At 64.8% G+C, this 56,232-nt stretch carries 55 protein-coding genes and 1 pseudogene; 30 read left to right on the top strand and 26 right to left on the bottom strand.

The annotated features are described in order from the left end of the window. Window positions 1-695 precede the first annotated feature (695 nt). The 11 genes and pseudogenes from RCJ92_RS03310 to RCJ92_RS03260 all read right to left on the bottom strand — a co-directional run bounded on the left by RCJ92_RS03310 (window position 696) and on the right by RCJ92_RS03260 (window position 11,114). Entirely contained in the window at window positions 696-1,469 is a 774-nt protein-coding gene (locus RCJ92_RS03310; protein WP_446753767.1) for a hypothetical protein, read from the bottom strand. 46 nt (window positions 1,470-1,515) lie between these two features. Next, window positions 1,516-2,475: a LysR family transcriptional regulator gene (locus RCJ92_RS03305; RefSeq protein WP_446753766.1), complete on the bottom strand. Its 960-nt coding sequence runs from the start codon at window positions 2,473-2,475 to the stop codon at window positions 1,516-1,518. A gap of 79 nt (window positions 2,476-2,554) precedes the next feature. Then, window positions 2,555-3,519 (bottom strand): annotated as a pseudogene (locus RCJ92_RS03300) (IS481 family transposase). 119 nt (window positions 3,520-3,638) lie between these two features. Continuing rightward, window positions 3,639-5,270 (bottom strand): dipeptide ABC transporter ATP-binding protein, encoded by a 1,632-nt coding sequence (locus tag RCJ92_RS03295; protein ID WP_446753765.1) that lies wholly within the window; start codon window positions 5,268-5,270, stop codon window positions 3,639-3,641. Then, window positions 5,267-6,064: an ABC transporter permease gene (locus RCJ92_RS03290; RefSeq protein WP_138175743.1), complete on the bottom strand. Its 798-nt coding sequence runs from the start codon at window positions 6,062-6,064 to the stop codon at window positions 5,267-5,269. The genes RCJ92_RS03295 and RCJ92_RS03290 overlap by 4 nt, the downstream gene beginning before the upstream one ends. Then, window positions 6,061-6,996 (bottom strand): ABC transporter permease, encoded by a 936-nt coding sequence (locus RCJ92_RS03285; RefSeq protein ID WP_396277342.1) that lies wholly within the window; start codon window positions 6,994-6,996, stop codon window positions 6,061-6,063. Before RCJ92_RS03285 ends, RCJ92_RS03290 begins: the two co-directional genes overlap by 4 nt. A 16-nt stretch (window positions 6,997-7,012) precedes the next feature. Then, a complete protein-coding gene (locus tag RCJ92_RS03280; RefSeq protein WP_446753764.1) occupies window positions 7,013-8,677 on the bottom strand; it encodes an ABC transporter substrate-binding protein in 1,665 nt (554 codons plus the stop codon). Between the two features lie 116 nt (window positions 8,678-8,793). After that, on the bottom strand, window positions 8,794-9,402 hold the full coding sequence (locus RCJ92_RS03275; RefSeq protein WP_360027066.1) for an NAD(P)-dependent oxidoreductase: 609 nt from the start codon (window positions 9,400-9,402) through the stop codon (window positions 8,794-8,796). A 113-nt stretch (window positions 9,403-9,515) separates the two neighbouring features. Continuing rightward, entirely contained in the window at window positions 9,516-9,848 is a 333-nt protein-coding gene (locus RCJ92_RS03270; protein ID WP_343832400.1) for a DUF202 domain-containing protein, read from the bottom strand. A gap of 21 nt (window positions 9,849-9,869) precedes the next feature. Further along, window positions 9,870-10,250, bottom strand: a complete 381-nt coding sequence (locus RCJ92_RS03265; protein WP_054821840.1) for a YidH family protein — start codon at window positions 10,248-10,250, stop codon at window positions 9,870-9,872. 117 nt (window positions 10,251-10,367) lie between these two features. Next, a complete protein-coding gene (locus RCJ92_RS03260; RefSeq protein WP_446753763.1) occupies window positions 10,368-11,114 on the bottom strand; it encodes an IclR family transcriptional regulator domain-containing protein in 747 nt (248 codons plus the stop codon). A 119-nt stretch (window positions 11,115-11,233) separates the two neighbouring features. Between RCJ92_RS03260 and RCJ92_RS03255 the strand changes: the two genes are divergently transcribed. The 5 genes from RCJ92_RS03255 (at window position 11,234) to RCJ92_RS03235 (ending at window position 15,942) form a co-directional block, all read left to right on the top strand. Then, the gene (locus tag RCJ92_RS03255; RefSeq protein ID WP_421014255.1) at window positions 11,234-12,160 is read left to right on the top strand and encodes an ABC transporter substrate-binding protein; all 927 of its coding nucleotides are present in this window, start codon (window positions 11,234-11,236) and stop codon (window positions 12,158-12,160) included. Further along, entirely contained in the window at window positions 12,157-13,017 is an 861-nt protein-coding gene (locus RCJ92_RS03250; protein ID WP_138175755.1) for an amino acid ABC transporter permease, read from the top strand. The genes RCJ92_RS03255 and RCJ92_RS03250 overlap by 4 nt, the downstream gene beginning before the upstream one ends. 2 nt (window positions 13,018-13,019) lie before the next feature. Beyond that, on the top strand, window positions 13,020-13,817 hold the full coding sequence (locus RCJ92_RS03245) for an amino acid ABC transporter ATP-binding protein (RefSeq protein ID WP_446753762.1): 798 nt from the start codon (window positions 13,020-13,022) through the stop codon (window positions 13,815-13,817). 44 nt (window positions 13,818-13,861) lie between these two features. Beyond that, window positions 13,862-14,704: an MBL fold metallo-hydrolase gene (locus RCJ92_RS03240; RefSeq protein ID WP_446753761.1), complete on the top strand. Its 843-nt coding sequence runs from the start codon at window positions 13,862-13,864 to the stop codon at window positions 14,702-14,704. Between the two features lie 101 nt (window positions 14,705-14,805). Then, window positions 14,806-15,942: an acyl-CoA dehydrogenase family protein gene (locus RCJ92_RS03235; RefSeq protein WP_446753760.1), complete on the top strand. Its 1,137-nt coding sequence runs from the start codon at window positions 14,806-14,808 to the stop codon at window positions 15,940-15,942. A 128-nt stretch (window positions 15,943-16,070) separates the two neighbouring features. Here the strand turns inward: RCJ92_RS03235 and RCJ92_RS03230 are convergent, their stop codons facing one another. Then, window positions 16,071-16,280, bottom strand: a complete 210-nt coding sequence (locus tag RCJ92_RS03230; protein WP_396277335.1) for a hypothetical protein — start codon at window positions 16,278-16,280, stop codon at window positions 16,071-16,073. 213 nt (window positions 16,281-16,493) lie between these two features. After that, on the bottom strand, window positions 16,494-17,066 hold the full coding sequence (locus RCJ92_RS03225; RefSeq protein WP_446753759.1) for a MarR family winged helix-turn-helix transcriptional regulator: 573 nt from the start codon (window positions 17,064-17,066) through the stop codon (window positions 16,494-16,496). 171 nt (window positions 17,067-17,237) lie between these two features. Between RCJ92_RS03225 and RCJ92_RS03220 the strand changes: the two genes are divergently transcribed. Continuing rightward, window positions 17,238-17,702 (top strand): hypothetical protein, encoded by a 465-nt coding sequence (locus tag RCJ92_RS03220; protein WP_446753758.1) that lies wholly within the window; start codon window positions 17,238-17,240, stop codon window positions 17,700-17,702. Between the two features lie 143 nt (window positions 17,703-17,845). Next, on the top strand, window positions 17,846-18,292 hold the full coding sequence (locus RCJ92_RS03215) for a hypothetical protein (protein WP_446753757.1): 447 nt from the start codon (window positions 17,846-17,848) through the stop codon (window positions 18,290-18,292). Window positions 18,293-18,334: 42 nt separating this feature from the next. Here RCJ92_RS03215 and RCJ92_RS03210 read toward each other — a convergent pair whose 3' ends face one another. After that, window positions 18,335-19,054 (bottom strand): NUDIX hydrolase, encoded by a 720-nt coding sequence (locus tag RCJ92_RS03210; protein WP_346921606.1) that lies wholly within the window; start codon window positions 19,052-19,054, stop codon window positions 18,335-18,337. Between the two features lie 169 nt (window positions 19,055-19,223). Between RCJ92_RS03210 and RCJ92_RS03205 the strand changes: the two genes are divergently transcribed. Further along, window positions 19,224-20,009 carry a 3-hydroxybutyrate dehydrogenase gene (locus RCJ92_RS03205; RefSeq protein ID WP_446753756.1) on the top strand — a complete coding sequence of 262 codons (786 nt, stop codon included), beginning with the start codon at window positions 19,224-19,226 and terminating at the stop codon, window positions 20,007-20,009. A gap of 18 nt (window positions 20,010-20,027) precedes the next feature. On the opposite strand, the gene RCJ92_RS03200 is transcribed toward RCJ92_RS03205, so the two are convergent. After that, a complete protein-coding gene (locus tag RCJ92_RS03200; RefSeq protein ID WP_446753755.1) occupies window positions 20,028-21,368 on the bottom strand; it encodes an MFS transporter in 1,341 nt (446 codons plus the stop codon). A gap of 272 nt (window positions 21,369-21,640) precedes the next feature. Between RCJ92_RS03200 and RCJ92_RS03195 the strand changes: the two genes are divergently transcribed. From RCJ92_RS03195 to RCJ92_RS03185, 3 genes are read left to right on the top strand one after another with little or no spacing between them, the layout of a single operon-like run. After that, window positions 21,641-22,513 (top strand): shikimate dehydrogenase, encoded by an 873-nt coding sequence (locus RCJ92_RS03195; RefSeq protein ID WP_346921603.1) that lies wholly within the window; start codon window positions 21,641-21,643, stop codon window positions 22,511-22,513. Then, entirely contained in the window at window positions 22,513-24,354 is a 1,842-nt protein-coding gene (locus RCJ92_RS03190; protein ID WP_446753754.1) for a bifunctional sugar phosphate isomerase/epimerase/4-hydroxyphenylpyruvate dioxygenase family protein, read from the top strand. Before RCJ92_RS03195 ends, RCJ92_RS03190 begins: the two co-directional genes overlap by 1 nt. 23 nt (window positions 24,355-24,377) lie before the next feature. Beyond that, window positions 24,378-25,163, top strand: coding sequence for an IclR family transcriptional regulator domain-containing protein (locus tag RCJ92_RS03185; RefSeq protein WP_342773560.1), 786 nt, complete (start codon window positions 24,378-24,380; stop codon window positions 25,161-25,163). A gap of 119 nt (window positions 25,164-25,282) precedes the next feature. Here RCJ92_RS03185 and RCJ92_RS03180 read toward each other — a convergent pair whose 3' ends face one another. From RCJ92_RS03180 to RCJ92_RS03165, 4 genes are all read right to left on the bottom strand, one after another. Further along, entirely contained in the window at window positions 25,283-26,530 is a 1,248-nt protein-coding gene (locus RCJ92_RS03180; RefSeq protein ID WP_446753753.1) for an aminotransferase-like domain-containing protein, read from the bottom strand. A gap of 145 nt (window positions 26,531-26,675) precedes the next feature. Next, complete coding sequence (locus RCJ92_RS03175) at window positions 26,676-27,092, bottom strand: helix-turn-helix domain-containing protein (protein WP_138175785.1); 417 nt, start codon at window positions 27,090-27,092, stop codon at window positions 26,676-26,678. A gap of 39 nt (window positions 27,093-27,131) precedes the next feature. After that, the gene (locus tag RCJ92_RS03170; protein WP_446753752.1) at window positions 27,132-28,091 is read right to left on the bottom strand and encodes a formylglycine-generating enzyme family protein; all 960 of its coding nucleotides are present in this window, start codon (window positions 28,089-28,091) and stop codon (window positions 27,132-27,134) included. Continuing rightward, the gene (locus RCJ92_RS03165) at window positions 28,088-28,735 is read right to left on the bottom strand and encodes a TetR/AcrR family transcriptional regulator (protein WP_446753751.1); all 648 of its coding nucleotides are present in this window, start codon (window positions 28,733-28,735) and stop codon (window positions 28,088-28,090) included. Before RCJ92_RS03165 ends, RCJ92_RS03170 begins: the two co-directional genes overlap by 4 nt. A 212-nt stretch (window positions 28,736-28,947) precedes the next feature. Between RCJ92_RS03165 and RCJ92_RS03160 the strand changes: the two genes are divergently transcribed. The 9 genes from RCJ92_RS03160 to RCJ92_RS03120 all read left to right on the top strand — a co-directional run bounded on the left by RCJ92_RS03160 (window position 28,948) and on the right by RCJ92_RS03120 (window position 38,602). After that, entirely contained in the window at window positions 28,948-30,633 is a 1,686-nt protein-coding gene (locus RCJ92_RS03160; protein WP_446753750.1) for an amidohydrolase, read from the top strand. 183 nt (window positions 30,634-30,816) lie between these two features. Next, window positions 30,817-31,818, top strand: a complete 1,002-nt coding sequence (locus tag RCJ92_RS03155) for an ABC transporter substrate-binding protein (RefSeq protein ID WP_446753749.1) — start codon at window positions 30,817-30,819, stop codon at window positions 31,816-31,818. 187 nt (window positions 31,819-32,005) lie between these two features. Further along, entirely contained in the window at window positions 32,006-32,656 is a 651-nt protein-coding gene (locus RCJ92_RS03150; protein WP_446753748.1) for an ABC transporter permease, read from the top strand. Further along, entirely contained in the window at window positions 32,653-33,429 is a 777-nt protein-coding gene (locus RCJ92_RS03145) for an ABC transporter permease (RefSeq protein ID WP_054820594.1), read from the top strand. Before RCJ92_RS03150 ends, RCJ92_RS03145 begins: the two co-directional genes overlap by 4 nt. Beyond that, window positions 33,426-34,247 (top strand): ABC transporter ATP-binding protein, encoded by an 822-nt coding sequence (locus RCJ92_RS03140; RefSeq protein WP_343832360.1) that lies wholly within the window; start codon window positions 33,426-33,428, stop codon window positions 34,245-34,247. The genes RCJ92_RS03145 and RCJ92_RS03140 overlap by 4 nt, the downstream gene beginning before the upstream one ends. Then, complete coding sequence (locus RCJ92_RS03135) at window positions 34,244-35,845, top strand: sulfatase family protein (protein WP_343832358.1); 1,602 nt, start codon at window positions 34,244-34,246, stop codon at window positions 35,843-35,845. The genes RCJ92_RS03140 and RCJ92_RS03135 overlap by 4 nt, the downstream gene beginning before the upstream one ends. A gap of 338 nt (window positions 35,846-36,183) precedes the next feature. Beyond that, window positions 36,184-37,359 carry an NAD(P)-dependent malic enzyme gene (locus RCJ92_RS03130; RefSeq protein WP_446753747.1) on the top strand — a complete coding sequence of 392 codons (1,176 nt, stop codon included), beginning with the start codon at window positions 36,184-36,186 and terminating at the stop codon, window positions 37,357-37,359. Between the two features lie 217 nt (window positions 37,360-37,576). Beyond that, complete coding sequence (locus RCJ92_RS03125) at window positions 37,577-38,026, top strand: DUF4262 domain-containing protein (RefSeq protein WP_446753746.1); 450 nt, start codon at window positions 37,577-37,579, stop codon at window positions 38,024-38,026. Window positions 38,027-38,185: 159 nt separating this feature from the next. After that, window positions 38,186-38,602, top strand: a complete 417-nt coding sequence (locus tag RCJ92_RS03120; RefSeq protein WP_175419424.1) for a DUF4262 domain-containing protein — start codon at window positions 38,186-38,188, stop codon at window positions 38,600-38,602. Window positions 38,603-38,640: 38 nt separating this feature from the next. On the opposite strand, the gene cycA is transcribed toward RCJ92_RS03120, so the two are convergent. Further along, window positions 38,641-40,101, bottom strand: a complete 1,461-nt coding sequence (gene cycA, locus RCJ92_RS03115; RefSeq protein ID WP_446753745.1) for a D-serine/D-alanine/glycine transporter — start codon at window positions 40,099-40,101, stop codon at window positions 38,641-38,643. Window positions 40,102-40,320: 219 nt separating this feature from the next. On the opposite strand from cycA, the gene RCJ92_RS03110 reads away from it, so the two are divergent. Continuing rightward, on the top strand, window positions 40,321-41,166 hold the full coding sequence (locus tag RCJ92_RS03110; RefSeq protein WP_138175807.1) for an HpcH/HpaI aldolase/citrate lyase family protein: 846 nt from the start codon (window positions 40,321-40,323) through the stop codon (window positions 41,164-41,166). Window positions 41,167-41,295: 129 nt separating this feature from the next. Here the strand turns inward: RCJ92_RS03110 and RCJ92_RS03105 are convergent, their stop codons facing one another. The 3 genes from RCJ92_RS03105 to RCJ92_RS03095 all read right to left on the bottom strand — a co-directional run bounded on the left by RCJ92_RS03105 (window position 41,296) and on the right by RCJ92_RS03095 (window position 44,262). After that, the gene (locus tag RCJ92_RS03105; protein WP_446753744.1) at window positions 41,296-42,801 is read right to left on the bottom strand and encodes an alanine/glycine:cation symporter family protein; all 1,506 of its coding nucleotides are present in this window, start codon (window positions 42,799-42,801) and stop codon (window positions 41,296-41,298) included. 103 nt (window positions 42,802-42,904) lie between these two features. Beyond that, window positions 42,905-43,402: a ribonuclease E activity regulator RraA gene (gene rraA, locus RCJ92_RS03100; protein ID WP_343832346.1), complete on the bottom strand. Its 498-nt coding sequence runs from the start codon at window positions 43,400-43,402 to the stop codon at window positions 42,905-42,907. A 2-nt stretch (window positions 43,403-43,404) separates the two neighbouring features. Continuing rightward, window positions 43,405-44,262: a fumarylacetoacetate hydrolase family protein gene (locus RCJ92_RS03095; protein WP_446753743.1), complete on the bottom strand. Its 858-nt coding sequence runs from the start codon at window positions 44,260-44,262 to the stop codon at window positions 43,405-43,407. Between the two features lie 212 nt (window positions 44,263-44,474). Here RCJ92_RS03095 and RCJ92_RS03090 point away from each other — a divergent pair, with 212 nt between their 5' ends. The 4 genes from RCJ92_RS03090 (at window position 44,475) to RCJ92_RS03075 (ending at window position 48,124) form a co-directional block, all read left to right on the top strand. Then, window positions 44,475-45,116, top strand: a complete 642-nt coding sequence (locus RCJ92_RS03090; RefSeq protein WP_446753742.1) for an ABC transporter permease — start codon at window positions 44,475-44,477, stop codon at window positions 45,114-45,116. Between the two features lie 121 nt (window positions 45,117-45,237). Beyond that, on the top strand, window positions 45,238-46,422 hold the full coding sequence (locus tag RCJ92_RS03085; protein ID WP_446753769.1) for an ABC transporter ATP-binding protein: 1,185 nt from the start codon (window positions 45,238-45,240) through the stop codon (window positions 46,420-46,422). After that, complete coding sequence (locus RCJ92_RS03080; protein WP_138175817.1) at window positions 46,419-47,147, top strand: ABC transporter permease; 729 nt, start codon at window positions 46,419-46,421, stop codon at window positions 47,145-47,147. The genes RCJ92_RS03085 and RCJ92_RS03080 overlap by 4 nt, the downstream gene beginning before the upstream one ends. Further along, on the top strand, window positions 47,144-48,124 hold the full coding sequence (locus tag RCJ92_RS03075) for a glycine betaine ABC transporter substrate-binding protein (protein WP_138926795.1): 981 nt from the start codon (window positions 47,144-47,146) through the stop codon (window positions 48,122-48,124). The genes RCJ92_RS03080 and RCJ92_RS03075 overlap by 4 nt, the downstream gene beginning before the upstream one ends. Before the next feature lie 197 nt (window positions 48,125-48,321). Here RCJ92_RS03075 and RCJ92_RS03070 read toward each other — a convergent pair whose 3' ends face one another. Continuing rightward, window positions 48,322-48,975 carry an isochorismatase family protein gene (locus tag RCJ92_RS03070; protein ID WP_138926794.1) on the bottom strand — a complete coding sequence of 218 codons (654 nt, stop codon included), beginning with the start codon at window positions 48,973-48,975 and terminating at the stop codon, window positions 48,322-48,324. Window positions 48,976-49,344: 369 nt separating this feature from the next. Between RCJ92_RS03070 and RCJ92_RS03065 the strand changes: the two genes are divergently transcribed. After that, window positions 49,345-49,899, top strand: a complete 555-nt coding sequence (locus RCJ92_RS03065) for a YceI family protein (RefSeq protein ID WP_246049585.1) — start codon at window positions 49,345-49,347, stop codon at window positions 49,897-49,899. Window positions 49,900-50,009: 110 nt separating this feature from the next. Here the strand turns inward: RCJ92_RS03065 and RCJ92_RS03060 are convergent, their stop codons facing one another. Further along, window positions 50,010-50,993, bottom strand: coding sequence for a diaminopimelate dehydrogenase (locus RCJ92_RS03060; protein WP_446753741.1), 984 nt, complete (start codon window positions 50,991-50,993; stop codon window positions 50,010-50,012). Between the two features lie 124 nt (window positions 50,994-51,117). Further along, complete coding sequence (locus RCJ92_RS03055) at window positions 51,118-51,510, bottom strand: DUF4190 domain-containing protein (RefSeq protein ID WP_138926792.1); 393 nt, start codon at window positions 51,508-51,510, stop codon at window positions 51,118-51,120. 128 nt (window positions 51,511-51,638) lie between these two features. On the opposite strand from RCJ92_RS03055, the gene arfB reads away from it, so the two are divergent. The 4 genes from arfB to RCJ92_RS03035 all read left to right on the top strand — a co-directional run. Further along, a complete protein-coding gene (arfB, locus tag RCJ92_RS03050; RefSeq protein WP_138926791.1) occupies window positions 51,639-52,058 on the top strand; it encodes an alternative ribosome rescue aminoacyl-tRNA hydrolase ArfB in 420 nt (139 codons plus the stop codon). 523 nt (window positions 52,059-52,581) lie between these two features. After that, window positions 52,582-53,850, top strand: coding sequence for a biotin synthase BioB (gene bioB, locus RCJ92_RS03045; protein WP_446753740.1), 1,269 nt, complete (start codon window positions 52,582-52,584; stop codon window positions 53,848-53,850). Window positions 53,851-53,903: 53 nt separating this feature from the next. Continuing rightward, window positions 53,904-55,244, top strand: coding sequence for an adenosylmethionine--8-amino-7-oxononanoate transaminase (gene bioA / locus RCJ92_RS03040; protein WP_446753739.1), 1,341 nt, complete (start codon window positions 53,904-53,906; stop codon window positions 55,242-55,244). Beyond that, the coding region (locus tag RCJ92_RS03035) for an aminotransferase class I/II-fold pyridoxal phosphate-dependent enzyme (RefSeq protein WP_446753738.1) at window positions 55,234-56,232 on the top strand (999 nt) is incomplete at its 3' end. The genes bioA and RCJ92_RS03035, both read left to right, overlap by 11 nt.

Here is a 56,232-nt window from a genome sequence, read left to right as displayed (position 1 = left end):
AAGCGAACGAGCACACCTCTCTGGCTGCTGGCAGCGGGTCTTTGGCAGTGTCGTGGTCGGGTCGAACCTCGGCGCCGAGGGGCAGACGGATCCGCGGTTGTGAGCTGGAGAGCTGCGTAAGGCGTTGAGCACGCGTCCGGAGATCAAGAACCCGGTCTGGCACGCTTCCTTACGCAACACCACGACGGACCGGACGCTGAGCAATGAGCAATGGGCTGGTATTGGGCAGTCGTTCGCTGAGCACATGGGGTATGCCAAGCATCCGTAGGTGATGGTGCTTCACGGGGATGAACACGTACATATCGTGGTCTCTCTGGTCGATGACCTGGGCGAGGTGTGGCATGCCAGGAACGAGCGGAGGGCAGCACAAACAACTTGCACCAAACTGGAGACGGCGTATGGGATGGAGGCAGCGCCAAGGCGGCGGGAACAGATGAAGCTGCCGGTGTTGGTGGAGCGGGAGAACGCCCGGTTCAAAACCCATTTGGTCGCTTCTCAACGTGCGCAAAGGGAACGTGAAGTCCAGGAAGCTGCGGAGAAAGCCGCACGGCGCGCGAAGTGCCGTGACGCAAGCTTCTCGAATCCATCAACCACCCGAAGCCCGGATGAGGGGTTGAGCATGAGGCCGAGAAACAGACCGTCTCAGCTCCAACGCCCACGCGATAAAGGACACGAGAGATGAAGTACTTATCCGACTAGGTTTCAGAATCGGGGAGCATGGAGGTGTGTACCCAAGTATAAAGTCTGCTGCCTAACAACGGGGCCACAAGGACGAAGCCTGCCACCAAAAATATTGGCCCAGCTATAAAGACAAGCTGCTCGGCATTGGACAAGGCATCTTTAGCAGTATCAGCAGATCCCCTTAGATAACCGAGCGAAGACGTCAGAACTATTGCACCAAAAGACAGCATGAAAGCCGCGCCTAGCATTCTGAGGTCTGAAATTATAGCGATAGCCGCGGCCTTCGCACCGCTGTCTTGACGGGTCTCTTGATACCCTATCGGGCGCAAGATAGGTTCTTTCTTGAGGAACGCCTTTTCAACCAGAAAACGTTCACGTGTTCGGTGCAAAAGATAATAAATTTGCGCTGTCGCAAGGACTGGCGTAAGTAGTAGAGAGGGAAATTCGATTCCTGCTTCGGTAAGCCTTTGAGATAAAGATGAATCGGACGATATTTTGCCTAAATCGTAGGCAGCGGTAAAAACTCCCCAGAGCAAGATGGCGGTGACAAGGGTTGCAAAAGCTATCCATTTTGTAGGTACCGCGTCGAGAGCAACAAGCTTGGCTGTGCCTGAACGATGTAAGCTCCAGAATATTTTGGCGTCGTAGCTTCCCGCTTTAGCCTCGGCTTCAGTTCGCCAAAGATCTACTTTTCGACGAATTCGAGTAGTTGAAGTCAGCTGATCTAGCGTTACGAATAGTGCTAATAATGCGGCAATGAACGAAACGACAGTATGCGCTACTTCCATAGATGGTGACCTTCCAGTCGTTAGTGATGGGAGAGAAGACAGTTCTTTACCGTAGTACTATCGGTGATTTGCTGTGTTTACTTGATTTTTGAAGTCCTTTTCCTGGGCCTATCGTCCTTGACGTTTGCAGGTTCGACGGTGAGCTTGTTGGCGACTCCGGTAAGCGTTCGGAGGCGGTGTAGGCGGCGCAGATGTCGCTGACCCCCACCGGGCCTTCGATCTCCAGCACCGCCAGCGGCAGCCCGTCATAGCTGACGTTCACCGGCGGGCGCTGCACCAGCACCGTGTAGCCCAGACCGCGGGCGACCATGCCGCGCACCGCCTCGAAGCTCTGCGAACTCCAGCGCACCTTCGGATCCAGGCCGGACATGCGCAGGTTCACCAGTTGGTTATCACGCACCGTGGGCAGGTCCAGGCCCACGAAATCCTCCTCGGCCAGTTCGCTGAGCCGCACCGAGGAGCGGGCGGCCAGCCGGTGGTTGGCGGCGACCAGCACATAAGGCCGGCCGGACATCACGGTGCGGTGGTGCACCTGGGGCAGCAGGTGGCGGGTGTGGGTGAGCACCACATCCAGGTGCCCCTTGAACATCTGCTGCTGCAGCTCCGCCCCGTCACCCTCCACCAAGGTGACGCTCAGGCCCGGGTTCGGCTTGGTGAACTTTTCACAGATCACCGGGATCCAGAAGGCCGCCTGCGAGGAGTAGCAGCCGATGACCAGGGGGCCGGCCAGGGTGGTTTGGCGTTCAATGATCTGGCCCTGCACCTCCTCGGCGTGGCGCATCAGTTCGCGCGCATCATGCAGGAACACGGTGCCCACCGCCGTCAGCTCCACCCCGCGGGCGCGGCGGCGCACCAGCAGCTGGGCGCCGACCGCGCGTTCCAGATCATCCATCGCCTGGGACATGGCCGCCTGGGAGATGTGGCTGGCGGTTGCGGCCGCGGAAATGGATCCGGCCTCGGCCACCGCCAGGAAGTAGTGCAGCTGGCGCAGGGTGTAGTTGATCACCTGGCCAGTTTAGCCAGCGCCCGGGCGCCGGCGGGCACCGTGTCCCCGCCGGGAAGGGGCAGGCGCAATGGCCCTCTGGCTAGCTGTTCTTCCCATGGACGTTGTGTACGCGGTCGAGGGGTGATTTGCCGCCGATGCCGGTATGGGGTCTGTGATGATTGTACTCATGGAGCCAGGCCGGGTAAGCGGCGGCGCGCTCGGCTTCTGAGCTGTAGTGCCGGGCGTAGGCCCATTCGAACGCGAGAGTGCGGTGGAAGCGCTCGATCTTCCCATTCGTCTGAGGTCGATACGGCCGGGTGAACTTGTGCGCGACGTGCTTGCCGAGTGTGTCGTTGAACAGGCGTGAGCGGTAGCAGGAGCCGTTATCGGTCAGCACGCGTGAGACGGTGATGCCGTGGTTGGTGAAGAACGCGTTCGCGCGTTCCCAGAACCCGGCAGCGGCCTCCTTTTTCTCGTTCTCAAGGATCTCCGAATACGCCAACCGGGAGTGGTCATCGATCGCGGAATGCAAGTAGAGATGACCGACACCGGACCGGTTCCTGTTCCCCCGCCCACGGCCGAGGGTGCGGTGGCCTCCGCCGTCGGGGATCCGGCCCAGCTTCTTCACATCCACATGCACCAGATCGCCGGGGTTCTCGTGTTCGTAGCGCACCGGCTTGGGCTTTCGCACCCGGACACCGGTGTTCAGATCGATGTGCCCAAGAAGCGGCACCTGGTACCGGCTCAGCACTTTCGATACCGTCGATTGCGGCAGGCGCAGGTGATACGCGATCCGGTGCGGTCCCACCGCCGGCTCACGCGCAGAGCAACGATCCGTCGCTCGGTGCGCTGGGACGTGCGGTTCGGTGAGCGGCGCGGCCTGGATGAGCGGTCCTCAAGCCCTGCGGCACCTTCAGCCTTGTACCGGGCCACCCACTTCGATACCGTCCCGCGAGCGACCTGGAAGCGCTCGGCGACACGCGCCTGCGTCCATTTCTCGTTGACGACGAGCAGGACCATTTTCAGTCGGCCCTGCGGTGTCAGCGAAGCGCGGGCATGAGTAATGTAAGACATGAGGACCTTCGTGTGATTCGAGATGAGTGTGGTTACCCATATCGATACCGGAGGTCCTCACCTCTTCTCACACAACGCGCCGTTGCCCACAACCTCCGTGGGAAGAACAGCTAGCGCAGCCGCGGCACCGCGGAGAGCAGGCGCTGGGTGTAGGGGTGCTGCGGATTGGCGAACACCTCGGCGGTGGGTCCGCTCTCCACGAACCGGCCCTGGTACATCACCGCCACCTGATCGCTCATGTGCTCGATCACCGACAGGTCATGGCTGATGAACAGGTAACTGGTCCCGGTCTGGACCTGCAGTTCATCCAGCAGGTCCAGCACCGTGGCCTGGATGGAAACGTCCAGCGCGGAGACCGGTTCGTCCAGCACCAGCACCGCGGGCCTGGGGGCCAGGGCCCGGGCAATCGCCAGGCGCTGGCGCTGGCCTCCGGAGAGCTGGGTGGGGTAGCGGTTGGCCAGCTGCTCGTCCAGCTGCACCTGGCGCAGCAGTGCGTGGACCTGATCGCGCACCGGGCCCAGGCGCCGGCTGCGCCCGGAGGTGAGCGCATCGGCCAGCAGCGCCCCGACCGTGTAGCGCGGGTCGAAGGAGCCCAGCGGGTTCTGGTAGATCGCGCCCATGGCCCGGCGCAGCGGGCGGCGTTCGGCTTCCCGGGCGGGCACGAACCCGCGCCCCAGCAGCCGCACCGTGCCGGCGTCCGGGCGCTGCAGGCCCAGCACCATGCGCGCGGTGGTGGTCTTGCCGCTGCCCGATTCGCCCACGATCCCCAGGGTGGCCCCGCGCGGCAGCGTGAAACTGACGTCATCCACCGCCAGTTGGCCGCCGAAGGCCTTGGACAGCCCGCTGACCTGCAGCGCCGGTTCCGGCCGGGACTCGGTCTGCGCGGTGGCCGCCGGTGCCGGCTGCGGCGCCGGGCGTGGGGTGCTGGCCGCCAGCGGGGTGAAGCGCGGCACCCCGGAGGGGACGGCGCGCAACAGGGTCTGGGTGTACTCGTGGCGCGGGGCGTCCAGCAGTTCTTCGGCAGGACCGCTTTCCACGATCTTCCCGCCGCGCATCACCGCGATCCGGTCCGCGACCTGCGCCACCTGGGCCAGGTCGTGGCTGATCATCAGCACCGCCCGGCCCTGCGCCTTCAGCTCACGCAGCTGGCGCAGCACCAGGGCGGTCAGCCCCGCATCCAGGGCCGTGGTCGCCTCGTCGGCGATCACCACCTGCGGGTCCCCGATCAGCGCCTGGGCGATCAGGGCGCGCTGGCGCATGCCGCCGGACAGTTCCCCGCTGCGCTGGGCGGCGCGGCGGGCCGGGTCATCCATGCCCACCGCCTGCAGCATCTGCAGCATCAGGGCGCGGCGTTCGGCGCGCCGCGTTCCACGCAGCGCGTCGGAGATTTCCCGGCCCACCGGGCGCAGCGGGTCCAGTGCGGAGAGCGCGTCCTGCAGCACCATGCCGATCTGCGCCCCGCGCACGGTCCGCCAGCCGTTTTCACCCAGCCTCAGCCCGTCCTGGCCGAGCACCCGCAGCCGGTCGGCGGTGACGGTTCCGCCGCTGAGCCCCAGCAGGCTGCGGGCGGTCACCGACTTGCCTGACCCGGATTCGCCCACCAGCGCCAGGCACTGCCCGGCGTGCAGGGTGAAGCTGACCCCGTCCACCGCGCGCTGCGCGCCAAAGCGCACCGCCAGCTGCTCGACTTCGATCAGCGGCGCAGCGCCGGGGTTTTCCCGCTTCGTGGTGCTTGCCCTCATGCCGCGTTCACCTTTCCGCCCAGTGCCCGGCCGATCATCGTTGCCCCGGCGGCCACCACCACGATGGCCAGGCCCGGGAAGAAGCTCAGCCACCAGGCCAGGTGCAGGTAGGTGCGCCCGGCGGCGAGCATCGCACCCCATTCGGGGGCCGGCGGGGGAGTGCCCAGCCCCAGGAAGGACAGCGCCGAGGCCCAGATGACCGCCTGGCCCACCCCCAGGGTGATCAGCGCCAGCAGCGGGCGCAGGGCGTTGGGCAGCAGGTGGTTGCGCACCTTGGCCAGGGTGCCGCGGCCCAGCACGGTGGCGGCCTCCAGCATTTCCGAGGCCTTCAGGGTGCGGATCTGGCTGCGCACCAGCCGGGCGTAGCCCGGCGCGGTCGACAGGCCCACCGCGACGATCGCCGGACCGACCCCGGGGCCGGTAAACGCGATGATCAGCAGCGCCATCAGCAGCGAGGGAATCGCGTACAGCGCCTCCAGCACCCGCAGGATCGCCTCGTCCAGCCAGCGCGGGGACAGGGCGGCGGCGGTGCCCAGCAGCACCGCGATGCCCATGCCCAGGGCGGTGGCCGCCACCCCGATGAACAGCGAGTCCCGGGCGCCGTGCACGATCCGAGTGAGCACATCGCGCCCGGATTCGTCGGTGCCCATCACGTGGTGCAGGTTCGGGGCCTGGAACGCCTCGGCCGGGTTCACCGCCAGCGGGTCGCCCGGGGCCAGCCACTGCGGGAAGAGCGCGAGCACCACCAGCAGCACCAGGAACACCCCGATCCCGAGCTTCGCCAGCCGGCTCATGCCCGGACCCCGGCCGGGTTGATCAGCCGTTCCACGGCCTCGGTCACGGCCATCACCACCATGTAGCTGGCGGCGGAGAACAAGGCGATGCCGGTGACCATGGGAATGTCGCGGGAGAGCACCGCGGAGAGCAGCGCCCGGCCCAGCCCCGGGCGGGCGAACACGGCCTCGACCACCACGGCCCCGGAGAGCAGGGAGGAAAACGCCCAGCCGGTCAGGCTCAGCGCCGGCAGCGCGGCGTGGCGCAGCCCGTGGCGCCAGAACAGCTGCAGCCGGCTGGCCCCGCGGGCGCGGGCGGCCAGCGCGAACTGGCTGGAAAACGCGGAGGCCAGCGAATCGCGCATCAGCTGGGTGAGGAACCCGGCCAGCGGCAGGGCCAGGGTCAGCACCGGCAGCAGCAGCCCGGCCGCGCTGCCGTTGTCCACCGCCGGCAACCAGCCCAGCATCGTGGAGAACACCATGATCAGCACCGCGCCGAGCCAGAAGTGCGGCACCGCGGCGGCCACGATCTCCACCGTGTTGCCCAGCAGTTCACCGAACCGGTTGGCGCGCAGCGACAGCGCGGCGAACACCAGCGCCAGCACCCAGGCCAGCACCAGTCCCAGCAGCGCCAGCACCATGGTGGAGGGCAGCACCTCGCCCATGACCGTGAGCACCGGGTCCTTCAGGGAATAGGAGGTGCCAAAGTCCAGGCGCACCAGCTTGCCCAGGAACATCAGGTACTGCGCCGGCAACGGCAGATCCAGCCCGTACTCGGCGCGGGCCGCGGCCAGCGCCTCGGCGGAGGCCTGGGAGCCGGGACCGCCCATGATCGCCTCGGCCGGGTCCCCGGGGATCAGCCGGATGCCCAGGAAGATGGCGGTGGCCACCAGCCACAGCACCACCAGCGCCCCGCCCAGCCGTCGGCCCAGCCACCGCAGCGTACCCATCATCGGTTGCCGGTGTACCCTAGCGGTCCAGGAACACGTCGTAGTACACCGGGGTGGAGACCGCGGTGGTCGCGCCCATGCCCTTGACGTCCTTGCCGTAGAGGAAGTGGTTCTGCTGGTCGTACAGCGGCAGCACGTAGTAGCCGCCCAGGATCAGCTCCTGGGCCTTGCGGTACTTCTCGGCGCGTGCGGCCTCATCCTCGGTCTGCTCCGCCTCGGTCAGCAGCTGGTCGATCTGCGGGTCCTTGAGCTGCGCGTTGTTCGCGAAGTAGCCCGAGGGGGCCGGCACGGTGGAGTCCGAATGGTAGAGGATGCGCAGCACGCTGGGCCCGACCTTCGTGTACGGCGCGGAGACCAGGTTGTACTCGTGCTTGGCCAGTGCCCCGTACCAGCTGGAGAGGTCCAGCAGGTTGATCCTCACTTCGATTCCGACCTTCTTCGCCGAGGCCTGGATCTGTTCGAACAGGGACTGTTCGGCCGGCACCGACTGGTTGGTGGACACCGGGAAGCTGACGCTCAGCCGTTTGCCGTCCTTCACCCGGTAGCCCTCGGCGTCACGTTGGTTCCAGCCGGCCTCGTCCAGCAGCTGCTCGGCCTTGGCCACGTCCGGGGCGAAGAGCGCCTCCTGGGAGATGCCCAGCGGCTCCACGGAGGAGAGCAGCGAGTAGCTGCGTGGGGCGGTGCCGAAGAACAGGGCGTCGATGCCCGCGTTCACATCCAGCGCGCGGATGAACGCCTCGCGCACCTTGATGTCGTCAAACGGGGCCTTGGCGCTGTTCAGCTCAATGCGGTTTGAGGCGCCCGGGCGCGGGGCGTCCAGGTGCCCCAGCCCGGCGCCCTCGGCCGAGGAGATGGTGTCCGGCTGGGCGTTGTCGATCACGTCGACCTCGCCGGAGGACAGGGCCGCGTAGCGGGTGGCGGCCTCCGGGATGAAGCGCCAGGTGATCCCGTCCAGGTAGGCGCCCTGCTGTTCGCGCCCCTGCTGGGGAGCCGGGGAGACATAGTCCTCGTTGCGCACCAGGTGCACCGCGTCCTGGCGGTCCCAGGAATCGACCTTGAACGGGCCGGTGCCCACCGGGGAGGCGCAGTTCGCGGACTGCTCGCGCTCCAGCGCCTTGGGGGACTGGATGGCGGTCCACGGCATGGACAGCGACTCCAGCAGCGCGTTGTCCGGGGTGGACAGGTGCAGTTCGGCGGTGCGCTCGTCCACCAGCTTGATCTGGTCGACCTTGCCCACCGCCAGGTACCCGGTGGAGGAGGCGGTGTCCGGGTCCTGCAGGTGCTCGATGTTGGCCTTGACCGCCTCGGCGCCCAGCTTCGTGCCGTCGTGGAAGGTGATGCCGTCACGCACGGTGATGGTGCGCACCAGCCCGTCCTCGGACACCTTCGTGGACTCGGCCAGCCACGGCACGATCTGGCCGTTCGCGTCCTTGGTGAACAGCGTCTCCAGGTACTGCGAGGCCACCAGCGCCTGCGGGTAGTTGCCGCCCACGTGCGGGTCCAGGCAGGTTGGTTCGGCGTCCCCGGAGGCGTAGATCAGTGTGCCGCCGGTGACCGGGTCCGCCGATTCGCCCTGCGGGGAGGGGCTGGTGGGGCTGGAACATCCGGCCAGCACGGCCAGGCTCAACGGGATGGACAGCGCGCCAAGGGCCAGGCGCCGGGAACGGGCGGTGCGTTGCTTCAAGGGGAAAATACCTCGTGGGGCGAAAAATGATGGATAGTCCTGGGTTCCACAATAGTCACCCGGGCCCGGGCCGGGCATGTCGGGTATTCCAGATCACACCCGGCATGCCCGCGCGCCTACTTCTGGCTGGCCACGGTCATCCGGCGGTTCTCATGGGCCGGGCTCTCCAACTCATCGAGGATCGCCACCGCGAAGTCCTGGGTGGAGACGAAGTCCCCGGCCGGGGAATCGGTGCCCAGGCTGTAGCTGCCGGTGCGGCGGCCGGAGGCGATTTCCGGGGCCGGGGCGGCCACCGTCCAGGTGATCCCGGAAACGGAGGTGAACATGTCATAGACCTGCGCGCTGGTCTCGGCCTCGGCCTTGTAGGCATCGGGGAAGTCCGGGGTCTGCAGCAGACGCACCCCGTCAACCTCGGTTGCCCCGGCGCCGCCGACCACCAGCAGGCGGGCCGGGACCAGGGTTTCGGTGATTTCCTCGAAGGCATCCAGGTACTCCTGGTGGTCCCCTCCGGTGCGTGATGGGGGCACCGCGATGACCACTGCGTCATGGCTCTTGCCCAGTTCGCGATAGGTTCCCGCATCGGAGAGCTCGGCACTCACCGCGGTGGCGCCCTGAACCGAGGTTCCCGAACGGGTTACCGCGGTGACCTCGTGTCCGCGGGAGAGGGCTTCGGCGACCACCTGGCTGCCCACGGCCCCGGTGGCTCCGTACACTGCAATCTTCATTCTCGGTCCTTTCGGATTGGCGCGGGCCGGCGGCCCATTCCAGATCAGATTATCCAGTGTGCCGCCAGGCGAACAACGTCCCGGTCATCAAAGGACACCGCGCTCCCAAGGGGTCAGCGCAGCAGCGGGCCGAGCAGCAGGACCAGGGCCGTGGCCCCCAACGCGAGGGTGGCCGCGGCGGTGGCGAACACGGCCACCGCGTCGGCCTGTACCCTTCCGGCCTCCAGCCCCTGGGCCATCCGCCGGTAGCGGCGGCGCTGGGAGAGGAAGATGCCGCCGGAGACCAGCGCGGCGATGCCCACCAGCACCAGCAGGGACTGCCCGTAATGCGGCAGCCAACGCAGGAACACGGCGCTGACGACCAGGAAGGAGATCAGGGTGCGGCCCCAGGCCAGCACGGTGCGTTCGGGCTGCAGCCCGGGATCCGAAATGCGCACATCCTTCACGAGTCCTGCCTCCCCGGTGGCCTAGAAGCCATTGGCCAGGATCATTGCCACGGCCGCCACCGCCGCGGCCACCGCCCCGAACCCCAGCAGCGGCACGATCGCCGGAACCGGCAGCGGGGAGTCCTCACGCATCCGGCGCTCGACCCGCAGCCAGCGGAAGGCCGCCCCGCCGGCGATCAGCATGCCGATGCCAATGACAATCAGCGCCAGCCAGGTGCGCAGCGGAGTGGAGAAGGACGCGGCGGTGAAGGCCTCCAGGGCGATGCCGCCAGCCAGGAAGGCCAGGGACGTGCGGATCCAGGCCAAAAACGTGCGCTCATTGGCCAGGGTGAAGCGCGGGTCAGGTTCCTTGCCGCTGGGCAGGAGCCACCGGGCCAGGCGGCTGCGTTCATGGGTGGACATGGTCCTCCTTGGAAGGGGTCGGAAGCGGGGTCGCCGGCACGCGGACTGCATCTAAGTTCATCATGTCCGGGGATGGCGGCACCTGAAAAGTGGTTGCAGACGGCAATTATGAACCGGTTATTCGGCCCGCATCCGGCAGGCCGCCAGCTGCAGCGGCTCCAGCACCCGCTGCAGGTAGCTCTCCCGGTCCTCCCGTGCGGTCGGGGTGGGCGCGCTCAGGGCGATGAGCGGCCCCTGGGGCAGCTGCAGGGGAACGGACAGTGTGCGGATGCCCAGGGTGTGTTCTTCTTCCACGAAGCAGTATCCGCGTTGCCGTGCCAGCTCGATCTGCTCCATGATCTGGGTGCTGTCGGTCAACGTGCGCGAGGTCAATTCGATGCGGGTCGAGGACTCAATGACCGCCCGGGCCTCCTCGGCGGGCAACAGGGAAAGCATGGCCCGCCCCATGGCGGTGCAGTAGGCGGGCAGGTGGCGTCCGGCATTGACCTGGATCGCCAGCTCCTGGGTGGTCTGGGTGGCCAGCACGTTAATGACCTCCCCGTTGGAATATTGGGTGAGGGTGGCGGTTTCGTTGACCGTGTCCGAGAGCTGACGCAGGATCGGTTCGGCCTTGCGGGCGGTTTCATTGGCCGTCAAGTAGGGCTGGGCCAGCTCCAGCAGCTTGGCCCGTGCGCTGAACAATGACCCGTGCTGCGCGAGGTAGCCAAGCTCGGTGAGGGTGGCCAGGTAGCGGCGCACCGCAGCCGGGGCCAGGCCGGTGCGTCCGGCGACTTCGCTCAGGGTGAGCGGAAAACCGGTGAATGCCTTGATCACGCTCAACCCGCGGGCGAAGGACTGTACTCCCGTGGGGGAGTCATGGGGCACGGGCATCGGAATCCTTCCGCAAAGAAACATCAACGCCGCCTCTTGACCTGAGACGACGGTCACAATCATACTTTACGCACACCGAAAAGTATTTTCGCTCTGCGAAGTCAGGGGTTTTCATGCTTCATCGAACATCACGCCTCGCTGCGGCCCTGGCCGGCGCGCTGGCCCTGACCCTGGGGCTCAGCGGCTGCGTCGTGCTGCGCGAGGGCGGGACCGAGCCGGCGCAGAGCGCCGGTGCCCAGCAGGCCTACACCGAGGTGGTGCCGCTGCCCGAAAGCGTCAAGGAGCGCGGCTACCTGGTCTTCGGCTCGCAACTGGCCTCACCGCCCATGAACTTCCCGGCGGACAAGGGCTACCAGGGAATCAACGTCGACGTGGTCGAAGAAATCGGCAGCCTGCTCGGGGTGGAGATCCGCTGGAAGCAGCTGCCGTTCGCCGGGTTGATCCCGGCAGTGAAATCCAAGCAGATCGACGCCGGCATTGACCTGATCGGCGACACCCAGGAGCGGGCCCAGGTCGTGGACTTCTCCAACTACATGAACCAGGCCACCTCCCCGCTGGTGCAGCGCGGCAACCCCCACGGCATCGAATCCGCCGCTGATTTGTGCGGGTTGCCGATCGCGATCGTCCGCGGCGGGGTTCAGCTGGAGCTGGCCGAGGACGAAAACGACAAGTGCCTGCAGGAGGGCAAGAAGCCGATCGAGATCAACCAGTTTTCCGCCCCGGGTGATGCACGGCTTTCCGTGCAGGCCGGACGCACCGCAGCGTTTTTGGGCAACACCCCGGTGATGCGGTACATCGCCGAAAACAAGGCGACCAGCAAGGTTTTCGAGATGGGCGGGGAAGCGACCTACCAGCGCCAGCCCATCGGCATCATCACCGCCAAGGACCGCCGCGATCTGAAGCAGTCCATCCAGTCCGCCCTGGACGTGATGCAGGCCGAGGGAACCGTGGACGAACTGCTGGCCAAATGGGAAATCCAGGACCTGGCGCTGGATGCGCCACAGGACGAGGCGAATGAGGAGACAGGGGCAGGCCAATGAGCACCGTTGAGATTTCACAGCTCAAGGACCCGGTGGCCCGCCAGCGCCACCCCTGGCGGCTGGTGTCCGGGCTGCTGGTGATTGCCCTGGTGATCATGGCCGCCCGCGGCCTGTGGGGCAACCGGGCACTGGATCACTCCACCATCGCCGAGTACCTGACCTACCCCAGCATCATGAGCGGACTGAAGAACACAATTGTGCTGGCGCTGATCTCCATGGTCATCGGGGTCGTGGCTGGGTTCATCGTGGCGCTGATGCGCCTGTCGCGGAACCCGGTGCTGCGGGCCATCGGCTTCGCGTACGTCGCCATCGTGCGCAGCATCCCATTGCTGCTGCTGATCCTGTTCGTCGGGAACATCTCCCTGTTCTGGTCGGGCATTGACGTGCTGAACCCCATCACCGGAGAGCTCTGGTACAGCTGGGACATGAATGACCTGATCACCCCGTTCGTTGCCTCGATCATCGCGCTGGCGCTGAACGAGGCGGCCTACATGGCCGAAATCATCCGCTCCGGGCTCTCCGCGGTGGACACCGGCCAACAGGAGGCGGCCAACGCCCTAGGGCTGGGGCCACTGCGCACCATGTTCCGGGTCATCCTGCCCCAGGCGCTGCGCATCATCATTCCCCCCACGGGCAGCCAGTTCATCACGATGATCAAGATGACCTCCCTGGTCTCGGTCATCGCCGGCGGCGACCTGCTGACCGAAGCCCAAAACATCGCCGCCACCAACCTGCGCACCCTGGAGCTGCTCGTGGTTGCCTTCCTCTGGTACCTGGTGGTCACCGGCATCGCGACCATTGGGCAAAGCTTCCTGGAACGACGTCTGGCCCGCGGCCAGCGGAAAGGCTCGGTGTAGTCATGGCCCATTCCACCCCCACCCCGTCAGCGACCAGCACGAGGCCGCTGCTCACGGTGCGCGGCCTGCACAAGTTCTTCGGCCCGTTGCATGTCCTCAAGGGCGTGGACCTGCAGGTCAATGAAGGCCAGGTCGCCTGCCTGCTCGGCCCCTCCGGGTCCGGCAAGTCCACGCTGCTGCGGTGCATCAACCACCTGGAGAGCGTGGATGCCGGAAGGATCACCATGGATGGGCAGACGCTGTCCTACTTTGAGCGCGGCGGGCAGATGCACCTGCGCCGCCGCCGGGAAATCGATCGGCAGCGCCAGGAGATCGGCATGGTCTTCCAGCACTTCAACCTGTTCCCGCACTACTCCGTGCTGCAGAACATCACCCTGGCTCCCACCCTGCTGGGCAAGTCCAACGCCACCCAAGCCAAGGCCACGGCCATGGAACTGCTCGAACGGGTCGGTCTGGCCAACAAGGCGAACGCCTACCCGGCGTCCCTATCCGGTGGGCAGAAGCAGCGGGTGGCCATCGCCCGGGCCCTGGCCATGAAGCCGCGGGTGATGCTCTTCGACGAGCCGACCAGCGCGCTGGACCCGGAGCTGGTCGGTGAGGTGCTCAAGGTGATGAAGGCGCTCGCCGACCAGGGCATGACGATGATCGTGGTCACCCACGAGATGGCGTTCGCCCGTGAGGTCGGGGACCAGGTGGTGGTCATGGACAACGGGGTGATCCTCGAATCCGGGCCGCCGGCCCAGGTCTTCGACGACCCGAGCCATGAACGCACCCGCGACTTCCTGCGCCATGTCCATTAGCGGCTCCTAGGCATTTGAGAACAACGAACAACCAAAGGCGGATCATGACCACCAAGAGCAAGCTGGTGCTGCTGGGCACCGGGGGCGGGCCCACCCCGAAGATCGAACGCAATGCCGCATGCAACGCGCTCGTCGTGGGCGATGCCACCTACATCATCGACGCGGGCAACGGGGTGGCCCGGCAACTGGCACGCGCCCGGCTGGCGTTCAACTCGCTGCGCGCCGTGGGGATCACCCACCACCACTCGGATCACAACGCGGACGTGGGCACGCTGCTGCACCTGGCCTGGTGCGCCAATCTGGACCGGCCGGTGCAGACCTTTGGCCCGGCCCCCTGGCAGAGCATGTGGGACTCCTTCCTGGACTACGCGCGCCGGGATGTGCAGATCCGCATCGTGGACGAGGGGCGGCCGGACTTCGCCTCGCTGGTCAGCGCCCGCAACGTCACCGAGCCCGGCCTGGTGTTCGAAGACGAGCGGGTGCGGATCACCGCGGCGTGGGTTAACCACCCGCCCATCGAGGCGCTGGCCTACCGGATCGACACCGAGGACCGCAGCTACGTCATTTCCGGAGACACCACGCCGTGCGACTCCCTGGTGGAGCTGGCCCGCGGTGCCGACGTGTTGGTGCACGAGGTGATGCACATCCCCAGCATTGATCCCCTGCTGCAACGCTCCAACGGGCAGCGGCTGCGCGAACACCTGATCGACTCCCACACCGCCTCCACGGATGTGGGCGCGGTGGCGGCCCGCGCCGAGGTCGGGCACCTGGTGCTCTCACATTTCGTGCCCAGTGCCCCGCAGGTTCCCGACCAGGTTTGGCTGCAAGACGCGCAGCAGGACTTCGGCGGGCCGATCACCGTGGGTGCGGACCTGATGGAAATCTAGGTGCCCCGACCGCGTCCCGGGATTCAGCCCCACCCGCAGCACACGGACAGGATGTAGTCTGGGTCACAAGTAGCCGTTGGTGGTCAGGGAGGGGTTCGGCAATGTTTGAACTGAATGAGGACCAGCAGGCGCTGGTGGAGATGGTTCGGGACTTCGCGGCGGACAAGCTGGCCCCGCACGCCCTGGAATGGGACGCAACTTCCCATTTTCCCACCCATGTGCTGGCCGAGGCCGGGGAGCTGGGGATGGGCGGCATCTACGTCAGTGAGGAACACGGCGGCTCCGGGTTGACCCGCAGCGACGCGGTGCTGATCTTTGAGGAGCTGGCCAAGGCCGATCCAAGCATTGCAGCCTACATTTCCATCCACAACATGGTGGTATGGATGATCGACGCATTCGGCACCGAGCAGCAGCGTTCGCGCTGGCTGCCGGGGATGCTGCAGATGCAGCAGCTGGGCGCGTACTGCCTGACCGAGCCCGGGATCGGTTCCGACGCGGCGGCGTTGAGCACCCGGGCCCGGCGCGAGGGCGATGACTACGTGCTCAACGGCGTCAAGCAGTTCATTTCGGGGGCCGGATCAGCGGCGCTGTACATCGTCATGGCCCGCACCTCCCAGGACGGGGCCGCGGGGATCAGCGCCTTCCTGGTGCCCGCGGACGCGCCGGGCCTGTCCTTCGGCGCCAACGAGAAGAAAATGGGGTGGAAGGCCCAGCCCACCCGCCAGGTGATCATGGATGACGTGCGGGTCGCGGCGGACCAGATGCTCGGCGCCGAGGGGCAGGGATTCTCCATTGCCATGCGCGGGCTGAATGGCGGACGACTGAACATCGGGGCATGCTCACTGGGCGGTGGTCAGCACGCGCTGGAAAAGAGCGTGGCCTATCTGAAGGAACGCCAGGCCTTCGGCGGACCGCTGACCCGGCAGGAGGCGCTGGTCTTCGAACTGGCCGACATGGAGATGCGCCTTGAGGCGGCGCGCACCCTGCTGCGCCGCGCCGCCGCCGCGTTGGACGCCAAGGCTCCGGATGCTGTCCGATTGTGTGCCATGGCCAAACGAATGGCCACAGATGCGGGTTTCAACGCCGCGAACAGCGCCATCCAGCTGCATGGCGGCTACGGCTACCTCAGCGAGTATGGCCTGGAGAAGATTGCCCGCGACTTGCGGGTGCACCAGATCCTGGAGGGCACCAACGAAATCATGCAGTTGATCGTGGGGCGTTCGCTGATCGAGTCCTAGACCGCACGTGGGCTGCAGCGGGGCGGGCCCCGCCTCGCGGAGGCCGTTCGATGAGTTCCCCTGTGCCAGCATGCGGGCGTGCCGGAACTTCGTTGCCTGCAGGATTCTTGGTGCTGCCACACCCGGTTCTATAGCCAGAAGCTTGGCGACTGGAGGATGCGCTCAAGCAGTTCCTGAACTTCCTGCGCCCGATCTTCCCAATATGCGGAGCCGAGTAGTAGGTCAAACTCCGATTCTCCGGCACGTTGGGCGAACTGGTCGCGGTAATCTTCCAGTGCATTGGACAGGTCGTCGAATTGATCTTTGGTCAGGGTGAGCTGGAGGGTGGTTTTTGGCATCCGCTGATGCTCCTTTCGTCCACTTCCGCGTTCTCTGGGTTGTTCCTTCGCGTCTGGTGTTGTTGGAAACTTGAAATGCCCCGCAAAGAAGGGCTGATCCGCTCAGAAGCCATCCGCTCATCGGTACCTCCGGCATGCGCGGGCGGGCGCTTTGGCAAAGAACCGCTTCGCGCGGTTGCCGGAGGTTGGAATGACGCTCTAGCGAACCTCGGCTCAAGAAGCGGTATGAGCCGTGGCCGCACCCTTGGTGCCCGAGGAAGATGGTGCTTTCGGCGTGGTCGGCGTGGTCGGTGTCGACGTGTCGACTTTCTCTACGCTTCGAATCATTCCATGGAGAAATTTGGCCGCTGCGGTGCGTTCATCCGCGGTAAGGCTTTCCACCGCTTCGAGCATTCGCTGATGCATGGGACCAAGAGTTTCACGCACCTCCTGATCCGTGTGCTTGGTGGGCATGATCGCCACCGACCTGCGGTCCTCGGGGTGCACCACACGCTGTGCATAGCCGTCGCGGCACAAGCGGTCAATCAGTGCCGATACCGAGGCGTTGGAGATCTCCAGTTCGCTGGCAAAGTCCTTTTGGCGCAGTATCCGCCCGGATTGATGGGCCTTGAGCAGGAAGCGCAGAGCGAGAAGATCCGTTTCGCCCATTCCCATGGAGTCCCTGGTTGCCGCCCGCATTTTGCGTTCCGCACTTCGATAGCGGCGCAGCAGGTTGAGCAGATCGATCGGCGTGGTTTCCTCGGACCCTTGCGGGTACCAGTAACCGCTGCTTTGAAGTGCGCTCATCGGGGCCTTTCTACTGGAGAGCCGTGTTCTTTAGACCTTGGGAACCACGGTCCAGTCCGTTTTTTCAATCTCCAGCTTGATACATCACAATCTTACATATAGCCTTTCTAACAGTTAGCCAGGCTAAGTGTTATTTTACTATGGAACATCCCGATACACGAGGAGTGAGACATGACAACTAATCATCTTGAGCACCTGGATCACCCTCCGGCCGGGAAGGCCTGGTCACGCAAGTTGTCCGAAGTGGCCCGCTATGCCCGCTACCAGTGTGGGGGACGGGCAGACGTACATTCCTGCCAGTGCTCAATCACCGGTGACCCGGATCAATTGGTCATCAATTTTGCGTGCACCGCGACGCACGAGCGATACGTTGCGGATTTGATGCAGTTCGTCAATGACGAACTTCTGCCGCAGCTGGAACAAGTCATCGGCATTCAATTTGAGGTGCGGAACCTGCAATTCGCCGTTCAGGGTCAGCATCCCGCCCCCGCCGTGGTGGCAGGGCAGGCGGCCCAGGTGGGCACTGCCGAAGCGGGCTGGCTAATTGATCCCTTCTCGACCGGAGAACAGCCAATTATTGCCTCCCCGACCCTGCGCAGTGAAGCAACGCAGGCACAGAAGAAGATCCTCAGCTAAGCGCACTGCTTCAAACGGTGATTTGCCCGGCGGACGCGAGTCAAAAAGTGACCACAGGCGCTCCGCAACGCTGCCGTCCAGACCGCAGTGCAGTGTTTGTTGATTTCTGAAATTAGTCGTTCTTAGAGATAGGGAACCAAGACATGCCTGGTCGTATCATCAGGACACAGACTGCGCAGCGGGTAGCGCAGGTATTGGCAACAAACAAGGGCAAAGAGTATTTGGGGCTCTTCGGGTGGAAGCCCGGAGTTCCCATTGTGATGACTCAGGCCTCAGAATCATTGGCTGATGCCATGGGCCTGGCCTCCATCCATGGCCGGGCAGTGTTTATTGCCATGATTGATCGGCACACGGATGAACTGATGATGCTGCACCTGAGCACTCAGCAGCCGGATCTTCGGACCGTTGGTGCGATGCCCCAGGAGATGGGGATGGGTGAATTTTTCGGGAGGCTTACCCAGGCTGATGGCGTCATGACCTTCCGGGTGCCGCAGTGGAAGTACTCGGTCGTGGCGCACAAGATACCTTCCCACGAAGTCTTTCGCGAGGTCGTGTCCCAGCGGGGGTACCGCTTTGCCACGATGCGCTAGCAGGACCGGCTCAAGCCTTGATGCTGGCCCGCGCCCGCCCGGTCATCGCCCGCGGCCCTGGTCTGCTGCGTTGAGCGCCGCACCTTCCGTGGGCAGGTGCGCAGGCGGCACGGGGCTGACCGGTTCGCGCCGGTCAAGCACCTCGGGCAGGGTACCGCCATTCATGACCGCCAGCAGGGTGGCCCGCGTGGGAGCCATTAGCCGCAACCTGCCGGAGTCGGTGTCCTTCAGCAGCTGGCGAGGCGTGATCCAATGCGAATCCAGGGCTTCGGTGGTCTGGTGCCGCGGCTGCTGGCCAGCGTCGAGTCCGGCCACATAGAAGAAGGTGTCAAAACGCTTTGGGTGGCCGAGCGGGGTAATCCAGTTCGCCCACGGCACCAGCTGGCGGGGCTGCAGGCGGGCGCCGGTTTCCTCCCAGACCTCCCTGATGGCCGCGGCCGCCACTACGGCGGAGGCGAAGTGCGATTGCTGTTCGCCCAAGGCCCACAGCGAGGTGTTCCGCCACAGCTGGGCGTGTCCGGCTGCCACCGGTTCGGGAATCGTGTCTACCGCCGCCGCGTCTTGCTCGTCGACACGCCCGCCGGGGTACACGACCACCCCGGGGGCAAAATCCATGGTCCGGGTCCGGTGCTGGATAAAGACCTCCAGCCCGTGGACCGATTCCCGCAGCAGCAGCACGCTGGCGGCCCGTTGCACCGTTGCCGTCTCGTGCGCCGCCCGCTGTGCCGCGGTGCGCTGCGGTTCTGGCCAGTTCTGCTCCATGGCTCCCAGTATGGCCGATCTGGACGGTGAGTGCCGCCTTGGCGTGGGGCACCGGGAGAAGCCGCGCACCGCGGCTTTGCAAAAATACACGGCGCCGGGGTGTTGTTCCCGCCGCGAGGCTTGGCACGATGGGAATCAAGAGGACGCCGTACCCCGGAAGGAAAATGCCATGACAACCAATGAAACCGCCCGTGGGCAGGTACCGGGCAATGAAGGGCTCGCCGGGCGTCGGGCCATTGTCACCGGTGGGGGCGGCGGCATCGGCCTGGCCTGCGTGCGGGCCCTGGCCCGGCGCGGAGCGCAGGTGATCGTGGCCGACCGGGACGAGGCCGCGGCCAGCGCGGCCGCGGCCGAGGTGGGCGGGGAATCATGGGTGGTGGATCTGTCCGACACCCGGGCGCTGGAGACCCTGGAGTTATCGGCGGACATCCTGGTCAACAATGCCGGGGTGCAGCGGGTCGCGCCGATCCATGAATTCGATCCGCAGGACTGGCGGCTGATCCACCGGTTGATGCTCGAGGCCCCGTTCCTGCTGATCCGAGCGGTGCTGCCGGGCATGTATGAGCGAGGTTTCGGGCGCATCATCAACATTTCCTCGGCCCACGGGCTGATTGGCAGCGCCTACAAGTCCGCCTACGTGGCCGCCAAGCACGGGCTGGAGGGGCTATCGAAGGTCACCGCCCTGGAAGGTGCGCAGCACGGGGTCACCAGCAACTGCATCAACCCCGGCTATGTGCGCACCGCCCTGGTGGAGCGCCAGGTCGCCGACCAGGCCGCGGCGCACTCCATCCCCGAATCCGAAGTCGTCGCCAAGGTGATGCTCACCGAAAGTCCGATCAAGCGCCTGGTGGAGCCCGAGGAGGTGGCCGAGCTGGCCGCATGGCTGGCCGCCGGGCCGGCGGCCATGGTCACCGGGGCCAGCTACACCATGGACGGGGGCTGGACCGCGCACTAGCGCCGCGGCCCAACCACCCTAGCCGGCGACCTTCTGCACCCGGTGTCCCAGCTGGTGGGTGGGCACCCGGAAGGTTTCCCGGGCGGTCAGCGCCGAGATGCTGGCCACCAGGGCGACCGCGGCGGTGAACAGGCTGATCTGCACCCAGCCCCCGGGCTCCAGTCCACCCATCGCCGCAACGATCGAGGGGGCGAAGCCGGCCATCAGGAATCCGAGCTGGGTGCCGATCGCCAGGCCGGAGAAGCGCACCTGGGAGGAGAACATCTCCGCATAGAAGCTGGGCCATACCGCATTGGCGGCCGCGTAGGCGCAGGAGAAGACCAGCAGGGACAACGCGAACTGCAGCAGCGTGTTGCCGCTTTCCATGGAACGGATGTAGAAGGGCATGAAGGCGGCCGAACCCAGCGCGCCGTAGATGTACACCGGCTTGCGTCCGATCTTGTCGGCCAGCATGCCAAAGAGCGGCTGGGTGAACAGCGCACCGATGTTGCCCACGACCACCAGCCACAGGGTGATCGACTCATCCAGGTGGCCGATGGTCTTGCCGTAGGAGATCGCCAGGGTGCCGTAGACGGTGGAGACGGCGGCGATGAACGCGCACAGGATCACCCGCAGCACGTCCCGCCAGTGGAAGCGCAGCAGTACGCCCAGCGGCAGCTTGGCGATTTCATTGTTCTTCTTCGCAGCCTCGAACTCCGGGGTCTCGTGCAGGGAGCGGCGGATGAAGTAGGTCACGATGACCACCACGGCCGAAAGCCAGAACGGGATGCGCCAGCCGATGCCGAACTTGATCTCATCGGGCAGGGCCACCACGGGAATGAACACCAGGGCAGCCAGGATCTGCCCGCCCTGGGTGCCGGTCAGCGTCCAGGAGGTAAAGAAGCTGCGGCGGTGATCCGGGGCGTGTTCCAGGCTCAGTGAGGAGGCCCCGGCCTGCTCGCCCGCGGCGGAAAGCCCCTGCAGCAGCCGGGCCAGCACCAGCAGGATCGGCGCCAGCCAACCCACCTGGTCGAAGGTCGGCAGGCAGCCGATGGCGAAGGTGGCCGCGCCCATCATCACCAGGGTGAACATCAAGACCTTTTGCCGGCCAATCCGGTCCCCGAAGTGTCCGAGGATCACCGCACCAATGGGTCGGGCGATGTAGGCGAAGCCGAAGGTCGCCAGGGACATCACCGCGGCATTGGTGTCCGCGTCGGGGAAGAAGATGTGCGGGAAGATTAGGGCCGCGGCGGATCCGAAGATGAAGAAGTCATAGTATTCGACGGCGCTTCCCATGAAGCTGGCCAATGCCGCCTTGACCGGCGTGCGCTGGGGGACCGGCGGATTGCTGGCGTCCGCCCCCTGGTGGATGTGTGACATCAAGATCTCCTCGAATCAGGTCCTGGTCCTACTGAAATTCTACGCTTGTGCGCTATGCGTACACTTGTGCGTAAAACGTACATGGATATAGAGTAGAGCTAAATCACAATCGAGACAATCCCCTTCGCCGCAACGTCCGCATCGCGGTCCGGCGCCAGCGATTGCCACGCCATCGGACGCTGTCTGAAGATGGAGGCAGGGCCAGCAGCAACTGACCCGCCCCATCCGGCGGGTCGGGTGAAGGGTTGAAGAACGAGAATGGGGAGCACCCGGTGAGCACCACAGCACAGTCCTATCTGGTCGGTCTGATCGGCGACGGCGTCATGCCCTCGCTGACCCCGCCGCTGCATGAACGCGAAGCCGATCAGCACCGGCTGCGCTATCTTTACCGGCCCATTGACCTGACCGAAATCCATCGCCCCGCCCAGGACGTGGGGCAGCTGCTGCGCGCCGCCGCGGAGCTGGGCTACAACGCCTTCAACATCACCCACCCCTGCAAGCAGCTGGTGATGGAACACCTGGATGAGATCAGCCCGAACGCCGCCAGCATCGGGGCCGTGAACACCGTGGTGATCCGGGACGGGAAGTTCCACGGGCACAACACCGACGCCTCCGGGTTCGGCTGGGCACTGGCCACCGGGCTGCCGCAGGTGCCGCTGGAGACCGTGCTGCAGCTGGGGGCCGGTGGCGCCGGGGCGGCCGTTGCCTACGCTCTGCTGGATTCCGGGGTGCGCCACCTGATCCTCGTTGACCCGGATGAGCAACGCGCCGGGCAACGTGCGGCCGCGTTGAGCCAGAATTTCCCTAACCGGCAGATCAGCACCGCCACGCCCCAGCAGGCTCCGCAGCTGCTGGCGCAGGTGGACGGGCTGCTGAACGCCAGCCCGATTGGCATGCACCATCATCCGGGCCTGCCGCTGGAACTGACAAACCTCGAACCCCGCCACTGGGTGGCGGACTGCGTCTACCGTCCGGTGGACACCGAACTGATCACCACCGCGCGGGACCGCGGCTGCCGGGTGCTCGATGGCGGCAACATGGCGGTGGGTCAGGCCGTGGACGCGTTCGAGATCATCACCGGAATCCGCCCCGATGCCGTCCGGATGCGTGAACACCTGCTGCAGATGCTGGAGGCCGGACTCTGATGCGCACCTCCATCGCCACCGTCTGCCTCTCCGGCACCCTGGAGGAAAAGATGCTCGCCTGCGCCAAGGCCGGTTTCGACGGCATCGAGATCTTTGAACAGGACCTGACCGTCAGCCCCAAGTCCCCGGAGGAGGTCCGCGCCCTGGCCCAGCGCCTGGGACTGAGCCTGGACTTGTTCCAGCCGTTCCGCGACTTTGAAGGGGTGGACCCGGCCACGCTGGCGGCCAACCTGCGCCGGGCCGAGGAAAAGTTCAAGCTGATGCAGCGCCTGGGCATGGATCTGATCCTGCTGTGCTCCAATGTCGCCACCGCCACCATCAACGATGACGAATTGTTTGCCGACCAGATCCGCCAGTTGGCCGACCTGGCAGAGCGCTACCAGGTGCGCATTGCCTACGAGGCGCTGGCCTGGGGCAAGTACGTGAACACCTACCAGCACTCCTGGCGCATCGCCCAGCTGGTGGACCGGCCAAACGTGGGGATCTGCCTGGACTCCTTCCACATCCTCTCCCGCGGGGATGACCCGGCGGACATTGCCCGGATCCCGGGGGAGAAGATCTTCTTTGTCCAGCTGGCCGATGCCCCGGCCATGAAACTGGATGTGCTCTCCTGGTCCCGCCACTACCGGGTGTTCCCGGGCGAAGGCGGCTTCCAGCTGGATCAGTTCATGGCCCAGCTGGTGCGCTCGGGCTATGACGGGATCGTGTCGTTGGAAATCTTCAATGACGTCTTCCGCCAATCCAATGTCGTGCGCACCGCCGTGGACGGGCTGCGCTCACTGATCTGGCTGCAGGACCGCACCATGGAACTGATGGGCAGCGAAGCCAACGGCTATCCGTTGCAGCTGCGCGCCCTGCCCGAGGCGCAGGCGCCGGAAGGGTTCGACTACGCCGAGATCCGCACCGAGGACCCCGAACTGGTCGCCGGGATGCTGGCCCAACTGGGCTTCAGCTTCCACGGCCAGCACCGGCGCAAGCCGGTCCAGCTGTGGAAGGCCGGCAACGCTCGCATCATCATCAACACCCAGCGCAGCCGCGGGGTCACCGCCCAGGTCTCGGGCTTCGGGATCCAGGTGCCCGACGCACGACCGAGCACCGAGCGCGCCCGAGCACTGCTGGCCCCGGTGGTCCCGCGGCACCACACCAGTGACGAACAGGAGCTGACCGGGTTCCTCGCCCCGGATGACACCGAGGTCTTCTTCTCCAGCCCCCAGGCCACCGCCGCCTGGGAGGCGGAATTCGGGGTTGGCACCCCGGCCACCCCGGCCGGGCCGATCACCGGAATTGACCACGTGAACCTCGCCCAGCCCTGGCAGGCATTCGATGAATCCGTGCTGTTCTACACCAGCACGTTGAACCTGCAGGCCATCGCCGGAACCGAGGTCCCCAGCCCCATGGGGCTGGTGCGTTCCCAGGTGCTGCGCACCCCCGACGCCGAGGTGCGCCTGGCCCTGAACATCGTGCCCCAGGGCCTGGAGGCGACCATCGAGCGCAACCACGAATACCCGGAGCACATCGCGGTGGCCACCACCGACATCATCGCGCTGGCGCGCCGGGCGGTGCAGGCCGGCATGGAGTTCCTGCCCGTGCCGGAAAACTACTATGAGGACCTGGCTTCCCGCTTCGAGCTGTCCGAAGAGCAGCTGCAGACGCTGCGCGAACTGAATCTGCTCTTCGACCGGGACGAGCACGGCGTGTTCCTGCACTTCTACACCGCCACCGTGGGAAATCTGTTCTTCGAAGTCGTGGAACGCCGTGACGGCTACGATGGGTACGGGGCGCCGAACGCCCCGATACGGCTGGCGGCGCAGTTCGAAAGGAACCGCCTCACCGGTCGATAACCAACGACAAAGTGGAAGCGGGGATGCTGCGCGTGGCCGAACAACCGGACTACTACGTGAAGTCGGCCGAGAAGACCCTGGCGGTGCTGCTGGCCTTCTCCGCGCAAAGCGACCCCCTGACGGTGTCCCAGGTGGCCGCGGCCACCGACGTCACCCGGGCCACCGCCCGGCGTTTCCTGCTGACCCTTGTGGATTTGGGCTACCTGGAAAGCGTGGGCAACGCGTTCCGCCAAACCCCCAGGGTGCTGGACATCGGGGCCTCCTATCTCTCCGGGCTGACGCTGCCGCAGGTCGCGGCCCCGCACCTGCAGCGCCTGGCCCGCGAGCTGGAGGAAACCACCTCGCTGTGCGTGCTGGACGGGCAGGACATCCTGTACGTCGAGCGGGTGCTTTCCCCGCGCCTGCACTCGCTGAACACCGCCATCGGCAACCGGATGCCCGCCTGGGTCACCTCCATGGGCCGGGTACTGATGGCGGGGCTGCCGCACGATGAGCGGGAACGGTTCCTGTCGCGGATCGAGCTGACCCATTACACCTCCAAAACCGTGGCGAGCATCGATGAGCTGCGCGAGGAGCTGGAACTGGTGGCGGACCAGGGGTGGTCGATGGTCGCCCAGGAGCTGGACGAGGGGTTGCGCGGCCTGGCGGTTCCGGTGTATCGCGGCCAGCAGCTGCTCGGGGCCCTGAACGTATCCGTGCAGCCCGGGCGGGTTGGCTCGGATTCCATTACCGAGCAGATGATTCCCCTGATGCTGCAGACCGCCCGGGACATTGCTGATGACTTCGGCGGGCGGATCGCCGCGAACTAGCTGCGCCAACCCTCCTTGGCCAGGAGGCGCGCAGACCGCAGAGCGGCGGCCGGGCCGGACAGCGGGCCGTGGACGAGCGGTGCAACGGCAATGCGCCCTGCTCGTCCACGGCTGGGCGGCTAGGCGGAAAGCGCCGCAATCTCCTGTTCAAGCAGGGCCGAAAGGCGCTTCACGCCCTCGGTGATGGTCGGCTCGTCCACCGCGCAAAATGCCAGGCGCAGTTTGTTGCTGGACTCCTCTCCCGGGCTGAAGGCGGCGCCGGGGATGAAGATAACCCCGGACTTCACGCCCTCCTGCAGCAGTTCATAGGTGTCGATGCCCTGCGGCAGGGTCAGCCAGATGAAGAACCCGCCTTCCGGGCGGGTGTAGCTGATACCCTCGGGCAGGTACTGCTCCAGTGCGCTGAGCATGGCATCACGGCGTGCCGCATACAGCTGGCGGTAGTCATCGATCTGGCCCCGCCAGTCGTGTTCCTTCAGGTAGTCGCTGATGATCATCTGATTCAGCGTTGGTGGGCACAGCGCCACCGCCTCCCCGGCCAGGTAGAAGCGCCGGAACAGGTGCGTGGGAACCGCGGCCCAGCCAATGCGCAGGCCGGGGGAGAGGATCTTGGAAAACGAGCCCATGTAGATGACGTTCTGCGGATCCAGGCTGCGCAGCGTGGGGGCGGGCTCGCCCTCGTAACGCAGCATGCCGTACGGGTTGTCCTCCAGCACCAGCACTCCGGCGGCGCGGCAGATGTCAACGACGCGTTGGCGCCGTTCGGCGGCCAGGGTGATCCCCGAGGGATTGTTGAAGTTCGGGATGGTGTACAGGAACTTCACCCGTTCCCCGGCAGCGCGTAGTTCCTCGATGCGACGTTCCAGGGCTTCGGGGACAATTCCGTCCTCGTCGGTCAGCACCGGGGCTGCCTTGACCTGGTAGGCCTCAAAGGTGTTCAGGGCCCCGACATAGGTCGGGTCCTCGCAAAGCACGGTGTCGCCGGGATCGCAGAAGACCTTGCAGGCCATGTCCTGGGCCGACTGGGAACCGTTGGTCACCACCACGTCATCGAAGTCGACGTTGTGGATGCCTTCGGCCGCCATGACCTCCAAAATCTGGCCGCGTAGCTCCTCGGTGCCCAGGCCCGAACCGTATTGCAGGGCCACCGGCCCCTGCTCAACGATGATGCGCCGGGCGATCTCGCCCAGCTTCGCCAGGGGTAGGGACTGCAGGTAGGGGTTGCCTCCGGCAAGGGAAACGAGTGAGGGGTCCAATGACAGCTCGAAAACGTCGCGGACGGCCGACTGTTTGATGCCGGCGGCGCGTTCGGAGAACAGGGTTTCGTGCTGGGCGATGATGGACTCGTTGGCGGGTGAGACCGACATGGTGCTCCTCAACTAGCGTGGCGTGTCGGCGGTGGCGTCCGGGAAGCCCGCGCGAGGAACCCGGTGGGCGGCGACACTGCCGAAGTTTTCCGATGAACTACTTAAGTATTCTGACAGGAAAACGCACGCTTGGCACTAGTTGGCGTCAATTCTGGCTTTTGTCATCCTGCTGACCGGTCGGGGGTTGTTCGCGGCTGGCCAGCCAGGCCTCAATGCTGGCCGGGCGGATCCGGCGGTGCGTCCCCCGATACTCAACGGGAATGATGCCCGAATCGGTCAGCTTGCGAAGATAGCTGTTGGAGATGCCGGCCATCTGCGCGGCCTGCGAGGTATTGAGCAGCAGCTCGGGGGTACCGATGCTGACCGCTTCTCCTTCCGAAAGCCGGCGCAGCGCCTCCAATAGGACCTGTTGTGCGGCGGCTGGCAGCTGCAGGGCCGTTCCGTTGACGAAGACCGTCGTGTCTTGTGCCTCAGCCAGGGCGCGGGCCAGCTTCTTGGCCTGTTTATCTTCTAGCGCGTCGAAGGTGCGTACCTTACTTAATGCAGCGGTGGGGGAAGCCATACTTCCATCTTGCCCCAGTTGCCGGTGGGCCGCATTGCTTCACTTGTTGACGGTACGAAAACCGGTATTGCTGCTGGCAGAGTCGGGCGAATTATGACTGCGCGCCGACACGCGGTAGCGGTTGCAGTAGGAATCGTGGCAGAGGTGGGAGCCGCCGCGAAGAACCCTCCCATCTCCAATCGTGGGGCCGGTCGGATCCTTGAGCGGGCTATTGCGATAGTACTTGGGGAGGAACCAATCGCTACACCATTCCCATGCGTTCCCGGCAACGTCGAAGAGTCCTACGGGGTTGGGCGGATAGCTTTTGACTGGAGAAGTGCCTGTGTAGCCGTCCTCGGCGGAATTGTGCTGGGGGAAGTTCCCCTGCCAGATGTTGCATTGATGCTGACCTCCCGGCATCAATTCGTTGCCCCACGCGTAGCGCTGTCCCTCGACCAACCCACGCGCGGCGTATTCCCACTGGGCCTCGGTGGGCAGCGCCCGTCCAGCCCAGCGGCAGTAGGCCATCGCGTCATTCCATGAAACCTGGACGACCGGATGATCCGCGAGGTCCTGCCAGGAAGAGCCGCGGCCGGTGGGATGGCGCCAGTTCGCTCCGCGAACCCCTAGCCACCACGATGTCCCAGTTGCGGATCCGATGACATCGGAGCTCGGTGCGCTGAGATATCCGCGAAAGACTGCTGAGTATCCGAGCCGCTCAGATTCCGTTAGGTAACCGGTGGCTTCAGTAAAACAAGCAAATTGCTCGTTGGTGACCAGGGTGGCGTCCATGGAAAATCCAGAAACCTGAACCCGGTGTAGTGGCAACTCACCGTCAGCTGGATAACCTTCAGCAAAATGGTCGCCCATCTCGAAGCTGCCGGAGGGCAGATGAACCTGAGCTAGCGCATGCAGTCCAGGTGATCGACCGTTTACGAGCACCGAACCGGACGATGAGCCAACGGCTGTGGGTCCTGACGGTGACCCAGTTGCTCTGGGACTCGGGTGACAACAGCTCATGATCGTGGGGCGGGCTCGGTACGCGGGGTGTCGATTTGCTGGTGCAGCAAATGCTTGACTGAATCGCAGAGCGCGTCGATGAGCCGATCGGTGCGTTCCTCATCCGGGTCCGAAAGATGCTGCAGACTGATGCCGTCGATCCCTGCGATCACCATCCGCGAGACGGTATCAAAATCGATATGGGCAGCTTCGCCCATTGCTTCAGCGGCACTGCGGAAGATCGCGCTGGTGGAGGCGATCCATGCGCCATACATGGAACGATTGATCGTCCTTGCCGCGGAAATTTCCTGTTCATCCACGAGTCGGGTTGAACGCAGGAGCAGTTCAAAGGTCGTGACCTGCTCATGCGGGGCGGATAGCATGCGCCGCCAGATACGCCGGATGTGTCGTTCAACCGCGTCATCCAGACTCGTGGGACCGGGCATCGGGTCAAGCTCGCGCGCGTAGTCCCGGCTTAGATAGTTGTAGACCTCGTTGAGTAGTTCATCCTTGTTCCGGAAACAGTAATGCAGGGCAGCGAGCGGGGCGCCTGCTTCAGCGGCTATTCGACGGGTCGTTGCCGCTGCCATTCCCTCAGCTGCGATGACGCGGGCAGCAGCTTCGATGAACTGACGGCTACGCTCTTCGACCGAAACTCGCGCCATACTTCATTCCTTTCATTGCCCGGCCAGGAAAAATCCACGCCTGATATGACCCTAACCCAAGCACTGTTTCTCGCTGTTCATCAGCCGATGAAGCACTGATTTTTAACATTTTCCAACAAAAGCCGGTCAAGTGACTAAGTCGTTTGACATACTACTGGGTGTTGTAAGGCGGATCACATTCCGTTGGCGAGGATGACGAGGGAGGCGACGGCATGGCGGCACAGTTGATCGTGCACGGAGGAGTTGTACCTGAGGTCGGTCTTGACTCTGGGGTAAACGCTACGGAGGTGGCCGGAAGGCCGAGCGCGGTTGCGATGAGCGATGGCCGAATCACCGCCATCGGTGGTGACGAATTGCTGCAGCTGGCCGATGGATCGACGAGGATCATCGATGCACAGGGTGGGGCAATCTTGCCCGGCATCAATGACGGTCACCTGCATTTTGCCGCCAGTGCGATGACCCGATACGCGCACCTTCAGCTCAAGGATGCGCAGTCCTGGCAAGAAGTCGTTGACCGCATTGAGGCAGCTTCCCCCGACCCCGGCGGCTGGGTACGCGCTGCCGGATGGGATGAAGCGGTGCTGGGAACCGATGGCAGCGAGAACCTGGCCACGGCTCGGCCTGATACACCGGTAGTTGCCTTCGATGCCTCCGGCCACCAGGTGATGGTGAACGGTGAAGCGCTCCGTCGCCTGGAGCTGGGAGAAAAAGTTCCGGACGTGCCTGGGGGAGTAGTGGGTCGAAACCACGACGGCAGCGTCAATGGCCGATTCGCAGACGCGGCCATGCGCCTGGTCAACGATTCCCTGCCGCCGTTTGCCGAAGACCAACTGCGCCAAGCGTTCCTGCGGTTCCAAGACGAACTGCATATGCTGGGCGTCACTTCACTGACGGATCCCGGACTGGGACCCGGAGGTCGAACTCTCATGGCTGCCAGCTGTGACACGCCATCGTTGCAGATCCTGACGGAGCTCGCACGGGATGGCCTGCTGAGCTTGCGGGTGAATTGCCTGCTGCTCTTTGCTGGCACCGGCGGTGAGTCGGCGCAGTCGGTGCGCGAGGGGCTTGAGAGCGCTCTACCCGCCCTGGCCGAAGATGTTGACCCCTTGCGCCTCCGTATCGCAGGGGTCAAGGTTTTCGCTGACGGCATCCCACGCTCAGGCACGGCTTGGTTCCATGACGAGTATCAGCTCCCCTGCGGCCACGGGCACGGCGCATTAGTGCTTGAGGGAACGAGCGACGAAGATCGCGTCGACCAGTTTCGTGCGATTCTTGCACAAATCGACGCCGCAGGTTTGCAGGCCGGTGTCCATGCCACCGGAGACGCGGCCACCGAGGCGTTTATCGAGGCCGTCGAGTCACTACCGGATCCGCGCGGGGCCAAAAACAATCGGCACTACGTCATACATGGAGCATTCGCTGACAACTCCGTTCTGCGACGCATGGCCCGAGCCGGTATCGGTTACAGCACCAATCCCTCGATCCGCTCGGAAGCTGGAGCGCTGATGCAAAGGCTCCTCGGACAGCAACGCTTCGAAGCGCAGCAGCCCCTGGCCACAGCGGCAGAACGGGGAGTCGGTGTTTCATTGGCTTCCGACTCACCGGTGACCAGCCCCGACTGGCGCCAGAGCGTTATTGCCGCAGTTACCCGCAACACCAGCGCGGGACCGGGAGACGGGGAGCCGGAACGGCTCACCCAGGCCCAAGCCTTGGCGATGATGACCCAAACTCCAGCCTGGCAAGACCACGCTGAGCAGGACAAGGGCTGGATCCGTGAGGGATATCTAGCCGACCTGTGCATTTTGCGCGACCCGCTCAGTGCCCGGGTGGAAGAGCTGCTGAATAACCCCACCAGCTACACCATCGTGGGCGGGAACGTCGTCTACGAACGGGGCTGAAGGCCGGGAACCCCGGTCATATCAGGCAATTGCTAGCAACGCCACCGGGACCTCGCAAAAGATTGCCAGCGTCACGGTTCAGGCGCAGAGCCGCTTGTGGGTCCGAACCATTTTCCCGATCAGGGGCGCGAGACCAACTGCGCACCATTTACACCACTGATTTCTCACCCGATAGGTACCTCCATGAAAACGAAAACACTTGCAGCTGTTGTTACCTCACTGGCCTTGGGGGCCAGCCTCACCGCATGTTCCTCTCAGGATCAGGCGGCAGCCGAGCCGAACGCGGACGGGAACATTACGGTGAACGTCGGCACCATCGGCATTGCCTCCGACGCTGCGATCAACACCGCCATTGAGAAGGGCTACTTTGCCGACGAGGGCCTCGAAGTGAAGACCACCGTCGTCGCAAACCCGCCAGCGGGCATCGCCGCAGCCCAATCCGGTCAGCTGGACCTGGCATATACCCCTTCCATCCCGCTGATCAACGCAATGTCCCAATCCGTGGATCTCAAGGTGGTCGGTCCCGCTGACGGTTACGACGCCGCAGCCCTGAAGGATGAGACACCGGCCAAGGTCGATGACACGGGCCTCTTCGTGCGCCCCAACAGCGGGATCAGCCGAGCCAAGGATCTGGAAGGCAGGAAGGTGGCAGTGCCAGCTCGAAAGGCCCAGCTGGAAGTCACCATCGCCAACATGGTGAGCAAGGACGGTGGAGATCCTTCAAAGATCAACTGGATGGTGCTCGACCCCGCCAGCTCGCTGCAGTCGTTGCAGCAATCACGGGTAGATGCCGCCGGCCTCGTTGCCCCGTTCTCTACAAATGCCGGGGCCGAGGGTATGGATCTGCTCGGGAGCCCAGGACTGGAATTCTTCGGGCCCGGCGCCGTGGGCCTATGGGTTGCCGGCGGCGAAAAGGTGGAGCAGAACCCCGAAGCCATGGCCGGTTTCCAACGTGCCATCGTGAAGGCCAACGCCTATGCCAACGAACACCAGGAGGAAATGGAGAAGAAGGCCGCCAAGATCACCGGGATTGATGAGCAAACCATCAGCACCGGGGCGGATAACTACTGGCCATCCGAAGTTGCCCTTGATGACCTGACCCACGTGGATGAACAGCTGGTGCAGCTCGGTTACCTTCCGAAGGGAGTGGATCTTGATGACTCCGTCATCTTCAGTGCAAACTAGCCCGCGGATGAGCGGCCGGAGGGCAACCCCCGCGCGCCGGACTACCGCAAGGGCAGCAAATACCCTGGAAACTCCGGCAACGAAAGCTGCACTTGGCGCGCTGGGAGCACTGCTGCTCCTCGGGCTATGGCAGGCAACAGCCGCCGCGGGAATCTTCGGTACGGGACTACCCACCGTCAGCGCGACGTTGGGGGAACTGACCCAACTGCTTGCCAGCTCCGAATTCTGGAGCGAAACGGCCATCACGATCTGGCTCGCCCTGCTCGGACTTGTACTTTCGATAGTCGCCGGAGTCATCCTGGGGCTGCTTATCGGCTCCCTGAGCACGGTGCGCTACGCGACCCTGGCAGTCGTAGAATTTCTCAAACCAATCCCGCCGATCGTCGTCTTGCCACTTTGCGTCATGATCTGGGGGCCGACCAGCCAGATGGCGTTGGTACTGGTGCTCATCGGAACGGTCCTGTCCACCACAATTCAGGTCATCGCGGGCGTCAACGACACCGACCCGGTCGCAACCAACACTGCACGATCCTTCGGCATGGGGCCCGCCGAACGCCTGTGGCGCATCACGTTGCCCTCGGCGTCCCCTTATATCGGCACCTCCGTTCGCATCGGCGCCCCCTCGGCGCTCATTATCGTTGTGGTCGCCGGGCTCCTTGGCGGTGCTCCAGGATTGGGCAGCAGCATTTATGGCGCCCAGGCGGCAGGGGACTTTCCTCGGGTGTACGCACTGGTGCTGGTGCTGGGTGTGCTCGGGTTGCTTGCCCAGAATGGGGCCGTCTTGATTGAACGCAAGGTTCTGCACTGGCATCCGGCCTTCAGGGAGGAAGCAAAGTGAAACGGCATCTTCTCAACCTCACGTTGGCGGTACTGACTCCGATTGTTTTGATCGCTGCCTGGTTCGGAGCTTCCAACTCATCGACCAATGCCTTCTTCCCACCCCTGCGGCAAATTCTTTCCCGCTTCGCCGATCTATGGTTATTCGAGCACTTTGTCAGTGACATTCTGCCGAGTATGAAAAATCTCGTTCTGGGGTTCCTTATCGCGGTAGTGCTCGGTGTATTGATCGGGTTCGTCCTGGCTACGGTCCCGTTGTTGCGGGCCATGTTCGAACCCAGCCTGCACCTGTTGCGCGGAATTCCACCGGTGGCGCTGGTGCCGATTCTAATCACCTTGGTCGGTTTTGGTGACGAGATGCGTATTGCTTCCATCGTGATCGCCGCGGTCTTTCCCACCATGATCGCCACCATGGATGGCATCAAAGCGGTGGATTCTTCCTTGAAGGATGTGTGCACCGTGTACCAGCTGTCCCGCCGCGACCGGCTCATGTCCGTGTATCTTCCCTCCGCCGGACCGCAGATTGCAGCGGGCATGCAGGTCAGTTTGTTGGTGGCGTTCATCGTCATGATCGCCTCGGAGATGATGGGCACTGCACAGGGGATCGGTGCCATGACGCTGTTGGCCCAACAGACCTTCATGGCTGCGGACATGTGGGCCGGGATTCTCTTGCTGGGTTTCATCGGCTTCGCCAGCAATATGGTCTTTGACATCTTCAAGAACCGGGCTCTGTCCTGGTACATCGGATCCAAGAAACTGGAGAAAGTACAGTGAACTCCACGATTGACAACCCGACTCAGCACACCGAGCCCACGACACGGGTGCCGCGACTGCAAGTCGAGGCACTAGCCAAAACCTACGGCACGGGTCCAAAATCGGTCGAGGTCATCGAAAACCTGTCGTTCAGCGTCAAGGCCGGGGAAATGGTGTGCATCGTTGGCCCTTCCGGGGTTGGCAAAACGACGTTGCTGAAGTGCCTTGCCGGGCTGCATTCCTGCAGCGGCGGCAGCATGAAGATTGACGGCAAGGTGGTCAGTGGCCCGCCAGCGGAAATGGCGTTGGTGTTCCAGGACTACTCGCGCTCGCTGATGCCGTGGCTGACGGTCGAGAAAAACTTGCGCTTACCCCTTCGGCACCTGCGCCTTCCCGCGACGGAGGTCAGCGCCCGAGTGGAAGCGGCCCTCGCCGAAGTCGGTTTGAGCCACGCCGCAAAACGCTATCCCTGGCAGCTCTCGGGCGGCATGCAGCAGCGTGTGGCGATCGCCCGGGCCTTGGCCTACCGCCCCGAGATCCTCATCATGGACGAACCCTTCGCCTCCGTTGATGCACAAACCCGTTTTGAGCTGGAGGACCTCTGCCTCAAGATTCGTGATGAATTGGGGATGACGATCTTGCTGGTAACGCACGACATCGATGAAGCGGTCTACCTCTCCGACCGAATTGTCGCGATCGGGCATAAGCCCGCCACCGTCTTGGAAGTCATGGATGTGGACCTTCCGCGGTCCCGTAACCAGATCACCACCCGCGCCTTGCCCGAATTCTCTGAGCAGCGCACCAAGGTGCTCTCCCTGATCCGGGAGGCCCAGGTATGAGCCCAAAGAGCAAGTCCCCCAACATTCTGGTGTTTATTGCGGACCAGCTGCGGGCGGATCACCTGGGAGCCTACGGCAACGCCGAGGTGCGCACACCGAACTTGGACCGGTTGGCGGCGTCTTCAACCGTTTACGACTCCGCGCATGTCGCGAACCCCACTTGCATGCCGAACCGGGCCAGCCTGCTCACGGGCCGCTGGCCTAGCGGGCATGGCACACAGTACAACGGGATTCCAGTGAATCCTGATGCCTCCACCTTCGTGCGCCAGCTTTCCCGCTGCGGCTACCGCACGAGCGCTGTGGGAAAACTCCATCACCAAAACATGGGATGGGACTTCGAACCGGAACAACGGCAGCAAATCCTGGAAAGCGCACCGGGACTTCTCGATCCCGAACTGCCCGATGCCGTCGTCGCACGGCGTGAACCCGGTTGGGACCAATGGGAGAACCGTGCACGACATGAAGCCGGATACGTCGCGATGCCCGATGACTATTACGGCTACCAGGACGTAGACCTGGTCATCGGTCACGGAGACGCCCCCGGCGGGCATTGGCTGCATTGGGCTCGTGGAAAGGGAGTCGAGCCACGGGAACTGGGGGGCCCGGCAGCGGGGTCCGATGTTCTGGCCAGCTGGGAACAGGTCTATACCTCCGCGATTCCCGCCGAGGTGCATCCCACCAGCTACATTGGCGAGAAGGCGGTGGAACGCGTGCGGGCCGCCGCACGCGACGACGAACCGTTCTTCATGTTCGTTTCGTTCCCGGACCCACACCACCCATTCGCGCCGCCACGTGAGTACGCGCGCCGGTACGACCCGAAGAACTTGACACTCCCGGTGGGGTTCGACCAGGATCATGCCCGGTCCCCCGAACACATTCGTCGCATGCATCAACAACGCGGAACGCCGAACAGCGATCCGACCATGACTTTCGCCGTGACCGAAGACCAGTATCGGGCCGCCGCGGCCGCACAGTATGGGCTGATTGAGTTCATGGATGAGCAGATCGGCAAGGTGCTGGAGACACTGCAGGAGACCGGTCAGGCGGAGGACACCATTGTTGTGTTCACCGCGGACCACGGGGACCTCTTTGGGGACCATGGCTTGATGCTCAAGCACTTCTCCCACTATCGGGCGGTGACGCGTGTTCCCCTAATCATCCGCGTTCCCGGCCAAGACGATCAACGCCGGAGCAGCGAACTGGTTTCCAGTGCTGACTTCGCACCGACCATGCTCGACTTGGCTGGCGTGCCGGCATTTCGCGGTATCCAGGGCCGCAGCCTGGTCGACGGTCACGGGAACCTTGCGCTGGGAACCGGAGCAGAAGCACTGCTCATCGAGGAGGACCAGCCGTTCTCCCTCGACGGACTTCCCGCCCCGGTGCGCATGCGAACTGTAATCACGAGCGAGGGCCGTCTGACCCGGTACATGGGAACGCCAATCAGCGAACTCTACGACCATCGATCGGACCCTGATGAACTGCAGAACCTCGCCGGCACCGTGGAGGGGACTCAACTGGCCCATCGCCTGCAGACCGCCTTGAGCGAACAATTGGTCAACCTGGCAACAGCACGGTCGCGTCCCACAGCAGCCGCCTAATGGAGCGAGAACGAGGTAGGACGGCTGGGGAATTTATGACGCATATGCGACGAGCGGGAGTTGTCACGCGATGAACGGTTCCCGTATGGTGGAAACCAAGGTCTAAAGAAAGTACTGACCAACCATCATTGCGGCACGCAATGACGTGACGAGATGCCTTACCTGGCAACGGCGTTGTTGTTTCGTGCGTTTGTGACGTGAAGTTCGAGCCTGATGCGTGCTCGCTTTACCTGAACGTGGCCGGATGCTTGGTTTTGCGCGTTCCTGCGCTATGCCACAAGTTTCGTGGGCAATGCGTTATGCCGTTTTCAGCACTTTCTGAAGGAAGAAGAAGTCCAATGTCTGTTGACTCCACCCAAGACCTGTCCAAGATCACCGACGCCGAAGTTTTCGAAGCCCATGAGGGTGGCAAGCTGAGCGTCATCTCCCAGATGCCCCTGCGCAGCAAGCGCGATCTGTCGATCGCCTACACCCCGGGCGTGGCCAAGGTTTCCCAGGCCATCGCGGACGACCCGGCCAAGCATGATTCACACACCTGGGCCTCCCGCCTGGTGGCCGTGGTTTCCGACGGCACTGCGGTCCTGGGCCTGGGGAACATCGGGGCCGCCGCGTCACTGCCGGTCATGGAGGGCAAATGCGCGCTGTTCAAGGAATTTGCCGGACTGAACTCGATTCCACTGGTTCTTGAAACCACCGACGTGGACGAAATTGTGGACACCATCATCCGTCTTCGTCCCAGCTTTGGTGCCGTGAACCTGGAGGACATTTCCGCTCCCCGCTGCTTTGAAATCGAACGCCGGCTGATTGAAGCCCTGGACATCCCGGTGATGCACGATGACCAGCATGGTACCGCAGTGGTGGTGCTGGCGGCCCTGATCGGCGCGGCCCGCTACACACAGCGCGACCTCTCCGCGCTGAAGGTCGTCATCTCCGGTGCCGGCTCGGCCGGCGTGGCGGTAACGAAGCTGCTGCTGCAGGCCGGTGTGGGGGACGTGATCGTCCTGGATTCACGCGGCACCATCCACCGTGAGCGGGATGACCTGAATGCAACCAAGGCGGAGCTGGCGGCCATCACCAACCATGAGGACGTGATGGGCGGATTGGCCGAGGCACTGGATGGCGCCGATGTGGTCGTCGGGCTGTCCTCGTCGAAGTTCGATGAGGAAGCCGTGGCGCGAATGAACAAGGACGCGATCATCTTTGCACTGTCCAACCCCAACCCGGAGATCATGCCGCAGGACGCCAAGAAATATGCGGCGGTGGTCGCCACCGGGCGCAGCGACTTCCCGAACCAAATCAACAACGTGCTGGCGTTCCCGGGCATCTTCCGCGGTGCACTGGATTCCGGGTCTGCGAAGATCACCGAACAGATGAAGGTGGCCGCCGCACATGCGATCGCCGACCTGGTCGGCGAGGATCTGGCAGCCGACTACATCATCCCCTCCGCCCTGGACGAGCGGGTCATGCCCGCGGTAGCCAAGGCAGTTGGCGCGGCGGCCGAATCCGCCCAGTAGGCAGCATGCTGTAGGGCCGGGCCACGGCCGCACGAAGGACGCACCCACGATCCAACGGATCACCGTGGGTGCGTCCTTCGTTTTAAACGCGCTTTCTTATCCACAGATTTGCCGGGCACCGTTTGCCGAGGCATATCGGCACGACACTGGAATCTATCCGCGACGACCGCCGTGGAACCGCCCAACGACTGCGCGCCGATTGAGGAAGTGATTTCAGATGTGCACGATTTGCGCCCCTGATTCGCCCCAGGCTCAACTGAACCGGGACATCAGCCAGGACATCAAGAACGACGGATGCAGCGTGATGCTGTACCAAAACCCGGACGAGACAACGCGTTTCGGGCACACCATCGGTCTCAGCGCCAAGGGGCACCCGGAGCTGATGATCTGGGAGGAAGACACCACGTTCGTGGTGAAGTTGCTGCGCAACCTGGCGCACGGCATCGTCCACCATGGCCAACGCTTCGAACGTGATGACATCACCTACTGGTTCGGGTTCGCGTTGACTTTCGAGGAGATCGTCAACGTTGAGGAAATCGCCCCGATCGCCATGTGCCGCTACGGCGAAGGGACCAGGGTGCTCATGGTTGTCCCCGCCGAGGAGCAGGACGGCGGTTACCTCGAACTGGAGGACGAGGATGAACCCTACGACCGGCGCGGTCGGTGAGCCCGGTCAAGCCGGTGGGGTGTTGCCCGGCTGGAGGCAGCGGTCCCCACGAAGGAAGTTATCCACAAATCCGCGATCAAGCCCAAGAACACCCTTGCCCGGGTCAACACTGGGAAGGCCGGAGAAGCAAACACCATCCAAGGAGTGAGGACCATGTGCATGATGTGCGATGGCATGTCCGCCGCCGAAGTTGAAGCACACATCAACGGGCAGATCGCCCAGAACGGCTACGCCGTCTACTGCATCCAGGACCCGAACCCCAAACGCGTGTTCGGATACACCGTGGGCCTGACCCGCCTGGGGCAGCCGGAATTCCTGGTGCGGGGCATCAGCGAAGAAGACACATTGATCATGCTCAATGGGCTGGCACGCCAAGTGCTGCGCGGCGAATACTACGACCACGGCCACACCGCGGATTGGAAGGACGGGCGGCTGATGTACTTCGCCCTGAAGACCGGTGCGGGCAAGTACACCCTGGGAGTGCACCGGCGCTATGGGCTGGTGGCAAGGGTCCTGGAGGTGCACCTGATGAAGCACGGCGGCCCCGTCCGGAAAGCACCGAACGAGGCCGCCTGAGCAACGGTTGCCCTGAACCGCCAGGGGAGGCGGGGAGATTAGCCGCGGTACAGTGCCGCGGCCTGGTTCTCCTCCTCGACCTTGGCGGCATGCGCCTGGCGCAGGGCCTGATGCTGCGGGTTCTTGCGCAGCTTCAGGTAGCACACCCCAAGAATGGCGAACCAGACCGGGGTGGCCAGCAAGGCCTGGAGCGTGTCGGGCTGGGTGGTCAAGGTCCACAGGATGAACACGAAGAACGCCAGCACCACATAGGGCATCAGCATGCCAAAGGGCATCTTGAACTTGCTCTGATCATGCAGGTGCGGGCGGCGCTTGCGGTACACCAGGTAGCTGAGCAGGATCATCGTCCACACGAACATGAAGCACAGTGCGGAGATTGTGGTGACCAGGGTGAAGGCCTCGGCCACCGAGCCCTCGGTGTAGAGCAGCACGACGCCGGCCAGCAGGAACATGCAGGAGAACAGCAGGGCGTTGCGCGGCACCTGGTTCTTGGTCAGCTTGCCAAAGCGCTTGGGCGCATCCCCGTCCACCGCCAGCGAGTAGATCATGCGCGAGGTCGAGTAGATCCCGGAGTTGGCGCTGGAGGTTGCCGAGGTGAGCACGACGAAATTCACCACGCCGGCGGCACCGACCAGTCCGGCCAGCGCGAACATGCCCACGAACGGGGATTCCTCGGGGGAGTACTTGACCCAGGGAGTGACCGACATCAGGATGACCAGCGAGCCGACGTAGAACAGGATAATGCGCAGCGGGATCGAGTTCACCGCGCGCGGCAGGGTCTTTTCCGGGTCCTTGGTTTCCGCTGCAGTGGTGCCCACCAGTTCAATGCCCACAAAGGCGAACACGGCAATCTGGAATCCGGCGATGAAGCCCATCATGCCGGTGGGGAACAGTCCACCGTAGTTCCACAGGTTGGAGAACGAGGCGCGGGTTCCGTCGGCCTCGAAACCGAGCACGATCATGGCCAGCCCGGTGACGATCAGCGCCAGGATCGCCACGATCTTGATCAGCGCAAACCAGAACTCGGTTTCACCGAAGTTCTTCACGCTGGGAAGGTTCAGGGCCACCAGCAGCACGATGCACGTCAGTGCCGGAATCCACAGGGGCAGGTCGCCCCACCAGAAGGCCACATAGTGGGCGATCGCCACCACGTCGGCGATCCCGGTGACCACCCAGCAGAACCAGTAGGTCCACCCGGTAAAGAAGCCGGCCCACGGACCGAGCAGGTCACCGGCGAACTCGGAGAAGGTCTTGTACTCCAGGTTGCTCAGCAGGATCTCGCCCATGGCCCGCATGACGAAGAAGAGCATGAACCCGATGATCATGTACACGAAGATCACCGAGGGACCGGCGACGGCGATGGTCTTGCCCGAACCCATGAACAGGCCGGTGCCGATGGCGCCGCCGATGGCGATTAGCTGAATGTGCCGGTTGGACAACGCCCGTTCGAGCTTTTGATTGTCCTGCGACTGTGTCTGCTGCGTGATTTCGCCAGCCACGGTCGTCTCCTTCCTCGGCCCCGCCCCGGTGCTCACGGTGCTAAGGCAAAATTATGCGTCCCTGAAGCCGATGGTCGTTCCCTTAAACCACCGAACCCGGGAAAACACGTTACTCTCTAACTGGAGAAAACCGTAATTGGCGTCACATGCCCTAGTGAGCGGCCGCAACACCGCAGGCAGTTCTGGGTGCCGGTGATGCGTAGTGAGTAGGGTAGTGGTATGGCATTCCGTAATCGTCGAGCAGCAGCTCTCCCCGCAAAACTTTCCCGTTCCTGGTTGTTGGTCAACGCCGCGAAGCCAGAGGAATTCGGGCCGGCCCTGGCCTGCGAGGCGGACTCGGTCATCTTCGATATGGAAGCCGCCGTACCCGACGACAAGAAGGGCGAGGCCCGCGACGCGGTGGTCAACGCCCTGTCCACGGGAATGACCGCCTGGGTGCGCGTGAACGGCATTGACACCGAGTTCTGGGCCGATGACCTGGCAGCCCTCTCCGAGGCCCCGGGACTGCGTGGCATCATGCTGGCCATGACCGAGAAGCCTGAGCAGGTCACGCTCAGCGCCATGCGCCTGCGTGCCGGTACCCCGGTGCTGGCGCTGATCGAATCGGCGCTGGGCATCGAAAACGCCACCGCCATCGCCTCGGCCCCCGGCACCTTCCGCCTGGCCTTTGGCGTGAACGACTTCCGCAAGGACACCGGTGTCTCGGATTCTCCGTTGGCGTTGGCCTACGCCCGCGGCAAGCTGGTCGTCGCCTCCCGCGTGGGCAAGCTGCCCGGCGCGATCGACGGCCCACCCCCGGCCGGGGCCGACGCCGGGGTGGTCAGCGAGGAAACCCAGGTGACCGCGTCGATGGGCATGACCGGCAAGCTCTCGCTCTCCCGGGACCACGTGGATGGCATCAACGCCGCCCTGGCCCCGAGTGCCGATGAGCTGTCCTGGGCCATGGAGCTGCTGGAGGCGCACGCCGCCGGTGCCGCAGTGGGCGACGGGTCCTACCTGCCGCGTCTGGCCCGTGCGCAGAAGATCGCCGACCTGGCCGACTCCTACGGCCTGTGGAACGCCTAGCCGCCTAGCTGCTCGCGGCGCCCGGCCGGCCTGGGCGCAACAGCCGTTGAATACCTGAACAAAGTACAAGAGCCAGTCCCTGAACGGGACTGGCTCTTGTGTCTGAGGGGCAGCTGGCAGCGCCCGCCCTTAGCGTTCGTGGACCTCGGTCTTGCCGGTGGCCTGGGCATGGGCGGAGCCGATGACGTCGCCGGCCTTCCACTCATCCCAGCCCGGACGTCCGGCCATGAACGTCTCGATCTGGTCCTTGGTGGCTTCCAGCTTCGGGTCGTTCTTCAGGTACCACTTGGTTTCGCGGGCCACCAGTCCGGAGAGGATCAGCAGACCCAACAGGTTCGGCAGGGCCATCAGCCCGTTCATCATGTCGGAGAAGTTCCACACCACGGCCAGCTCGGTGGTGGCGCCCACGAACACGACCAGGGAGAACACCACGCGGAACGGCATCACCAGGGCGCGACCGAACAGGCGCTCCATCTGGCGTTCACCGTAGTAGCACCAGCCCAGGATGGTGGAGAAGGCGAACATCACCAGGCCGATGGTCACAATCCAGTGTCCCCACTGGCCAGGCAGGCCGTGGGTGAAGGCCTGGCCGGTCATCAGCGCGGCGGAGATCTGCTCCCCGGTCTCCGGGTCAACCATGTTCCAGGTGCCGGTGGTGATGATGACCAGGCCGGTGCAGGTGACCACGATGATGGTGTCGATGAAGGTCTGGGTCATCGAGACCAGGCCCTGGCGCACCGGGTGGCTGGTCTGTGCAGCGGCGGCGGCGATGGCCGCCGAGCCCATGCCCGACTCATTGGAGAAGATGCCGCGGGCCACGCCGAACTGCACGGCGATGATGATGGCCGAGCCGGCGAAGCCACCCACGGCGGAGGTGCCGGTGAACGCGTCGGTGAAGATGGTGGCGAACGCGGCGGGGATCTGGCCCAGGTTGGCCAGCAGGATGTAGATGGCGGCGCCCACGTAGAAGATGATCATCACCGGGACGAACCCGGCGGTGATGCGGCCGATGGACTTGATGCCGCCGACCAGCACGGCCAGGGAGAGCACGGTCAGCACCGCGCCGGTGACCCACAGCGGCACCTGGAAGGAGTTCTCCAGGTTCGCGGAGATCGAGTTGGCCTGGGTCAGGTTGCCGATGCCGAAGCTGGCGATCGCTGCGGCGATGGCGAAGAACAGGGCCAGGAACTTGCCGAACGGGCCCTTGATGCCGCGCTGCAGGTAGTACTGCGGGCCGCCGGACTTCTCACCGGCGGCGTCGGTGCCGCGGAAGCGCACACCCAGGAAGGCCTCCGAGTATTTCGAGGCCATGCCGAAGATGCCGGTGATCCACATCCAGAACAGCGCACCGGGCCCGCCGATGCCGATGGCGGTGGCCACACCGACGATGTTGCCGGTGCCCACGGTGGCGGCCAGGGCGGTGGTCAGAGCCTGGAACTGGGAGACGTCTCCCTCCGAACCGGCGTCCTTGCGCTTGATGATCCCCAGGCGCAGTGCCGGACCGAGCTTGACCAGCTGGATCAGGCCCAGCCGGATCGTCAGGTACAGTCCGGTGAGCAGCAGAAGCGGGATCAGGACAAATGGCCCCCAAATGACGGACGAGATGTCGCCAAACAGGGTCGTGAGGGCTTCCATATGTTGGTCCTCCAGTGATGCGAGTGTGATGTTCATGACGCTGGTGGCGTCAAGGTAATACACTAACCCATCATGGTGACCTGGATCTCCATTTATTGCGGGGTCAGCCGATCGGGTCCAGAAGGATCCCGTCTTCGTCGCTGTGCAGCATCAGCCCGGGACGGAAAGTCACCGAACCGAAGCGCAGTTCCACGTCAGGGGAGCCCGAGTCCAGTTTCTGGCTCTTGCGCGGGTTGGTGCCCAGCGCCTTGATTCCCAGGTCCAAGGTGGCCAGTTCCGCCGAGTCCCGCACGGCGCCGTGGATGACCAATCCGGCCCAGCCGTTGTCCAGTGCGGTCTTGGCGACCATGTCACCGAGCAGTGCGCAGTCCAGGGATCCGGCTCCGTCAACCACCAGCACCTGCCCGTTGCCGGGGGTGGCGACAATCTGCTTGAGGATGGAGTTGTCCTGGTAGCAGCGCAGCGTGCGGATTGGGCCGCTGAACTTGGTCCGCCCGCCGAAGTTGCGCAGCTGGGTGGAGACCGACTGCAGGGTCTCGTCGTCGTCGAACAGATCGCAGGTGGAAAAATCCTGGGGTGCCGAAGCGTTGGTGTTGTGCATGCCTAGTCCTCCTGTGGGTGGAAGGTCAGCCGGCTGGTGCCCAGACCTTCGATGCTGGTTTCCAGTACGTCGCCGGGCTTGAGCCAGGGGCGGCGGCCGTTTTCGTCCTTGCGTGAGACGGCCACCCCGGCCGGGGTGCCGGTCAGGATCAGGTCCCCGGGCTGCAGTTCGGTCATCGCCGAAATGTAGCTGACCAATTCGGCCACATTGAAGACCAGGTCATCGGTGGAGTCGTCCTGGACCAGCTGCCCGTTGACTTTCGTGGTGATCCGCGCCCCGGGGGAAAATTCGTCGGCCGTGACCAGCCAGGGGCCGACCGGGGTGGAGGCGTCCCAGGCCTTGCCCTGCAGCCACTGCCGGGTGCGGCCCTGGTAGCCGCGCATGGAGATGTCATTGGAGATGGCGTACCCGGCGATGTGCCGGTGCGCGTGCTCGGCGGGGATCCGCCGTCCCGGGGCGCCGATGATCACCGCCAGCTCACCCTCGTAGTCCACCCGGTGGTCCTCGCCGGGGATTTCCACGCTGTCGTTGGCGCCGGTGAGGCTGGAGGCGAACTTGGCGAAGATGGTGGGGTACTTCGGTTCCTCCATCTGGACCTCCGCGATGTGGTTGCGGTAGTTCAGCCCAATGCACAGCACCTTGGAGGGATTGGGGATCAGTGTGGCGTATACCAGCCCGGCGTGCGGCTGCGGCTGGCTGGCCCGGGCTTGCTCCAGGGCCTGCTGCCGCCGCTCCTCCTCGGCCCGCAGGAAATGCTGCACATCCGGGAATCCGGGAAGCAGCTGGGCGCCATGGTCGCTGATCAGCGCGGCGGCCGTGGGCGCCGCTAAATCGGGGGTACGAAGGGTGGCAAGTTTCATGCCCCCATCTCACTACAAGTGGCCTGCGGCACGCCAGTCGATGTCATTTTTTATTGTGGTTCGTGAGTGAACTAATAAGCCCAAGTCAGACGAGAAATACCGGTGTATCAATTGGAAGTGATCTAGCCAACTAGCTAAGCTAGAGGATGCCGGACCGCGAAATTCCGCGGATTTGGTGCATTTTTCGTAACTAGAGTGAAGCAGGTTTTGATGTGGGAGATTTCATTGGCGAGCGATATCGCCAAATACTGTTGGCCTCCTGGCAACACTTCTCGCTGGTAGGTCAATGCCTGATCCTGGCCACCGCCATTGCCGTAGTGCTGGCGGTGCTGGTGTACCGCAGCAAGGCGCTGGCGGGCGTGGCCAACGGCATCAGCGCCATTGGTTTGACGATCCCTTCCTTCGCGCTGATCGGCCTGCTGATTGTGCCGGTCGGTTTCGGCGTTACCCCCGCGGTCATTGTGGTGACCTTCTTCGCCGCGCTGCCGATCCTGCGCAACGCGATCGTGGGCCTGAACAATATTGAACCCAGCCTGGTCGAATCCGCCCGCGGCATCGGAATGACCCGCCTGGGCACCTTGCTGAAGGTTGAGATTCCCATGGCGTGGCCGGTGATCCTGACCGGCATCCGGATTTCCGCCCAGATGGTCATGGGCGTCGCGGCGATCGCCGCCTATTCGCTCGGCCCGGGCCTGGGTGGAATGATCTTCTCCGGCCTTTCCCGCCTCGGTGGCGCCAACTCCCTGGAATCCGTCGTTGTCGGCGTGGTGGGAGTGGTCATCCTGGCCCTGATTCTTGATTTGATCCTGATCGGCATCGGCCGGCTCACAACCCCGCGAGGTATCCGTGTCTGAGAACAACGCTAGAGAAGACAACAACATGGCCGCTAACGGCAAGACCGCAGGCCAGGGCGGTGCCCGCACCGGCAGCACCGCCGCGAACGGCGCCGCTGAGGGCGTCACCGGCGCCTCGATCATGCTGCAGGAAGTCACCAAGACCTATCCGGGGCAGAAGAAGTCCGCGGTGGGCGGACTGACCCTGGAGATTCCGGCCGGCTCCATCGTGATGTTCGTCGGCCCCTCGGGCTGTGGCAAGACCACGACCCTGAAGATGATCAACCGGCTGATCGAGCCGACCAGCGGGCAGATCGTGATCAACGGCGATGACGTAACCAAGATGAACGGTGATGAGCTGCGCCGGCGCATCGGCTACGTGATCCAGGCCGGTGGATTGTTCCCGCACATGACGGTGGCCACCAACATCGGCATGGTGCCCAAGATGCTGGGCTGGTCCAAGGAGAAGATCGCAGCCCGCGTGGACGAGCTGCTCGAGCTGGTTTCCCTGGATCCGGAGCTGTACCGCGACCGCTTCCCGAAGGAGCTGTCCGGCGGACAGCAGCAGCGCGTGGGCGTGGCCCGCGCCCTGGCCGCCGACCCGCCGGTGCTGCTGATGGATGAGCCGTTCGGCGCCGTGGACCCGATCACCCGCCAGCGCCTGCAGGATGAGCTGCTGAACATCCAGTCCGAGGTGCAAAAGACCATCGTGTGCGTGACCCACGACTTCGATGAGGCCGTCAAGCTCGGCGACTGGATCGCCGTGTTCAACGAGGGCGCCCAGCTGGAGCAGTACGATTCGCCCGAACGCATCCTGGCCAACCCGGCCAGCGAGTTCGTGGAGAACTTCATCGGCTCCGGTGCCGGGCTGAAGCAGCTGACCCTGACCCGCGTGAACGAGGTCGAGCTGGAGGACGCGGTCACCGCGACCCCCGGCCAGCGCGCCTCCGATGTGCTCTCCCAGGTGCAGGGCGCCGGGGCGAAGTACGCGGTGGTGCTCGATTCGCGCGGCCGCCCGCTGCGCCGGCTCACCCGCCGCCAGCTCTCCCGCGCGCAGATCATCGAGGGCACCTATGACCCGAACCTGCCGTCGGTGGGCTGGCAGGCGACCCTAAACGACGCGCTGGACACCATGCTGGTCTCCAGCACCGAATCCGCCATCGTCACCGGACGGCGCGATGCATACGCCGGAATCATCACCGTGCAGACGGTGATGGAGGCGATCTCCGCGGCCAACGCGGCCGCCGGGGCGGACCACGAGGCACCGGTGGGCCTGAACTCCGGGGCGATCAGCCAGATCGCCCTGCAGGACGGTGAGGACCAATGACCGCCGAACGACGTGGACTGCTCTACCAGCTGATCGGGATCCTGGTGGCCTTCGGGCTGCTGGTGGCCTGGCTGCTGACCGCAGACCTGAGCGACACCGAACGCCAGACGCTGGACCCGTCCACCATTTGGGGGTACACGGTGGAACACCTGCAGATCACGGTGCTCGCCGCCCTGGTGGTGCTGGTCATCGCGATCCCGCTGGGGATCCTGCTCACCCGTCCCGGCATCCGCAAGGCGGCGCCCACGGTGCGCGCGATCGCCAACGTCGGGCAGGCCGCCCCAGCCATTGGCCTGGTGGTGCTGCTGGCGTTCTGGCTCGGCTACGGGCCGATGACCGCCGTGGTGGCGCTGGTGCTCTACGCGATCCTTCCGGTCCTGTCCAACACCATCATCGGCCTGCAGCAGGTCGACCAGCGGCTGGTGGAAGCCGGCCGCGGGATCGGGATGAGCCAGATGGCGGTCCTGTTCAAGGTGGAGCTGCCGCTGGCGGTTCCGGTGATGCTTTCGGGCATCCGCACCGCCCTGGTGCTGCTGGTGGGTACCGCCACCCTGGCCACGTTCATCAACGGCGGCGGGCTGGGCATCCTGATCACCACCGGCGTGAACCTGTCGCTGAACGCGGTGCTGGTGGCCGGCTCGCTCTTGGTGGCCCTGCTGGCGGTGAGCGTTGACTGGATCGGACGCGTGGTGGAAACCGCGGCTCGACCGAAAGGACTGTCGTGAAAAACAAGCTGAAGCTGACCGCGCTGGGTGCTGCGGCGCTGCTCGGCCTGACCGGTTGCGGGCTCTCCCCGTCCACCGGCACCGTGCCGCCCTCCGCCCCCGGCGAGATCCAGCCCATCCCGGGCCTGTCCGAGGAGAAGCCGAAGGTCACCGTGACCTCCAAGTCCTTCACCGAGCAGCTGATCGTGGGCAAGATCGCGGTCATCGCACTGCAGACCGCCGGGTTCGACGTCACCGACCTGACCAACGTGCCCGGTTCGCAGCCGGCGCGTGAACTGCTGGTGAGCAACGCGGCCAACATGGTCTGGGAGTACACCGGCACCGCCTGGCTGACCTACCTGGGCCACGAGGAGCCGGTGCCCGGCGCCGAGGCGCAGTGGAAGGCGGTGCGTGATGAGGACGCCAAGAACGGGCTCTATTGGGGTGCCCCGGCGCCGCTGAACAACACCTACGCCATGGCGATGAATGAAGAGACGGCCAAGGAGCTGGGGGTCACCAAGCTCTCCCAGCTCAAGGACCTGGACAAGTCCGAGCTGACGTTCTGCGTGGACCCCGAGTTCAACTCCCGGCGTGACGGGCTGACCCCGATGCTGGAGGCGATCGGGCTCAAGCGCGGCAGCGACGTGCCCGAATCCAACGTCGGGCTCTATGACGTGGGGGCCATCTACTCGGCCACCGCGGACGGGGCGTGCAACTTTGGCGAGGTCTTCACCACCGACGGGCGCATCAAGGCGCTGAACCTGACGGTGTTGGAGGATGACGTGGAGTACTTCCCCAGCTACAACATGGCCCCGGTCATCAACGGTGAGTTCTATGAGCAGTACCCGCAGGTGGCGGACGTGATGGCACAGATCGCCCCGCTGCTCACCGATGAGGTGCTGATGGACCTGAACTACCAGGTTGACGTTGAGGGCGGGGAACCGGCCGACGTGGCCTTCGCATGGATGGTCCAGGAAGGCCTGGTCACCGAACCCTGACCGGGCCGCGGATCCGCGAGGAGCCGGTGATCCGCGCCCAGCCAAGAGCACAGGGCCCGCAGATTACTCTGCGGGCCCAGTGCTCTTTGCGTTCCCCCGCACTGGATAGCGCTCAGGATGTGACGCGGGGGAACGGGTGAGGGGTGCCGGGGCGGCGGGGTCTGTCCGCCGCCCCGGCACCGAGCGGCGTGGGAAGACTACTTCTCCTCGCCGCCGCTGGCCGCGGTGTGGCTTTCGATGACCGCTCCGTAGAACGGCATGGCCAGTTCGGCGAAGGTTTCCGCGGTGCCCGCACCGCCCGGGTTCTTCCAGTCGCGCAGCAGCTCGGAAATGACACCGACGGTGCTGTTCAGGGTGACCCCGGCCTGCTGCAGGCGCAGCAGCGAGGTTTCCCGGGCGAGCTTGTTGGTCGTGCCCGAGGCGTCAACGATGGCATGCACGTTGTAGCCGCGGGCCCGGGCCGAAAGGGAGGCGAACATCAGGCAAACATCGGTGATGACGCCGGCGATCACCAAGTTCTTCTTCCCGGTGGCCTTCACCGCTTCTTCGAAGGCCGGGTCGTCCCAGGCGTCGACTTCACCGGTGCGGTGAATGATCGGGGTTTCATCACCCAGTTCTCGGGTCAGCTCCGGGATCAGCGGACCGTTGGGGCCGGTGGGAGCGGAAGTGGTGGCGACGACGGGTACATCGAAGACCTTGCCGATCTTGGCCAGGGCCTGGGCGTTGCGACGTACTTCGAGCTGATCGTGGTCCTGTACGCCGAGGATCAACCCGGACTGGTGGTCGACCAGCAGGATGGCTGTGTTCTCGGGGGTCAGGCGGTCATTGGGGTATCCGGCTAGCTCGGTCATCTTGTCCTGCCTTTCGGTTGGTGTCCCGCGGGCGGGTGCCCTCGGAATCCGATTTCCATGCGTTTGCATGTAGATCCTGTAACCCATCGGGTTCCCGATCCATTCCCGGCCCCGCGCGTGAGGTGCGCCACCGGGAGCTGTGTCGTGGGCGCCACGATAGCGGCGGGGCCGCCCCGTGTCGAGTGCCGCTGTGCGTGGGGTGCTTTGGGGTAGCCAGCGGCGGCTGGCGCACTGCGGGGTATGTCGAAGTGTGGCGAATTAGTTGACGTATCACCATCGGGTGTGCAATGGTTAAGAGTGAAGCAGTTGAAGCGTCAATCATTTTTTGGCGTTGCGCTACCGCCCATACGACACACAAGGAGCAACCTTTTGACTACTGCCGCAGCTACCGACCTGACCACCGGAACCTGGAACCTGGACGCCGCCCACAGTGAAGTCAGCTTCGTCGTTCGCCATGCCGGCATCTCCCGCGTCCGCGGCAACTTCACTGACTTCGACGCCACCCTGACCGTCGGTGACTCCCTGGCCGACTCCGCCGTTGAGGCGACCATCCAGGTTGCCTCGGTAAGCACCAAGGATGCGAACCGCGACGCCCACCTGAAGGGTGAGGACTTCTTTGACGCGGAGAACTTCCCGGTCATGAGCTTCCGCTCGCTGCGCGCCGAGGGCGGGGACGAATTCACCCTGATCGGTGAAATGACCATCAAGGGCGTCACCAAGGAAGTTGAGCTGGAGGCGGAGTTCGGCGGCCAGACCGTTGACCCGTTCGGCATGACCCGGGCCGGCTTCAGCGCCACCACAACCATTTCCCGCAAGGAATTCGGCATCACCTGGAACGCCGCCCTGGAGGCCGGCGGAATGCTGGTCAGCGACAAGGTCAAGATCGAGATCGACGCGGCCTTCGTCCTGCCGGCCGCCGAGTAATACACCGCCTGGGGGCACACGCCGCAAGAATGAGCAACGCCAGCGACCTTCCATGAAAAAGGTCGCTGGCGTTGCGCTGTTTTAAGGGCCGTTGCGGGCCAGGTGCGCTGCTAGAGCATCTCGGCGCGCAGCTGGTCCGGGGACTTGGGCGACAGCAGCCCCGGGGCCACATCGAACACGGTTTGCGCGCCGGTGATCCCGGCGCGGTTCATCCGGTGCACCGCCCGCGCGTAGGCCACCAGCACGCTGGAGGTGAATTCGGGGTTCGAACCCAGCGCCAGGGAGTATTCGATGACCTGGTTCTGTTCGGCACTGGTGTTGCCCGAGCGGATCACGAATCCGCCGTGGGGCATGTCCGAATGCTCGGCGGCCAGGGTCTGGGCGTCAATGAAGTGCACCGTGGTGTCGTACTGATCGAAGTAGTGCTCCATGCTCACAATCGCCTCGCGCACCACCTCGGGATCCGCTGCATCCTCCAGCACGACATAGCATTCGCGCTGGTGCTTCCGCCGGGTGCTCAGCGTGGGGCGCTGGCCGGCGCGCACCAGGTCGATCGCTTCCTGGCTGGGGATCGTGTACTGCACCCCGGCGGCCACCCCCGGCACGCGGCGCACCGCGTCGGAGTGGCCCTGGCTCAGCCCGCGGCCCCAGAACGTGTAGGTTTCCCCGTCGGGCAACAGCGCCTCGCCGTAGACGCGGTTGATGGAGAACATTCCCGGATCCCACCCGGCGGAGATCAGTGCGGTCTTGCCGGCGGCCCGGGCCGGGGCGTCCACGGCCGCGTGATACTCCGGGATCCTGGCGTGGGTGTCAAAGCTGTCCACGGTGTTGAACTTCGCGGCCAGCGCCGGTCCCTGCTCGGGGAGATCGGATTTGGAACCGCCACAGAGAATCAGCACGTCAATGGCGTCGGTGTGGGCATCCAGCTCGGCCATCGCGTAGCGCGGGGCCGGGGAAGCCAGCTCAAGGCTCTGCGGGTCGCGGCGGGTGAAGACCCCCACCAGTTCCATGTCGGCATTCTTCGCCACGGCCGCCTGGACCCCGCGACCCAGGTTCCCGTAACCGGCAATTCCAATGCGAATCTTCTCAGGCACGTGCTTCCTATTCCTTGGCGCAATAATTCCTTCCCTTACGCTAGCCGTTGGCCACGGCGGGGGTTAAACGCAGGAACGGATATTACCGGCGCGTGGGAAGGCGCCGGCCTGGAACTGGGTGAACCTAGCTATTGGAGTAGAAGCTGGCCATGCCAAAGAGCACGAGCAGCCCGGCCAGCACCCACAGTGCGCCAAGGAAGGTGCCCAACCAGCCGGTGACCTTTCCGACCGTTGCCGCCGTATTGTAATCGCGTTCGGCCTTGTTGGCCTTGGAGATGGCAATCGGCCCCAGGATGATGCCCAGGGCGCTGAACACCAAGGCCAGGATGCCCAGGATCATCGAGGTCTGGGCCAGCTGGCCGCCGGTGAACTGTTCGCGGGAATTGTACTGCTGCGGCTGCTGCGTGCCGCCGGGGGTCTGGCCATGGAACTGGGGCGGCTGATTGAAGGAACCCGAGTCGTAGGACGGTGCGCCCTGTGAGTACGGGTTGGTCGGTTCGTTGCTCGGCGTTGACATGTCGATTCTCATTCCACTGGTGGCGGCTGATTTCAATTCAAGCAGGTTCGCCACCGGGCGACCAGCCACTGCGGTGAGTTCTAGGCTCCCAGGGTGGCCTGGGTGCGTGGGTGTGCCATGCTGGAAGGATGGATCTGAGGGTTTCTCGCACGTTGAGCATTCCGGCCGTCGAGCTGGAATGGCGATTCTCGCGGGCCTCGGGACCCGGCGGCCAACATGTGAACACCTCGTCCACCCGGGTCGAACTGTCCTGGAACATCGCCGCCTCCCATGCCCTCTCACCGGGGCAGCGCGAACGCCTGCTGGAACGGCTGTCCTCCCGGCTGACCGACGGGAGCATCACGGTTTCGGCCGCGGAGCAGCGTTCGCAGCTGCTCAATCGGCGCAGCGCCCAGGAAAAGCTGGGTCAGATCATCGCCGCTGCGCTCGCCCCGGATCCGCCCAAGCGCAGGGCAACGAAGCCAACGAAGGGATCCCAACGCCGCCGTTTGGAGGCCAAGGCCCAGCGCTCGCAGACCAAGGCGCAGCGGCGGCGGCCAACCCTGTAAGCCGAGGCGGTGCACGCTCATCCGACGAATGTGCCGCAATCAGGGCCGCTCCCATGCCTGCGAGATTCCATCAGTTCCCGGCGAAGCATGGGGCCATGCCCAGGCGCAACGCGTCGTATTTTCGGCCGTTGGCCGTTGGCCGTTGGCCGTTGGTCTCGCACATCGCACAGAGCGTCTTTTGCGGTGGGACTTCGATTCTGCTGTGGAACGCAGCTGGTCGAGATGGAGAACGGCAATGAATTCTCCGGGGCGCTCCGAGGTGGCGGAGCATAACCGACCACTTGAGCAATCTGGTTTGGCAGAAAAGTTCACTCGGCGTGCCATCATGCTGAGAGACCACGCGTACCGGTCCGCGATGCCTGCGGTGCGTCGGTGGCAGCTCGTGGAGACGGCATCTCGCGGCAAAGACTTGAACGCTGTTCAATAAAACGGTATACAGTTGACATACCTTTTATTGAACAGTGTTCAGCATTCCGCTCTTGGTGTGCCGGGCACATGTACCGCGCGAAAGGCCGGCCACATTATGACCACCATCAACAGCAGGACGCACGCCGCAGCGCCACCGCTATCTCAGCAGGCCGCCGCCCCGCCGACCCTGGACGGGCAGCTGGACGTGTATGAGCTGGTTGCACGCATTGAGGCAGGGCACCGGCTGACACGGGAGGAGGCCCTGGCCGTGTTGCGAGTTCCCGATGCGGCAACCCACACCCTGGTGGCGGCCGCCGGCAGGCTGCGCCAGAAATTTTTCGGCAACACCGTCAAGGTCAACTACCTGGTCAACCTGAAATCGGGGCTCTGCCCAGAAGACTGCACCTACTGTTCACAGCGCCTGGGGTCCAAGGCCGAAATCCTGAAATACACCTGGCTCAAACCCCAGGAGGCGGTGCACCAGGCCGGACTGGGCGTGGCCGGTGGAGCCTCGCGGGTCTGCATGGTCGCCTCCGGCAAGGGACCCACCGACCGCGACGTGGACCGGGTGGCCACCATGATTGGACAGTTGAAGGACGAGCACCCCGAGGTGGAGGTGTGCGCCTGCCTGGGCATCCTGAAGGAGGGGCAGGCCGCGAAGCTGCACGCCGCCGGGGCCGATGCGTACAACCACAACCTGAATACCGCCGAATCCCTTTATCCGGAAATCTGCTCCACGCACACCTACCAGGACAGGGTGGACACGGTCGGCCAGGCCCGCCACGCCGGGCTCTCACCCTGCTCGGGACTCATCGTGGGTCTGGGAGAGAACCCGGAACAGCTGGTCGAGGCCGTGTTCGCACTGCGTGACCTGGAAGCCGACTCCATCCCGGTGAACTTCCTAATGCCCTTCGACGGGACCCCGCTGGAAGGTACGTGGCTGCTGACGCCCCTGGGCTGCCTGCGGATCCTGGCGCTGGTGCGCCTGGCCTGCCCCCAGGCCGAACTGCGCATGGCCGGTGGCCGTGAAATGCACCTGCGCACGCAGCAACCGGCCGCCCTGCAGGTGGCCAACTCGATCTTCCTGGGCGACTACCTGACCAGCGAGGGGCAGGCGGCCGCCGCTGACCTGGCGATGATCGCCGACGCCGGATTCGTGGTGTTGGGCCAGGAAGACGTGGATCCCAACGAGCTGGCCCGCCGCGTGCACGCCTCGAAGAACCGCGATGCCCGCCAACCGGCCACAGGCTGCGGCGGCGGATGCGCCAGCACCTGCGGCACCGCCGGGACCGGATGCCCGATCGGCGCCGCGGGACCGGCTGCGGGCGTCGAACCGGTGCTGCGCCGTCGCGGTGCAGGCACCACCGAAAGCCCGAACGCATGAAACCCGCCGGGAAATCTGCGCTCCACCCTGGGCCCGCGGCACCGCCCCCGCCCTTGGCCGGCAGCGTCCTGGACAGGGATGCCGGGCTGCTCTGGCATCCGTACAGTACCCTGGGGGCCGGGGCCCGCTATGAGGTGCAGGAGGCCGAGGGCGTCTGGCTGAATCTCGCCGATGCCTCCGGGCGCTACCGGGTGATCGATGGCATGTCCTCCTGGTGGTCCGCCGTCCACGGGTACCGCCACCCGCGGCTGGATACGGCCGCGCGGAAACAGCTGGAGCAATTCAGCCACGTAATGTTCGGGGGACTGACCCACGCACCGGCCGTGGAACTGGCCGAACGCCTGACGGCCCTGACACCGGGCAGCCTGAACCACGTGTTCCTGGCCGACTCGGGATCCATCTGCGTGGAAGTGGCACTCAAATTGGCGCTGCAGTACCAGCACGCCCGGGGGCAAGGAGAACGTCAACGCGTCGCGGCCCTGCGCGGGGGCTATCATGGGGACACCTTCGCCACCATGGGAATCTGCGACCCGGTGGACGGGATGCACGCGCAATTCAGCGGCCAGGGACCCGAGCACGTATTTCTGCCCCGCCCGCCCTCCGCCGCGCCCGAACCAGGAGGCGGCTGGCAGGTTGATGAGACCGAGCTTTCGGAGTGGGAGACCCAGGCGCGGGCCGGGATCGCTGCGCACTCCGGGGAGCTGGCCGCCATCATCTGCGAACCGGTGCTGCAGGGCGCCGGAGGCATGCACGTCTACGCGCCGCAGGTGCTGGGGGTACTGCGCCAACTGGCCGACGAGCACGGCCTGCTGTTGATCTTTGACGAAATCGCCACCGGATTTGGCCGCACCGGGCGCCTCTTCGCCAGCCAATGGGCCGGGGTCATCCCGGACATCATGTGCGTGGGCAAGGCCCTGACCGGCGGCTACCTGAGCCTGGCTGCGACGCTGTGCACCACCGCGGTGGCCCAGACACTGGAGCGCAGCGGTTCACCGCTGCTGCACGGGCCCACCTTCATGGGCAATCCGCTGGCCTGCGCAGTGGCCAACGGGTCGCTCCGGCTGCTGAGCGAACCGGATCCGCAGGACAAGGGCGCCGCACGCTGGCAGGGGCAGGTCAACGCCCTGCAGGACGGGCTGCGCCGGACACTGGGCGAAGCGAGCGGCTTCAGCAGTGTCCGCCAGGTGCGGGTACTGGGCGGGGTCGGGGTCATCCAGCTGCGTGAGCCGGTGCGGATGGCCGAAGTGACCGCCGCCGCGGTTCGCCGGGGTGCGTGGGTGCGCCCCTTCCGCGACCTCCTCTACGTGATGCCGCCCTATGTCACCGGCAGCCGGGAACTGGAGCAGCTGGGGCAGGCGGTCGTGGCGGCGGTAGGCCAAGTCCATGGACGCTAGCCTCCACAGCCCAGCGCAGGAATCGGCACGAGGCGGGGAACTGCCGGAGCACTGGCACGGGTGGCTCGCCGGGCGGCAACGGGTGCGCCAGGTCCGTCACTTCCAACGCCGCGACACCAGTCGGACCGGGCTGCTGGATCTGGCGTCCAACGACTACCTGGGGCTGTGCGGGCACCCGGCGGTGCGGCAGGCCGCGACCCAGGCGCTGCAGGAGCAGGGCGCCGGCGCCGGAGCGAGCCGCATCGCCACCGGCACGCTGCCGGTGCACCGGGAGCTGGAAGACGCCTTGTGCCGCTACACCGGACGGGATGCCGCTTTGGTGTTCTCCAGCGGGTACACCGCCAACCTGGGCCTGTTGCAGGCACTGGGCGGCCCCGGCAGTCTGTTCATCCTCGACGCCCACGCCCATGCCAGCCTGGTGGACGGCGCCCGGCTTTCCGGGGCCGCGGTGCGCACCGCCGGGCACAATGACCTCGCTGGGATGCGACGGATCCTGGAGGAACACCGGCAGCAGGCCCGGGCAAGCCGTGCGCCCTCACGGGTGGCGGTGGTGGTTGAGTCCCTGTACTCGGTGCTGGGGGACAGTGCCGACCTGGGCGCTGCGGCCCGCTTATGCCAAGAGTACGGTGCTTTGCTGGTGGTTGACGAGGCGCACTCCCTGGCGGCCACCCCCGGCGGCAGCGCAGTGCGTGCTGCCGGGCTGCAGCACAGCGCCCACGTGCTGGTCACCGCAACCCTGTCCAAGGCACTGGCCGCCCAAGGCGGGGCAGTGCTGCTCGGTGGACAGCAGGCGGGCCTGCTGCGCGAGCACCTGCTGAACACCGCCCGGACCTTTATCTTTGACACCGCGTTGAACCCCGCCGCCGCCGGGGCCGCCCGCGCAGCCCTGCAGCTGGCCGACGCCCCGCGGCGCGCCCGGCTGATGCGCAACGTTGAGCTGATCGGGAACACCCTGGTCGCGGCTCCCGGCTGGGACGCGCGGGTGGAG

The sequence above is a fragment of the Glutamicibacter sp. BSL13 genome (genome assembly GCF_052928425.1).
Note: the sequence above shows the minus strand (reverse complement) of the source record. Positions and strands in the feature narration are given on the sequence as shown.

Bases quoted from the DNA above. Each gene is read 5' to 3' on its own strand.
- RCJ92_RS03310 (WP_446753767.1), bottom strand. From the start codon at position 1,469: ATGGAAGTAGCGCATACTGTCGTTTCGTTCATTGCCGCATTATTAGCA.
- RCJ92_RS03295 (WP_446753765.1), bottom strand. From the start codon at position 5,270: ATGAGGGCAAGCACCACGAAGCGGGAAAACCCCGGCGCTGCGCCGCTG.
- RCJ92_RS03290 (WP_138175743.1), bottom strand. From the start codon at position 6,064: ATGAGCCGGCTGGCGAAGCTCGGGATCGGGGTGTTCCTGGTGCTGCTG.
- RCJ92_RS03285 (WP_396277342.1), bottom strand. From the start codon at position 6,996: ATGATGGGTACGCTGCGGTGGCTGGGCCGACGGCTGGGCGGGGCGCTG.
- RCJ92_RS03275 (WP_360027066.1), bottom strand. From the start codon at position 9,402: ATGAAGATTGCAGTGTACGGAGCCACCGGGGCCGTGGGCAGCCAGGTG.
- RCJ92_RS03265 (WP_054821840.1), bottom strand. From the start codon at position 10,250: ATGTCCACCCATGAACGCAGCCGCCTGGCCCGGTGGCTCCTGCCCAGC.
- RCJ92_RS03255 (WP_421014255.1), top strand. From the start codon at position 11,234: ATGCTTCATCGAACATCACGCCTCGCTGCGGCCCTGGCCGGCGCGCTG.
- RCJ92_RS03250 (WP_138175755.1), top strand. From the start codon at position 12,157: ATGAGCACCGTTGAGATTTCACAGCTCAAGGACCCGGTGGCCCGCCAG.
- RCJ92_RS03245 (WP_446753762.1), top strand. From the start codon at position 13,020: ATGGCCCATTCCACCCCCACCCCGTCAGCGACCAGCACGAGGCCGCTG.
- RCJ92_RS03240 (WP_446753761.1), top strand. From the start codon at position 13,862: ATGACCACCAAGAGCAAGCTGGTGCTGCTGGGCACCGGGGGCGGGCCC.
- RCJ92_RS03235 (WP_446753760.1), top strand. From the start codon at position 14,806: ATGTTTGAACTGAATGAGGACCAGCAGGCGCTGGTGGAGATGGTTCGG.
- RCJ92_RS03230 (WP_396277335.1), bottom strand. From the start codon at position 16,280: ATGCCAAAAACCACCCTCCAGCTCACCCTGACCAAAGATCAATTCGAC.
- RCJ92_RS03225 (WP_446753759.1), bottom strand. From the start codon at position 17,066: ATGAGCGCACTTCAAAGCAGCGGTTACTGGTACCCGCAAGGGTCCGAG.
- RCJ92_RS03220 (WP_446753758.1), top strand. From the start codon at position 17,238: ATGACAACTAATCATCTTGAGCACCTGGATCACCCTCCGGCCGGGAAG.
- RCJ92_RS03215 (WP_446753757.1), top strand. From the start codon at position 17,846: ATGCCTGGTCGTATCATCAGGACACAGACTGCGCAGCGGGTAGCGCAG.
- RCJ92_RS03210 (WP_346921606.1), bottom strand. From the start codon at position 19,054: ATGGAGCAGAACTGGCCAGAACCGCAGCGCACCGCGGCACAGCGGGCG.
- RCJ92_RS03205 (WP_446753756.1), top strand. From the start codon at position 19,224: ATGACAACCAATGAAACCGCCCGTGGGCAGGTACCGGGCAATGAAGGG.
- RCJ92_RS03200 (WP_446753755.1), bottom strand. From the start codon at position 21,368: ATGTCACACATCCACCAGGGGGCGGACGCCAGCAATCCGCCGGTCCCC.
- RCJ92_RS03190 (WP_446753754.1), top strand. From the start codon at position 22,513: ATGCGCACCTCCATCGCCACCGTCTGCCTCTCCGGCACCCTGGAGGAA.
- RCJ92_RS03185 (WP_342773560.1), top strand. From the start codon at position 24,378: ATGCTGCGCGTGGCCGAACAACCGGACTACTACGTGAAGTCGGCCGAG.
- RCJ92_RS03180 (WP_446753753.1), bottom strand. From the start codon at position 26,530: ATGTCGGTCTCACCCGCCAACGAGTCCATCATCGCCCAGCACGAAACC.
- RCJ92_RS03175 (WP_138175785.1), bottom strand. From the start codon at position 27,092: ATGGCTTCCCCCACCGCTGCATTAAGTAAGGTACGCACCTTCGACGCG.
- RCJ92_RS03170 (WP_446753752.1), bottom strand. From the start codon at position 28,091: ATGAGCTGTTGTCACCCGAGTCCCAGAGCAACTGGGTCACCGTCAGGA.
- RCJ92_RS03165 (WP_446753751.1), bottom strand. From the start codon at position 28,735: ATGGCGCGAGTTTCGGTCGAAGAGCGTAGCCGTCAGTTCATCGAAGCT.
- RCJ92_RS03160 (WP_446753750.1), top strand. From the start codon at position 28,948: ATGGCGGCACAGTTGATCGTGCACGGAGGAGTTGTACCTGAGGTCGGT.
- RCJ92_RS03155 (WP_446753749.1), top strand. From the start codon at position 30,817: ATGAAAACGAAAACACTTGCAGCTGTTGTTACCTCACTGGCCTTGGGG.
- RCJ92_RS03135 (WP_343832358.1), top strand. From the start codon at position 34,244: ATGAGCCCAAAGAGCAAGTCCCCCAACATTCTGGTGTTTATTGCGGAC.
- RCJ92_RS03130 (WP_446753747.1), top strand. From the start codon at position 36,184: ATGTCTGTTGACTCCACCCAAGACCTGTCCAAGATCACCGACGCCGAA.
- RCJ92_RS03125 (WP_446753746.1), top strand. From the start codon at position 37,577: ATGTGCACGATTTGCGCCCCTGATTCGCCCCAGGCTCAACTGAACCGG.
- RCJ92_RS03120 (WP_175419424.1), top strand. From the start codon at position 38,186: ATGATGTGCGATGGCATGTCCGCCGCCGAAGTTGAAGCACACATCAAC.
- RCJ92_RS03110 (WP_138175807.1), top strand. From the start codon at position 40,321: ATGGCATTCCGTAATCGTCGAGCAGCAGCTCTCCCCGCAAAACTTTCC.
- RCJ92_RS03105 (WP_446753744.1), bottom strand. From the start codon at position 42,801: ATGGAAGCCCTCACGACCCTGTTTGGCGACATCTCGTCCGTCATTTGG.
- rraA (WP_343832346.1), bottom strand. From the start codon at position 43,402: ATGCACAACACCAACGCTTCGGCACCCCAGGATTTTTCCACCTGCGAT.
- RCJ92_RS03095 (WP_446753743.1), bottom strand. From the start codon at position 44,262: ATGAAACTTGCCACCCTTCGTACCCCCGATTTAGCGGCGCCCACGGCC.
- RCJ92_RS03085 (WP_446753769.1), top strand. From the start codon at position 45,238: ATGCTGCAGGAAGTCACCAAGACCTATCCGGGGCAGAAGAAGTCCGCG.
- RCJ92_RS03080 (WP_138175817.1), top strand. From the start codon at position 46,419: ATGACCGCCGAACGACGTGGACTGCTCTACCAGCTGATCGGGATCCTG.
- RCJ92_RS03070 (WP_138926794.1), bottom strand. From the start codon at position 48,975: ATGACCGAGCTAGCCGGATACCCCAATGACCGCCTGACCCCCGAGAAC.
- RCJ92_RS03055 (WP_138926792.1), bottom strand. From the start codon at position 51,510: ATGTCAACGCCGAGCAACGAACCGACCAACCCGTACTCACAGGGCGCA.
- arfB (WP_138926791.1), top strand. From the start codon at position 51,639: ATGGATCTGAGGGTTTCTCGCACGTTGAGCATTCCGGCCGTCGAGCTG.
- bioB (WP_446753740.1), top strand. From the start codon at position 52,582: ATGACCACCATCAACAGCAGGACGCACGCCGCAGCGCCACCGCTATCT.